The sequence below is a fragment of the Niallia sp. Marseille-Q9988 genome (genome assembly GCF_976954375.1).
In genome coordinates this window covers 1-57,671 of record NZ_CDRJSZ010000019.1, presented here as the reverse complement: position 1 = coordinate 57,671, position 57,671 = coordinate 1, and the positions used below count along the sequence as shown (strand labels likewise).

General features: G+C 34.4%; 65 protein-coding genes and 2 pseudogenes. 48 read left to right on the top strand and 19 right to left on the bottom strand.

All coding sequences use genetic code 11. The features are described from left to right. The first annotated feature begins 98 nt into the window (after positions 1–98). Positions 99–893, top strand: a complete 795-nt coding sequence (locus tag ACWNMZ_RS23710; RefSeq protein WP_031538387.1) for an SDR family NAD(P)-dependent oxidoreductase — start codon at positions 99–101, stop codon at positions 891–893. A gap of 5 nt (positions 894–898) precedes the next feature. Here the strand turns inward: ACWNMZ_RS23710 and ACWNMZ_RS23705 are convergent, their stop codons facing one another. After that, entirely contained in the window at positions 899–1,099 is a 201-nt protein-coding gene (locus tag ACWNMZ_RS23705) for a YqzH family protein (RefSeq protein ID WP_031538386.1), read from the bottom strand. A gap of 142 nt (positions 1,100–1,241) precedes the next feature. Here ACWNMZ_RS23705 and msrA point away from each other — a divergent pair, with 142 nt between their 5' ends. Continuing rightward, complete coding sequence (gene msrA, locus ACWNMZ_RS23700) at positions 1,242–1,754, top strand: peptide-methionine (S)-S-oxide reductase MsrA (RefSeq protein WP_031538385.1); 513 nt, start codon at positions 1,242–1,244, stop codon at positions 1,752–1,754. Between the two features lie 206 nt (positions 1,755–1,960). Next, complete coding sequence (locus ACWNMZ_RS23695; protein ID WP_251628776.1) at positions 1,961–3,673, top strand: methyl-accepting chemotaxis protein; 1,713 nt, start codon at positions 1,961–1,963, stop codon at positions 3,671–3,673. A gap of 44 nt (positions 3,674–3,717) precedes the next feature. On the opposite strand, the gene ACWNMZ_RS23690 is transcribed toward ACWNMZ_RS23695, so the two are convergent. Together ACWNMZ_RS23690 and ACWNMZ_RS23685 are read right to left on the bottom strand one after the other, a co-directional pair. After that, a complete protein-coding gene (locus tag ACWNMZ_RS23690) occupies positions 3,718–4,629 on the bottom strand; it encodes an alpha/beta hydrolase (RefSeq protein ID WP_251628773.1) in 912 nt (303 codons plus the stop codon). Positions 4,630–4,890: 261 nt separating this feature from the next. Next, positions 4,891–5,022 carry a hypothetical protein gene (locus tag ACWNMZ_RS23685; protein WP_269320386.1) on the bottom strand — a complete coding sequence of 44 codons (132 nt, stop codon included), beginning with the start codon at positions 5,020–5,022 and terminating at the stop codon, positions 4,891–4,893. A gap of 129 nt (positions 5,023–5,151) precedes the next feature. Here ACWNMZ_RS23685 and ACWNMZ_RS23680 point away from each other — a divergent pair, with 129 nt between their 5' ends. Then, complete coding sequence (locus tag ACWNMZ_RS23680; protein ID WP_251628771.1) at positions 5,152–5,598, top strand: OsmC family protein; 447 nt, start codon at positions 5,152–5,154, stop codon at positions 5,596–5,598. 29 nt (positions 5,599–5,627) lie between these two features. Then, positions 5,628–5,876 (top strand): YqkE family protein, encoded by a 249-nt coding sequence (locus tag ACWNMZ_RS23675; RefSeq protein WP_031538377.1) that lies wholly within the window; start codon positions 5,628–5,630, stop codon positions 5,874–5,876. 49 nt (positions 5,877–5,925) lie between these two features. Here ACWNMZ_RS23675 and ACWNMZ_RS23670 read toward each other — a convergent pair whose 3' ends face one another. From ACWNMZ_RS23670 to ACWNMZ_RS23655, 4 genes are all read right to left on the bottom strand, one after another. Then, positions 5,926–6,252, bottom strand: coding sequence for a hypothetical protein (locus tag ACWNMZ_RS23670; RefSeq protein ID WP_031538376.1), 327 nt, complete (start codon positions 6,250–6,252; stop codon positions 5,926–5,928). Positions 6,253–6,611: 359 nt separating this feature from the next. Next, positions 6,612–8,909, bottom strand: a complete 2,298-nt coding sequence (locus tag ACWNMZ_RS23665) for a transketolase C-terminal domain-containing protein (protein ID WP_031538375.1) — start codon at positions 8,907–8,909, stop codon at positions 6,612–6,614. Next, a complete protein-coding gene (locus ACWNMZ_RS23660) occupies positions 8,910–9,923 on the bottom strand; it encodes a 2-oxoacid:acceptor oxidoreductase family protein (RefSeq protein WP_031538373.1) in 1,014 nt (337 codons plus the stop codon). Positions 9,924–10,207: 284 nt separating this feature from the next. Next, positions 10,208–11,155 (bottom strand): substrate-binding domain-containing protein, encoded by a 948-nt coding sequence (locus ACWNMZ_RS23655; protein ID WP_284561217.1) that lies wholly within the window; start codon positions 11,153–11,155, stop codon positions 10,208–10,210. Positions 11,156–11,340: 185 nt separating this feature from the next. Here ACWNMZ_RS23655 and modA point away from each other — a divergent pair, with 185 nt between their 5' ends. From modA to ACWNMZ_RS23565, 18 genes are all read left to right on the top strand, one after another. After that, a complete protein-coding gene (gene modA, locus ACWNMZ_RS23650; protein ID WP_284561218.1) occupies positions 11,341–12,132 on the top strand; it encodes a molybdate ABC transporter substrate-binding protein in 792 nt (263 codons plus the stop codon). A gap of 54 nt (positions 12,133–12,186) precedes the next feature. Beyond that, positions 12,187–12,861 carry a molybdate ABC transporter permease subunit gene (modB, locus tag ACWNMZ_RS23645; protein WP_031538368.1) on the top strand — a complete coding sequence of 225 codons (675 nt, stop codon included), beginning with the start codon at positions 12,187–12,189 and terminating at the stop codon, positions 12,859–12,861. Between the two features lie 81 nt (positions 12,862–12,942). After that, entirely contained in the window at positions 12,943–13,578 is a 636-nt protein-coding gene (locus tag ACWNMZ_RS23640) for an ATP-binding cassette domain-containing protein (protein WP_031538366.1), read from the top strand. Positions 13,579–13,933: 355 nt separating this feature from the next. Beyond that, complete coding sequence (gene nifB / locus ACWNMZ_RS23635; RefSeq protein ID WP_160314250.1) at positions 13,934–15,310, top strand: nitrogenase cofactor biosynthesis protein NifB; 1,377 nt, start codon at positions 13,934–13,936, stop codon at positions 15,308–15,310. Positions 15,311–15,351: 41 nt separating this feature from the next. Next, entirely contained in the window at positions 15,352–16,227 is an 876-nt protein-coding gene (nifH, locus tag ACWNMZ_RS23630; protein WP_031538364.1) for a nitrogenase iron protein, read from the top strand. A 30-nt stretch (positions 16,228–16,257) separates the two neighbouring features. Further along, the gene (gene nifD / locus ACWNMZ_RS23625) at positions 16,258–17,688 is read left to right on the top strand and encodes a nitrogenase molybdenum-iron protein alpha chain (protein WP_031538363.1); all 1,431 of its coding nucleotides are present in this window, start codon (positions 16,258–16,260) and stop codon (positions 17,686–17,688) included. Positions 17,689–17,708: 20 nt separating this feature from the next. Then, positions 17,709–19,238 (top strand): nitrogenase molybdenum-iron protein subunit beta, encoded by a 1,530-nt coding sequence (gene nifK, locus ACWNMZ_RS23620; protein ID WP_235249569.1) that lies wholly within the window; start codon positions 17,709–17,711, stop codon positions 19,236–19,238. Positions 19,239–19,330: 92 nt separating this feature from the next. Further along, the gene (gene nifE, locus ACWNMZ_RS23615; RefSeq protein WP_235249571.1) at positions 19,331–20,692 is read left to right on the top strand and encodes a nitrogenase iron-molybdenum cofactor biosynthesis protein NifE; all 1,362 of its coding nucleotides are present in this window, start codon (positions 19,331–19,333) and stop codon (positions 20,690–20,692) included. Continuing rightward, positions 20,689–21,972, top strand: coding sequence for a nitrogenase iron-molybdenum cofactor biosynthesis protein NifN (nifN, locus tag ACWNMZ_RS23610; RefSeq protein WP_235249581.1), 1,284 nt, complete (start codon positions 20,689–20,691; stop codon positions 21,970–21,972). Before nifE ends, nifN begins: the two co-directional genes overlap by 4 nt. Before the next feature lie 20 nt (positions 21,973–21,992). Then, entirely contained in the window at positions 21,993–22,373 is a 381-nt protein-coding gene (locus tag ACWNMZ_RS23605; RefSeq protein ID WP_031538359.1) for a NifB/NifX family molybdenum-iron cluster-binding protein, read from the top strand. Between the two features lie 22 nt (positions 22,374–22,395). Then, complete coding sequence (locus ACWNMZ_RS23600) at positions 22,396–23,160, top strand: HesA/MoeB/ThiF family protein (RefSeq protein WP_235249583.1); 765 nt, start codon at positions 22,396–22,398, stop codon at positions 23,158–23,160. Beyond that, positions 23,160–23,483: a nitrogenase-stabilizing/protective protein NifW gene (locus ACWNMZ_RS23595; RefSeq protein WP_235249585.1), complete on the top strand. Its 324-nt coding sequence runs from the start codon at positions 23,160–23,162 to the stop codon at positions 23,481–23,483. Before ACWNMZ_RS23600 ends, ACWNMZ_RS23595 begins: the two co-directional genes overlap by 1 nt. Next, the gene (locus ACWNMZ_RS23590; RefSeq protein WP_031538356.1) at positions 23,483–23,797 is read left to right on the top strand and encodes a HesB/IscA family protein; all 315 of its coding nucleotides are present in this window, start codon (positions 23,483–23,485) and stop codon (positions 23,795–23,797) included. Before ACWNMZ_RS23595 ends, ACWNMZ_RS23590 begins: the two co-directional genes overlap by 1 nt. Positions 23,798–23,825: 28 nt before the next feature. Then, positions 23,826–24,947, top strand: coding sequence for a homocitrate synthase (nifV, locus tag ACWNMZ_RS23585; RefSeq protein ID WP_251628767.1), 1,122 nt, complete (start codon positions 23,826–23,828; stop codon positions 24,945–24,947). Positions 24,948–25,357: 410 nt separating this feature from the next. Then, the gene (locus tag ACWNMZ_RS23580; protein WP_251628764.1) at positions 25,358–25,903 is read left to right on the top strand and encodes a DUF402 domain-containing protein; all 546 of its coding nucleotides are present in this window, start codon (positions 25,358–25,360) and stop codon (positions 25,901–25,903) included. 179 nt (positions 25,904–26,082) lie between these two features. Continuing rightward, positions 26,083–27,420 (top strand): ISLre2 family transposase, encoded by a 1,338-nt coding sequence (locus ACWNMZ_RS23575; RefSeq protein WP_449598936.1) that lies wholly within the window; start codon positions 26,083–26,085, stop codon positions 27,418–27,420. A 307-nt stretch (positions 27,421–27,727) separates the two neighbouring features. Further along, positions 27,728–29,197: an Msr family ABC-F type ribosomal protection protein gene (locus tag ACWNMZ_RS23570; protein ID WP_251630077.1), complete on the top strand. Its 1,470-nt coding sequence runs from the start codon at positions 27,728–27,730 to the stop codon at positions 29,195–29,197. 89 nt (positions 29,198–29,286) lie between these two features. After that, positions 29,287–30,159 carry an AraC family transcriptional regulator gene (locus ACWNMZ_RS23565; RefSeq protein ID WP_031539678.1) on the top strand — a complete coding sequence of 291 codons (873 nt, stop codon included), beginning with the start codon at positions 29,287–29,289 and terminating at the stop codon, positions 30,157–30,159. A gap of 91 nt (positions 30,160–30,250) precedes the next feature. Here the strand turns inward: ACWNMZ_RS23565 and ACWNMZ_RS23560 are convergent, their stop codons facing one another. After that, complete coding sequence (locus tag ACWNMZ_RS23560) at positions 30,251–30,781, bottom strand: hypothetical protein (protein WP_251630076.1); 531 nt, start codon at positions 30,779–30,781, stop codon at positions 30,251–30,253. A 174-nt stretch (positions 30,782–30,955) separates the two neighbouring features. Between ACWNMZ_RS23560 and ACWNMZ_RS23555 the strand changes: the two are divergent. Next, positions 30,956–31,516 (top strand): annotated as a pseudogene (locus ACWNMZ_RS23555) (AAA family ATPase). Positions 31,517–31,679: 163 nt separating this feature from the next. Further along, the gene (locus tag ACWNMZ_RS23550; RefSeq protein WP_414630351.1) at positions 31,680–31,910 is read left to right on the top strand and encodes a hypothetical protein; all 231 of its coding nucleotides are present in this window, start codon (positions 31,680–31,682) and stop codon (positions 31,908–31,910) included. Between the two features lie 38 nt (positions 31,911–31,948). Here ACWNMZ_RS23550 and ACWNMZ_RS23545 read toward each other — a convergent pair whose 3' ends face one another. From ACWNMZ_RS23545 to ACWNMZ_RS23535, 3 genes are all read right to left on the bottom strand, one after another. Then, entirely contained in the window at positions 31,949–32,383 is a 435-nt protein-coding gene (locus ACWNMZ_RS23545) for a hypothetical protein (protein WP_031539670.1), read from the bottom strand. 2 nt (positions 32,384–32,385) lie between these two features. Next, entirely contained in the window at positions 32,386–32,586 is a 201-nt protein-coding gene (locus ACWNMZ_RS23540) for a helix-turn-helix transcriptional regulator (RefSeq protein WP_031539668.1), read from the bottom strand. 218 nt (positions 32,587–32,804) lie between these two features. Continuing rightward, positions 32,805–33,686 carry a ribokinase gene (locus ACWNMZ_RS23535; RefSeq protein WP_031539665.1) on the bottom strand — a complete coding sequence of 294 codons (882 nt, stop codon included), beginning with the start codon at positions 33,684–33,686 and terminating at the stop codon, positions 32,805–32,807. Positions 33,687–34,027: 341 nt separating this feature from the next. On the opposite strand from ACWNMZ_RS23535, the gene ACWNMZ_RS23530 reads away from it, so the two are divergent. The 12 genes and pseudogenes from ACWNMZ_RS23530 (at position 34,028) to ACWNMZ_RS23475 (ending at position 41,508) form a co-directional block, all read left to right on the top strand. Continuing rightward, entirely contained in the window at positions 34,028–34,642 is a 615-nt protein-coding gene (locus tag ACWNMZ_RS23530; protein WP_251630075.1) for a histidine phosphatase family protein, read from the top strand. Positions 34,643–34,662: 20 nt separating this feature from the next. Continuing rightward, the gene (locus tag ACWNMZ_RS23525) at positions 34,663–35,403 is read left to right on the top strand and encodes an amidohydrolase family protein (protein ID WP_031539664.1); all 741 of its coding nucleotides are present in this window, start codon (positions 34,663–34,665) and stop codon (positions 35,401–35,403) included. A gap of 52 nt (positions 35,404–35,455) precedes the next feature. Continuing rightward, on the top strand, positions 35,456–36,229 hold the full coding sequence (locus ACWNMZ_RS23520; protein WP_251630074.1) for a GNAT family N-acetyltransferase: 774 nt from the start codon (positions 35,456–35,458) through the stop codon (positions 36,227–36,229). Between the two features lie 131 nt (positions 36,230–36,360). Then, on the top strand, positions 36,361–36,888 hold the full coding sequence (locus ACWNMZ_RS23515; RefSeq protein ID WP_251630073.1) for an RNA polymerase sigma factor: 528 nt from the start codon (positions 36,361–36,363) through the stop codon (positions 36,886–36,888). After that, entirely contained in the window at positions 36,872–37,576 is a 705-nt protein-coding gene (locus tag ACWNMZ_RS23510) for a DUF4367 domain-containing protein (protein WP_251630072.1), read from the top strand. The genes ACWNMZ_RS23515 and ACWNMZ_RS23510 overlap by 17 nt, the downstream gene beginning before the upstream one ends. Positions 37,577–37,678: 102 nt before the next feature. Next, a complete protein-coding gene (locus tag ACWNMZ_RS23505) occupies positions 37,679–38,056 on the top strand; it encodes an NUDIX hydrolase (protein ID WP_251630071.1) in 378 nt (125 codons plus the stop codon). Positions 38,057–38,215: 159 nt separating this feature from the next. Further along, on the top strand, positions 38,216–38,731 hold the full coding sequence (locus tag ACWNMZ_RS23500) for a GNAT family N-acetyltransferase (RefSeq protein ID WP_251630070.1): 516 nt from the start codon (positions 38,216–38,218) through the stop codon (positions 38,729–38,731). 16 nt (positions 38,732–38,747) lie between these two features. Beyond that, on the top strand, positions 38,748–39,608 hold the full coding sequence (locus ACWNMZ_RS23495) for a DUF2785 domain-containing protein (RefSeq protein WP_251630069.1): 861 nt from the start codon (positions 38,748–38,750) through the stop codon (positions 39,606–39,608). Positions 39,609–39,616: 8 nt separating this feature from the next. Next, entirely contained in the window at positions 39,617–39,796 is a 180-nt protein-coding gene (locus ACWNMZ_RS23490; protein ID WP_251630068.1) for a DUF4269 domain-containing protein, read from the top strand. 34 nt (positions 39,797–39,830) lie between these two features. Next, positions 39,831–40,325 (top strand): annotated as a pseudogene (locus ACWNMZ_RS23485) (histidine phosphatase family protein); the annotation flags it as partial. Positions 40,326–40,340: 15 nt separating this feature from the next. Beyond that, positions 40,341–40,886: a DUF402 domain-containing protein gene (locus ACWNMZ_RS23480; protein ID WP_031539646.1), complete on the top strand. Its 546-nt coding sequence runs from the start codon at positions 40,341–40,343 to the stop codon at positions 40,884–40,886. Positions 40,887–40,908: 22 nt separating this feature from the next. Then, on the top strand, positions 40,909–41,508 hold the full coding sequence (locus tag ACWNMZ_RS23475; protein WP_251630066.1) for a hypothetical protein: 600 nt from the start codon (positions 40,909–40,911) through the stop codon (positions 41,506–41,508). 60 nt (positions 41,509–41,568) lie between these two features. Here ACWNMZ_RS23475 and ACWNMZ_RS23470 read toward each other — a convergent pair whose 3' ends face one another. Continuing rightward, positions 41,569–41,877, bottom strand: a complete 309-nt coding sequence (locus ACWNMZ_RS23470; protein ID WP_231512548.1) for a hypothetical protein — start codon at positions 41,875–41,877, stop codon at positions 41,569–41,571. Between the two features lie 171 nt (positions 41,878–42,048). Between ACWNMZ_RS23470 and ACWNMZ_RS23465 the strand changes: the two genes are divergently transcribed. Further along, the gene (locus tag ACWNMZ_RS23465) at positions 42,049–43,026 is read left to right on the top strand and encodes an HD domain-containing protein (protein WP_031537301.1); all 978 of its coding nucleotides are present in this window, start codon (positions 42,049–42,051) and stop codon (positions 43,024–43,026) included. A 41-nt stretch (positions 43,027–43,067) separates the two neighbouring features. On the opposite strand, the gene ACWNMZ_RS23460 is transcribed toward ACWNMZ_RS23465, so the two are convergent. Both ACWNMZ_RS23460 and ACWNMZ_RS23455 read right to left on the bottom strand, forming a co-directional pair. Then, positions 43,068–43,442 carry a ClpX C4-type zinc finger protein gene (locus tag ACWNMZ_RS23460; protein ID WP_251628028.1) on the bottom strand — a complete coding sequence of 125 codons (375 nt, stop codon included), beginning with the start codon at positions 43,440–43,442 and terminating at the stop codon, positions 43,068–43,070. Positions 43,443–43,700: 258 nt separating this feature from the next. Further along, a complete protein-coding gene (locus ACWNMZ_RS23455) occupies positions 43,701–44,141 on the bottom strand; it encodes a GNAT family N-acetyltransferase (protein ID WP_235249694.1) in 441 nt (146 codons plus the stop codon). Between the two features lie 107 nt (positions 44,142–44,248). Here ACWNMZ_RS23455 and pdxR point away from each other — a divergent pair, with 107 nt between their 5' ends. Next, positions 44,249–45,655, top strand: a complete 1,407-nt coding sequence (gene pdxR, locus ACWNMZ_RS23450) for a MocR-like pyridoxine biosynthesis transcription factor PdxR (RefSeq protein WP_235249697.1) — start codon at positions 44,249–44,251, stop codon at positions 45,653–45,655. 92 nt (positions 45,656–45,747) lie between these two features. Here pdxR and ACWNMZ_RS23445 read toward each other — a convergent pair whose 3' ends face one another. From ACWNMZ_RS23445 to mciZ, 4 genes are all read right to left on the bottom strand, one after another. After that, positions 45,748–46,266 carry an isochorismatase family protein gene (locus ACWNMZ_RS23445; protein ID WP_235250096.1) on the bottom strand — a complete coding sequence of 173 codons (519 nt, stop codon included), beginning with the start codon at positions 46,264–46,266 and terminating at the stop codon, positions 45,748–45,750. Positions 46,267–46,441: 175 nt separating this feature from the next. Then, the gene (locus ACWNMZ_RS23440) at positions 46,442–46,678 is read right to left on the bottom strand and encodes a DUF3977 family protein (protein ID WP_235249699.1); all 237 of its coding nucleotides are present in this window, start codon (positions 46,676–46,678) and stop codon (positions 46,442–46,444) included. Between the two features lie 289 nt (positions 46,679–46,967). After that, on the bottom strand, positions 46,968–47,879 hold the full coding sequence (locus ACWNMZ_RS23435) for an aldo/keto reductase (RefSeq protein ID WP_235249707.1): 912 nt from the start codon (positions 47,877–47,879) through the stop codon (positions 46,968–46,970). A 71-nt stretch (positions 47,880–47,950) separates the two neighbouring features. Then, entirely contained in the window at positions 47,951–48,100 is a 150-nt protein-coding gene (gene mciZ / locus ACWNMZ_RS23430; RefSeq protein ID WP_269320379.1) for a Z-ring formation inhibitor MciZ, read from the bottom strand. 79 nt (positions 48,101–48,179) lie between these two features. Here mciZ and ACWNMZ_RS23425 point away from each other — a divergent pair, with 79 nt between their 5' ends. Both ACWNMZ_RS23425 and ACWNMZ_RS23420 read left to right on the top strand, forming a co-directional pair. Next, positions 48,180–48,728, top strand: coding sequence for an NUDIX domain-containing protein (locus tag ACWNMZ_RS23425; RefSeq protein WP_031537314.1), 549 nt, complete (start codon positions 48,180–48,182; stop codon positions 48,726–48,728). A 2-nt stretch (positions 48,729–48,730) separates the two neighbouring features. Next, positions 48,731–49,897 carry an endonuclease Q family protein gene (locus ACWNMZ_RS23420; protein WP_031537316.1) on the top strand — a complete coding sequence of 389 codons (1,167 nt, stop codon included), beginning with the start codon at positions 48,731–48,733 and terminating at the stop codon, positions 49,895–49,897. Between the two features lie 44 nt (positions 49,898–49,941). On the opposite strand, the gene ACWNMZ_RS23415 is transcribed toward ACWNMZ_RS23420, so the two are convergent. Beyond that, a complete protein-coding gene (locus tag ACWNMZ_RS23415; RefSeq protein WP_251628027.1) occupies positions 49,942–50,499 on the bottom strand; it encodes a GNAT family N-acetyltransferase in 558 nt (185 codons plus the stop codon). A 152-nt stretch (positions 50,500–50,651) separates the two neighbouring features. Between ACWNMZ_RS23415 and spoIIM the strand changes: the two genes are divergently transcribed. From spoIIM to ACWNMZ_RS23380, 7 genes are all read left to right on the top strand, one after another. Continuing rightward, a complete protein-coding gene (spoIIM, locus tag ACWNMZ_RS23410; RefSeq protein ID WP_251628026.1) occupies positions 50,652–51,320 on the top strand; it encodes a stage II sporulation protein M in 669 nt (222 codons plus the stop codon). A 161-nt stretch (positions 51,321–51,481) separates the two neighbouring features. Beyond that, positions 51,482–51,949, top strand: a complete 468-nt coding sequence (gene fur / locus ACWNMZ_RS23405) for a ferric iron uptake transcriptional regulator (RefSeq protein WP_031537320.1) — start codon at positions 51,482–51,484, stop codon at positions 51,947–51,949. A gap of 580 nt (positions 51,950–52,529) precedes the next feature. Continuing rightward, positions 52,530–52,763 (top strand): YqzK family protein, encoded by a 234-nt coding sequence (locus tag ACWNMZ_RS23400; protein ID WP_235249709.1) that lies wholly within the window; start codon positions 52,530–52,532, stop codon positions 52,761–52,763. Between the two features lie 4 nt (positions 52,764–52,767). Beyond that, positions 52,768–53,661 (top strand): site-specific tyrosine recombinase XerD, encoded by an 894-nt coding sequence (xerD, locus tag ACWNMZ_RS23395; protein ID WP_235249716.1) that lies wholly within the window; start codon positions 52,768–52,770, stop codon positions 53,659–53,661. A gap of 343 nt (positions 53,662–54,004) precedes the next feature. Then, on the top strand, positions 54,005–55,189 hold the full coding sequence (deoB, locus tag ACWNMZ_RS23390) for a phosphopentomutase (RefSeq protein WP_031537325.1): 1,185 nt from the start codon (positions 54,005–54,007) through the stop codon (positions 55,187–55,189). Between the two features lie 11 nt (positions 55,190–55,200). Next, positions 55,201–56,022, top strand: coding sequence for a purine-nucleoside phosphorylase (locus ACWNMZ_RS23385; protein ID WP_031537326.1), 822 nt, complete (start codon positions 55,201–55,203; stop codon positions 56,020–56,022). Between the two features lie 182 nt (positions 56,023–56,204). Next, positions 56,205–57,515 carry a pyrimidine-nucleoside phosphorylase gene (locus ACWNMZ_RS23380; RefSeq protein WP_235249741.1) on the top strand — a complete coding sequence of 437 codons (1,311 nt, stop codon included), beginning with the start codon at positions 56,205–56,207 and terminating at the stop codon, positions 57,513–57,515. Positions 57,516–57,671 lie beyond the last annotated feature (156 nt).

Below are 57,671 nucleotides of genomic sequence, written 5' to 3'. Positions count from 1 at the left end.
GAGACTAAATATAGATTATAATATTTTAACATAGTATTTGCTATTAATAAAAATAGTGCGCAGCATTTTTTCTATATGTTTGCGCTTTTTTGAGGTGAATGATGAAGGAATTAAATGGAAAGAACATTGTCATTACAGGTGCTTCATCTGGCATAGGAGCGAAAATTGCTTTAAAAGTAGCTAGCTTGGGAGCTCGTCCCATTCTTCTTGCTCGATCAGAAGATAAGCTTGCTTCTATTTGCGAGAAAATAAATAATCAATTTCCCGTTAAAGCTATTTATTTTTCTTTAGATGTTAGCAATACGAACCAAGTAAAAGAAGTATTTGCGAAAATATATCAAGAGGTCGATTTTATCCATGTCTTGCTGAATAACGCAGGTTTTGGCATATTTGATATGGTGCATGAAGCCACTATGACGGATATTGATCATATGTTTCAAGTGAATGTGATGGGGGTTATAGCTTGTACAAAAGAAGTTTTGCCTTCTATGTTAGAAAAAAACAGTGGGCATATCATCAATGTCGCATCACAGGCAGGTAAATTAGCCACACCTAAATCGAGTGCCTATGCTGCGACAAAGCACGCTGTTTTAGGTTTTACAAATAGTTTAAGAATGGAAGTTTCTCCATTCCATATCAAAATTTCTGCTGTAAATCCAGGACCAATCGAAACGGCCTTTTTTACTACTGCAGACAAATCTGGAAACTATGTCAAAAATGTTCAAAAGTATATGCTATCGTCCGAAAAAGTAGCAGATAAAGTAACAAAATTAATCATTCACCCAAAACGTGAATTGAATCTTCCTGTTTGGATGAACTGGGGAAGTGTGTTATATAATTTATTTCCAGGGATTGCTGATAAGTTAGTGGGTGGTATCTTGAATAAAAAATAAACACACTAAAAATAAGGTGAATCTGTAACATAACCATAAACAACATCTTGAACAATATCATAAAGCTTATATGTAGGATGTCGTTTTTTTAGATTGATTATTTTGGTAGACAATTCATTTATATCATTGGAAGAAAGCATGTTGCTTTCGACTTGATACTGCTTAAGTGCTTTTTGAATCATTTTTTGAAGAAGTAATTTATTCATTGATAATGTTCCTTAATACAATAAAATAGTATCTTTCTCCAAAGTATTATATACTAATTTTAATCGAATAGGAGAGTTATAGATAATTTTCTTAAAATAATATGTTGAAAAATTAATTGTAGCAGCTAGGGAGATGGGAATTATGGAAAAAGCAATGTTTGCAGGTGGATGTTTCTGGTGTATGGTATCTCCATTTGAAGAACAGCCAGGGATTGGAGGAATTGTTTCTGGCTATAGTGGGGGACATGTGGAAAATCCAACATATGAACAAGTTAAAACAGGAACAACTGGTCATTTTGAAGTCGTGGAAATTACATTTGATCCAGACTTGTTTCCATATGAGCAGTTATTAGAATTGTATTGGCAACAAATTGATCCGACAGATCCAGATGGGCAATTTCATGATCGTGGACCTCAATATCGAACAGCCATTTTTTATCATAATGATAAACAAAAAGAACTTGCTGAGAAATCGAAACAAGCAATGGCCGAAAGTGGAAAATTTAAGAAGCCAATTGTTACATTAATAGAACCAGCTGCGACATTCTATCCAGCTGAAGCCTATCATCAGGATTATCATAAGAAAAATAAGACGCATTATAAAGAAGATAGAGAAAAGTCTGGAAGAGATGTGTTTATTAAAGAGCATTGGTAAAAAGATAAAAGCGAATTTTGCTAAGCAAGCTATCTTTAATGATAGAATGTAGCAAAATTTGCTTTTTTGTATCTATTTAAGTTTTTTTACTATATTTTTTCCTGAAAGTTTCGTTATTCGAAATTTTTTTGTTTTTTTAGGCTAAAGTATTGTCGATGTATGTCGATATGATAAAGGGATTAAATTAGTGAAATGAGGTAGCTTCAATGAGATTTTTACAAAATATTAATATTTCAAAAAAAATAATGATTATCATTATGTTTAGTGCAATAGCATTAATCTTAATCGGACTATTTGGGATATATGGCATGAAGGAAATGTCCAAAAACACTCAAAAGATGTATGAAGAAAAACTATTACCTAATACATATATTACAAAAATACAAAAATATCGATATACAAGCGATAGCTACATTATCGAGTTAATGATTACAGAAGATGAGAAGAAAAATCAGGAATTGTTAGAAGCAATAAAAAAGAATACGGAGGAGTCCGACAAGTATATTAAAAAACTTGATTCGATAAAACTGTCAGAGGAAGAGGCAAAGGCATATAAGATATTTAAAGATGTTTCTGCTGGCTTTGATCAACTACAAGATCAGGTTATTTCTTTATCAATCAATAATTTTAATGATTCAGCGTATAGTTTATATACTAAAAATTTACGAACTAAAACAAATTTTATCAATGAACAATTGGATGAACTTCAAAAAGCAAATGAGGAAAAAGCAGAACAGATATCCAATGAAAATAACAAGTATTATACGACAATGATCTATATATCTTGGGGAGTTATAATTATAGCTGTAGTACTTGCTGTATTATTTGGTCTCTATATTTCTGCTATGATTGTCAACCCAATTAAACGTCTAAAAACTTTAATGGAAAGAGGAGGACAAGGAGATTTCTCAGAAAGGTCGAGTTATAAAGGGAAAGATGAAATAGGTTCTCTATCTGATAGTTATAATAGGATGGCTGAAGGAATGAAGGGCCTTATTGAAATGTTATCGGAAACATCCCATCATCTTGCTTCATCTTCTGAACAATTGAGTTCTAGTTCAGAAGAAAGTAGCAAAGCAAGTGAACATATTTCTGAAACGATTCAGGAGCTTGCCGAAGGTTCTGAAACACAAATGAGATTGATGGAATCAAGCTCAGCCGATATTCGTAATGTAAATGAAACGACTGGACTTATAACAGTACGTGCAAAAAAAGTGGCAGAAACAGCAGAGCAAACAGCAGAAGTATCGCTTGAGGGTGCGAAACGTATTTCAGAAGTAACGACACAAATGAAATCCATTAATAATAATATGGTGACGCTTGCCGAATCAATAGCTACATTAGAATCTAGAATAAATCAAATATCCGATATTACAATGGTAATATCGGATATTTCTTCCCAAACAAATTTACTAGCATTAAATGCAGCAATCGAGGCAGCAAGAGCTGGCGAACAAGGAAAAGGTTTTGCAGTTGTTGCAGATGAAGTAAGGAAATTAGCAGAACAAACTGCAGGTTCTGCAGAGCAAATTACCAGCCTTATTAGTCAGATTCAAACTGATTCTAAGAATACTTCTTTATCGATGACAACTGCTGCAAATGAAGTGGATGCAGGCATCGGTATCGTTCGAGATGCAGGAGATTCTTTCATGAAAATTGAGAAATCCATTAATGAACTAGTCACACTTGTAGAAGAAGTAAGTGAATCACTTGACCATTTGAAAGAGCATACAAATACAATCAATTATTCTATTCTAGAAGTTAATAGTATGGCGAGTGAAGCAGCAGCTAGTACAGAAAACGTTTCTTCAGCTACTGAAGAACAAGTAGCATCGATGCAGGAAATAGCAGCATCTTCGACTTCATTAGCACAACTCGCAACCGATCTACAGGATAAGATAAAACAATTTAAGATATAATAAGAAAGAGGAGACATGCTAAAGAAAAGCATATCTCCTTTTCTTTAATCACTTTTTACATATTCCGTTAAAAAGTCATCAATCGCTTTCTCATAGGCTTCTTTGTTCTCATTATAGCTTTGAGCATGAAATCCATTTACTGCGAAAAATAATTTTTTGGGACCCTGTTTTTTATCAAAAAGTTTTTGAGTCATTTCTGGCAGAATAAAATCATCTTTTTGACTATGGATAAATAACATTGGGCTTTTAATCTTATCAATAACGGAAATAGGAGAGATATCCTTTATGGAATATCGAGCCCTTGCTCGCAGAAATAAATTAGCAATGGGGATGAAGACTTTCCCAGGCAGTTTTATCTCCTGTTTAATTAGATAATTTAGCTGTTCGGTAAAATCCGAAAATGGACAATCTGCTATATAAAAGTCAGCGCCATCCTCAATTCCTCCAGCATAAAGAATCATCGTTGCAGCACCCATCGATTCCCCATGGATGCCTAAAATAATATCTTTTCCTTTTTCTCTTTTTACCCAGTCTACAATTTGTTTTAAATCAAATTTTTCATAATAACCGAAGCTTGTATTTTTTCCGCCAGATTCTCCGTGTCTACGATGGTCATAGATGATTCCATTAAAACCTCTTTCTAAAAATAAGTTCATGTATTTAATCGAACTCGTTTTATTTTCCGTTACTCCATGTGAGATGATGATATATTTCTTCGTATCATAAGGTTCCACTAGAATAGCTTTTAACTCATAGCCATAAGGAGAAGGAATTGTAATTTCTTGTTTAGTTAAATTTTCAAAAGTAACTGGATCATATCTGCCAGCTTCTTTCTCTCTTTTTAAAATAAAAGCATCATCCTTTTTCTTCATATACATTAATCGATTAGAACAATATACTCCAATGGATGTAATAAACAATAAGACAGAAAATAGATAACGAAACAGCTTTCTCAAACCGATTCCTCCAGTTAGTACAGAAATTTAGCAGAAACTAATTTGAGTGTATCACTTCTTCCAAGAGAAACAAAATAGACAGTCGCTTCAATTTAAAAAAATAGACAAAGAATAGGGGCGCCTATGATAAAAAATCTTATGCAGAAATGATCAAATGGTTACATGATGGAACTAAAAGGGCGGAAGTTTATATATAGGAGGTAAGAAATAAAGAAAATCCTACACCCTCTTTAGGAATAGTAGAAGGTGTAAGATAAGTAGCTACTGTTTGGAGTTTTGTCTATTTGTCGGATGAATGGCTTTTTCCAAATCTTCTGCTGCGATTGTTTGTTTGACAGTATCTGCATTTGGTTTCCCAGCTTGGCTATACCCTTTTTCTCGTTTTTGACCCATTACTATCCCTCCTAAATGAATATAGTGATACTAGCAAGACTATTTGTGCTGTATCCAATTCTCTAATATAACTTGAGTAAAAAAATATGTTATTATACATACAGCATAGTAAAAAAGAAGGGTTGAATTATGGCAGAACATCATTTTTATTTAAATGCAGATTGGCCAGGCTATCGTAATGATGTCGGTACAATTGAAAGTGGAAATTTAAAAACAAAAATATCGATTCCTAAAGAAATGGATGGTCCTGGTGTCGGTACAAATCCAGATGAAATGCTACTTGGTGCTGCAGCAACTTGCTTTATTATTACACTTGCAGCAATGATGGAAAGAAGTCGACTTGAAAAGGAAAGCTTAACATTAGAATCAGAGGCAGTGGTGGATGTGACAAACGGTGTATTCACATATCAAAAAATTATTCATCGCCCGAAGATAATACTAAAAAAAGAGGCTACTGAAAAAGACATAAAGCTTGCAGCAAAACTTGCCCATAAAGCGGAAGAAAGCTGCATGATTACAAGAGCAATTAAAGGGAATGTAGAAGTCGAGCTAGATGAAACCATTGAGCTTGCATAGTAATGAACAGATAGTTGGAGGATAAACGTATGGCAAAAAAGCGGAAAAATATCCAAAAAGAAAAACAACAAGATAAGCCTGTTACATTAGGTGATCTTCTGAATGATCAATTAGCAACTCAACTCAAAAATAAAAAACAAGAGCTTAAAGAACAAGAAGAGGCTAAGCTAAAAGCAGAAGAAGAAAGAAAACGGGAAGAACGAAGACAAAGAGAGAAAAATAAAAGCTTTGAAGAATTGTTAAATGAAAACTCCATGAACTGGAAAGATTTTAAATAGGAATTAAAAGGATACCTTGCTTTAGCTAATGGTATCCTTTCCTTATATCTTAAAAGCTATTTTTTTCATATCCCATGACCTTGGTGAAATCTGTTTCTTTTATAAGTTTATTTTCTGGTAAAAGTAATGCCTGAAATTCCCTAAATAATGCCTGAATCTCCACATTATCATTGATAATAGCAATGTTCTTATGATAGTCTTCCTCACTAGAATAGGTTGTCATCTCCATCCATTTTGTTGGATCATCGTGACTTTGTAAGTAGGTTGTTTCTGTGTCCAGATAGTTTTTATAAATTTTACATGCTTTTTCTTGAATACGAAAATATTCATCCATTTTCTCCTCTTGTATATGGAATTCATATACTTTTACATACATACTCTCTCTCCTTTTCCAATGTTATCGATTGTCTTGTATATATATTATCATGAATATAAATAATAATTATTGCTTAATCACTCTTCTTCAGTAGAACTTCTAGAAAAAAGATAATGCTTTTAAAAAAGTAATAGAGGAATTAACAAAAACGCAGCTGCCAGAGTCAGAAATATTTGGTCTCGAATAAAGTAATAGTAGTATAAATGGGAGGAACATAAAGTGATTAGGAAAGAATTCCATTGTTAAAACTATAAAAATAATGATCGAATAGTGGATAATTAATCACAAAAAAAAGAAACATTAAAGGGATTGAATCTCCTCATTAATGTTTCTCTTATTTATTTACAAGTCTTATTTATTTAAAGTAACGGATGTTCATGCTTCATTTTTAATTTTGTCCATCTTTTTTCTACTTCTTGGTCAAAATCTTTTAGCATTTCTGTATTTTCATCTTTTAGTAAATGCTTGGTTTTCCCCATATATTTCAACCACTCTGTTAAAGGAATTTTTTTATTTTTTTCTTCTGGGTTATAAGTAATGGTTGTTATACCATTTTCCACTTCATATAGTGGAAAGAAGCATGATTGGACGGCTGCTTCCACTATTTTAGATCCGAATTTGTCATCTGTTTTCCAATTTAATGGACAATTAACAAGAATCTTCCCATAGACAGTACCAACATTTTGCGCATACCATTGTGCTTTTGCTCCTTTTTTTATTAAATCCAATGGAAAGGCTTCAGCACCTGTAAATACATATGGAATATTTGTAGCAGCCATAATTTGCGCGGTATCTTTATGATGAAATCCTTTACCTTTTTGAGTACGTCCTATATTACTTGTACTAGTCATATGACCAATTGGAGTAGAATAAGACATTTGTGAACCAGTATTCATATACCCTTCATTGTCGTATTCTAACATAATTAAATGATGATTTCTTAAAGCTGTTCCAATGGCTGACCCCATGCCAATATCCATTCCGCCATCACCAGTGACCATCACAAAAGTTGTATTATCAGCAATCTCTATTTCTCCTCTTTTTTGTAATTCCAAAAAGGCTTCTAATGTCCCGGATAATGTAGCAGGTCCGTTTTGAAATAAGTTATGCATCATTGTTTGCTTATGAGAAGTATGGGGGTAAGCTGTTGTCACTACATAAGCACAGCCAGTTTGGAATAATACAACAATATCTCCTTCAATGCCTTTAAAAAAGAGTTCAAGACCAGATAAAATTCCACAGCCAGGACAAGCCCCATGACCTGGAGCAAAACGTTTTGGTTTTGCAGTAAGGGTACGAAGGGGAGGAACTTTAACTTTTATAGTTTGTGTTTCTTCATCTTGGTTAACTTCAATTAATCCAGTATTAAAGTCGTCTTCTCCAAATTGTGGTTCCATCAATGGTTGTAATTTTTTATCTACCTCCCCTGGATAATGTCCATAATAATCAAACGTTTTAACAGTTTTCGATTGATTCATCACTTCAATGGCGAAATAAAATAAATTTTCTGCATCATCTGCATAAAAATCTTTTCCGCCTAATCCAAAAACACGACTTAATACAATGGTTTTATTAGATTTATCTTCCTGCAAAGCGGATTTTACTTCATGTGTAATATTTGGACCATGTCCACCGTAAGAATCAGCACGTTCCCCAACTAACAGTGCCTTTACATTTCTTAAAGCTTTTCTAATTTCTTCTGCAGGAAAAGGACGAATTAGATTTGGACTAATTACCCCAGCTTTTATCCCTTTTTCACGTAATTGATCTACCACATCTTTAGCTGTTTCAGCGGCAGAATTCAGTAGGAACAATGCAACATCTGCATCATCCATTCTATATAGGTCTAACAGGGGATAGTGTCTCCCGGCAATTTTTTCGAATTCCTTTGAAATCTCTATAAAAACATCTTTTGCTCGGTAGATTGCTTCCGATTGTTGGAAGTGGTTGTTTAATAAATCATCACCATTCATGTGTGCGCCAATGGTAACTGGCTGCTTTGGATTTCGAATAGCTGGATATTCTGTTGGGCAAGGACCAACAAAACGTTGAACAACTTCTTTATCTTGAAAATAATGGACTTTTCTTTTTTGATGAGAGGTAAAAAAGCCATCATAAGCTACAATTACAGGTAATCGAACTTTTGAATGCTCGGCAATTTTCAAGGCCAAAATATTCATATCATAAACAGCTTGAGGCGTTCTTGCTGTTAAAATGACCCAACCTGTATTTAGAGCAAAATATAAATCTGAATGATCGCCTCTAATATCGAGAGGACCGCTTATCGCACGGGTAACAAGATTTAATACCATCGGAAATCTTGTGCCAGATTGGACAGGAAGTTGTTCAAGCATATACATAAAGCCATTGGCACTTGTTGCATTAATTACGCGGGCACCTGTTGCAGCTGCTCCGTAACATATTCCTGCAGATCCATGTTCTCCATCAGCTGGAATTAATTGAATGTCGTGTTCGCCCCTTGTTTTCATTTGATCTAAATATTGTGCAACCTCTGTAGAAGGGGTTATAGGGAAATAGCCCATTATATGATAATTTATTTGCGCGGCAGCCATAGCAGCCATTTCATTTCCAGATTCAAATGTGGTTATTTGAACTGGTCTATTTTTGATTAACAGATCATTTTCTAATATAGACATTTAGGAAATCCCTCCTGAAATATAAGGAAAATTTTGGGATACTTTGTTATCATGCGTGAATCCTTGTTTCTCTTGGACTGTACTCAGTGCACTTGTTGGACACGCTTCAATACATTTTAGGCACCCCTTACAATATTGATAATCTATTCCTTGTAACGTCATTATTTGCTTCCCACGCTTATTTACTCTTTTGTCCCATACAAAGCAGAGGTCTGGACAAACAGTATCACAAGAAGCACAATTAATACAACTTTCTTTGTCGAATTTTGGAATATAACCTTGGCGAGAGCCGCCTAAATCCTTTTCCATACTATTTCCTTGTGTCGTTAGGACACCGCCGATAGTTTGGGTCGCAAATCCTAATGATGAGAGAGGGCGTGAGAAAGCATTTTGATGAGTATCTTGAGGTGTTTCATATTTTTTAAATACAACTTCTTCATAACCTCGGTCAAATGTTCTAATATTTGCTTCTACTAAGTGAGGATATTTTTTCTCGAATGTCCTTTTAATAACATTCCTAATAGCTTCTGGGTCTAGAAAATCACATATGCGAAATAGAGCACCAAGCATTGCAGTGTTCACTCTTGTCTTTTCTTTAACCGCAATTTTAAGTGCATCAACGATAGCTAATGTTCCGTGCTGAAGGTTTAAATCTCTTTTTACTTCGTCAAAATCTCTGGCAGAATTAACTAAAATAATTCCATCTGACTTTAGGCCACTTGATACATTTACGGTTTTATATAAGGCTTCATGAAACACCCCAATAACATGTGGCTCTTCAATAGGACTGTGGGCGCGGATATCTGTGGTGACATCACAGAAACGAATGAAACTCTTTACAGGAGATCCTTTTTTTTCAGAACCATAGGAAGAAAAGTTAGATCCGTTTAATCCTAAGCCTAGAACACCAGCTTCTGCTAACATTTTTCCAGCTAAGTTTGCACCAAGACCTCCGATGGATTCTAACCGAATTTCATAGAAACCTAGTTCATTTTTTGTTGGTAATATAGACATTTTACTCCCCCTCTTTAGAAGTTAAATCAACAGATTGTCTATTCCTTTAGTAGTATGAAAATTTAGAATTTTTAGTATAAACAATCAATATATCTATTTTAAGGGAAATTCAAAAATATAACTGTGTCAATTTTCGTAACTTTTTAGACGGTTTTCAATGAAAGTAGCACTTATTTATAAAAATATTCTCTTTCTGTCTATAATTCTACAAATCTATTTATACAGAAAAGTACCAAAAACAAACTTAACGCTCTAAGAAAATAAGGAAGGCTCGTTTAATTCATTTATTGAGAATAAATAATCTTTCCCGTTTCAGAAATATCATACCCACCAGCTGAAAGTTCACTTTTTAGCTCCTTTGTTTTAAGTAATTCAACTACTAATTGAATAAGCTGCTCGTTTGCTGATGACCTTAAAATCACCAAATCGTAGTTTTCTTTTACAAGTGGTAAAAAATCAATTCCAGATGGATAATTGATTTTTTCCATTCCAATTCCAAAATCAGCCTTATTCTGTGCAATTCCGACTGCTACGCTAAAATGACTTGTAGCAACTTCTTCATAGCCATGAATAGATTGGATTGTAATATTATTCATTCTTAAATGTTCATCTAACAATGTTCTAGCACCTGATCCAATTTCGCGATTCAGTAATTTAATGTCAGAACGTTGTATATCTTGCCAACTAATAATTTTTTTTGGATTTCCATGTTTTACATAAAATCCAGCCCATCTGTTTATAAAACGAATAACAATAAAAGAATGACTTACTAATAGCTTTTTTAAATAGGGCAGATTGAAAGTGGAAGTTTCCCCATCAAATAAGTGAACACTAGCGATATCTACCTCCCCATTATACTGGCTAATGATTCCATTTAAACTGCTTGCGTATGAACGGAGAGGGCGGAAGTAGTCTACGCTGTTATCCAAATGTCTTGAGAGTATATCTAAAGAAGGGTCTTGTCCACTAATTATGATGGACCGAATATTGGTAAAAGGATCATGAAAGTGATTGGGAGAAAGGATAGGCAATCTAGATGATTCATTTGTTGTGGATTGTTTTTCTTTTGCATTCCATTTAAATTTCTCTAAGTCGGCTTCATCTACTCTCATTTGTCTGCCAACTCTATATGCAGCTAACTTCCCCTTTTTTATCAAGTCATAGACAGTTAGCTTTGAAACTTTGAGAATATCTGCAATTTCCTCCGTAGTATAAGATTTTTTGTGACTCATTTGTGAACACCTCGATTTTATTATTAGAATTTTCTGTATTTTATATTTACTAAGGTATTATTTATTCCTATAATCGTTATAACTAATTATAACTATTTATAACTAAATAGAATTAATTTCCTAGTTTCTTCTATTATATATTATACCTAGTTATAGTTAGATAAAAATAGAGTAGGAGGATCAAGATGAAAAATCAAGTTTGTATTTTTTTAGCCATTCTTATTTTGTTTATGTTACCAGGATGTAGCAACGATAAGGAGGCATCAGTTCAAAAGGAGAAGAAAGATGCAGTGGAACTATCGATTGCTGCTGCTGCAAGTTTACAAGAAGCAGTGGGAGAATTACAAGATGCTTTTAAAAAAGAATACCCCCAAGTAACCATTACTGTCAATTTTGGTAGTTCTGGTCAATTAGCACAGCAAATACAACAAGGTGCGCCAGTTGATATTTTTTTATCTGCTGATCAAAAATGGATGAATATGCTAGAAGATGAGAATTTAATTGTAAAAGAAACGAGAAAGGATTTTACAGGCAATAAAATAGTTTTGATAGGAGAAAAAGATAGTGATAAAGATTTCTTAACTTTTGAAAATTTAAAAGGGGATGAAATGGGACAAATTGCTATAGGAGATCCAGATAGTGTACCTGCTGGAACATATACGAAAGAAATTCTAGAAAATCTGGGTAAATGGGAAGAGCTTAAAAATAAATTTGTTTACGGAAGTGATGTAACACAAGTATTAACCTATGTTGAATCAGGAAATACAGATATTGGATTTGTGTATTCATCTGACGCACTTATTTCAGAGAAGGTACAAGTTTTAGCAGAAGCAGATTCCTCTTTGCATACACCGATTATTTATCCTGCCGCAGTATTAACTGACTCCACAACACAAGACACAGCAAACAAATTTATCGAGTTTCTACTTTCAGAACAGGCACAAACCATTTTAGCTGAATACGGATTTATTAAATAAATTTAATAAGCGAAAGGAGAAAGTTCTCTAGTATTCGAGGGAGAATATAAAAAGATGGATTATACACCCTTATTCTTATCGTTAAAAGTAGCTTCCATTGCCACAATTATTGTTTTTATTTTAGGTACTTTTGGTGCAAGAGCAATTGCTAGAGAAGATTTTTTGGGGAAAAGTGTGTTAGAAGCAATTATATTGTTACCACTAGTTTTGCCACCAACCGTTGTTGGGTTTGCCCTGTTATACCTTTTTGGAAAAAATGGTATATTCGGGAAATTATTATTTGAGTCGACTAATATACAAATTGTATTCACATTGTTCGGAGCAATCCTTGCAGCGATTGTTGTTGCTTTCCCACTTATGTATCAAAGTGCTTCTGCTGCCTTCCAAAATTATGACAAAAATATTGAAAATGCTGCAATAATCATGGGAGCAAGTAAGTTTAAAGTATTTTGGACCATTTCGTTTCCACTAGCCTGGCCTGGATTATTAGCAGGGGTTGTTCTCACATTTGCTAGATCACTTGGTGAGTTTGGTGCGACATTAATGATTGCTGGCTTTATTCCAGGTAGAACAAATACAATTCCAGTTGAAATCTACTTCGCTGTACAAGCTGGGAATACTTCTACAGCATCTTTTTGGGTGGTAATTTTAATTGTATTGGGTTTAGTTGCGAATATCTGGTTGAATTGGTGGAGCAAAAGAAATTTATTAAAATATAAAACAGATTAATAATCAAAGACTTTCATTTACAAAGATTAAGAGGTAATCAATTTAGGTAGAAATATTCCAAAAATAAAACAGGTGATATTAATGCTTATGTTAAACATGAAGAAGCAATTACAACATTTCACGATTCAGTTGCAATTTGAATCCAAAGATGACATTTTAATCCTTTTTGGTCCTTCTGGATCTGGTAAAACAACCGTTCTGAATTGTATTGCTGGATTAGATGTACCAGATGATGGGTTGATAAAATTTAACGAGCAGACTTTTTTTGAAAAAAATCGAGGAGTAATGCCGATTCAAAAAAGAAAACTAGGTTATTTATTTCAAGATTTTGCCCTTTTTCCCCATATGACCGTTGAAAAAAATATCACCTATGCAATGAAAAGTCAGTCGTTAGTAGATCATCTTGTCCAAGTAATTGGGATAGAACATTTGCTGAAAAAGTATCCAAGACAAATTTCAGGTGGGGAAAAACAACGAGTGGCTTTAGCCAGAGCCTTATCAACAGAACCACAATTATTATTGCTTGATGAACCATTTTCTAGTTTGGATCAATTTACGAAAAATGTTTGCTATGAAGAATTGAAAAGACTTCATCAGCTATGGAAAATCCCGATAATTATGGTTACACATGATTATGAGGAGGCAAAGATTTTAGGCAATCGCATTTTGTATATGAAGTATGGAAAATTGCAGGAAATGGAGTATTTAAATCAATAAAGTTAGAAAGAGGGATTTTGCTCATGAAAGCAAAATCCCTCTTTCAAATAAATTAGGAATTAAGAACTATTTTTTCTGGATATTTGTGTGAATGTTACAAAATTATGAATAAAAATGCAATTTGTAATCGATTGCAAGAAAAAACCATGTAAAATAATCTGACAATTATATTGAATTTTGAATTTACAGAAAATAATATCTTAGGTAATCAGCGAAAGAATTCCATATATTTACATTAATAATATGGAGATGTTGGAAACCTCTTAGAAATTTTAAAAGGAAGGGGGATGAGAAAGGGAATTACTAGAAACAAGAAATGCATTCGTGTATCAATTTATTTCAGGGAGGAGAGAGTGTGAAAACGATTAATCAAGAAGTGGAAGATCGCATTGCCCGTCATCCCTGCTATAGCGAGGATGCACATCATCATTTTGCCCGCATGCATGTAGCAGTGGCACCTGCATGTAATATTCGTTGCAATTACTGCAGTCGTAAATTTGATTGTGCAAACGAAAGTAGACCGGGAGTTGTTAGTGAAGTATTAAAGCCAGAAGAAGCAGTAAGAAAAGTGTTAGTAGTAGCAGGGGAGATTCCGCAGTTATCAGTAGTTGGGGTTGCTGGACCTGGAGATCCATTGGCTAATCCAGAAAAGACTTTTGCAACTTTTCGTGGGGTGGCAGAAAAGGCACCAGAACTAAAACTTTGCTTAAGTACAAATGGATTAAGACTTTTAGAATTTATCGATCAGATTCAAGAATTAAATATTGATCATGTAACGATAACGATTAATGCAGTTAATCCACAGATCGGGCAGCATATATACTCGTATATTTTTTATGAAGGTAAAAAATACAAGGGGATTGAGGCTGCTGAAATTCTAATTAATAATCAGTTGAAAGGGCTAGAAGCACTGACTGAAAAAGGGATTCTATGTAAAGTAAACTCAGTATTTATTCCAGGAATAAACGATCAGCATATGGAGGAAATTTCGAAGGCAGTGAAGAAAAGGGGAGCGTTTGTCCATAATATCATGCCTTTAATTGTTACTCCTGATACAGTTTTTGAAAGAAATGGAGTTAGGAACCCAACATCTAAAGAAATACAAGAAATACAAGAAAAATGTTCTGGTAGTTTGAAAATGATGAAACATTGCCGTCAATGTAGAGCTGATGCAATTGGATTGCTGGGAGAAGACAGAAGTGCACAATATACCAAGGACAAGATTATGAATGTTCCGATTCAATATGACCCAATAGCAAGAGAAACAATTCAGCAAGAACTTGAGTTGAAAGTGAAAGAAAAAAGCAAGAAAAAACAAGAACGAGAGGCATTAAAAAAAAGGAAAATAGAATCAGGTTCTTCAAGTCTTAGAATAGCTGTAACGACAAGAGGGAATGCAAGAGTCAATCTTCATTTTGGGCATGCGAAAGAATTTTTGGTTTTTGATGTGAAAGAAAAAGAAATTAAGTTTGTTGGTGTTAGGAAGGTTCAGTCTTATTGTGTTGGAAAAGTCGGTTGCAATACAAAACAGGTTCCAATACTTGCAGAAACCGCTGAGATTTTAAAAGATTGTCAGATGTTAATTAGTTCTGGCATTGGCAAAGCACCTCAAAAGTATTTGCAGGATAGAGGAATAGTTTCCATTATCCAATCAGGAAACATTGAAGAATTGCTTTATGAGAGTAGTAAATATTACAAGTATATGAACCATACGTCAGTAGAATATGTTTAATTCATTTGGGAAGTTTTAATTAAAATAGAGGGGGAATTACAATGCGTCAAATCGCTTTTTATGGAAAAGGTGGAATTGGAAAATCAACTACATCACAAAATACTTTAGCACAATTAGCAACAAAATTTGGTCAAAAAATTATGATTGTGGGATGTGATCCTAAAGCAGACTCCACTCGTTTAATTCTAAATACGAAAGCACAAAGTACAGTTTTAGAACAAGCAGCAGAAATGGGAACAGTAGAGGATCTAGAATTAGAAGATGTCATCGCAAAAGGTTATGGCGATATCCTATGTGTAGAATCAGGGGGGCCAGAACCAGGGGTTGGCTGTGCTGGACGTGGAATTATTACCTCTATTAATTTTTTAGAGGAAGAAGGAGCTTATGAAGGATTAGATTTTGTTTCTTATGATGTATTAGGGGACGTTGTATGTGGTGGTTTTGCAATGCCAATACGTGAAAATAAAGCGCAAGAAATTTATATTGTTTGTTCAGGTGAAATGATGGCGATGTATGCAGCAAATAATATTTCTCGCGGTATTTTAAAATATGCAAATAGTGGCGGTGTACGATTAGGTGGATTAATTTGTAATAGCCGTAATACGGACAGAGAAGCAGAGCTAATTTCAGAGCTTGCCCGCCGTTTAAATACACAAATGATTCATTATGTTCCACGCAATAATGTCGTCCAGCATGCTGAATTGCGTAAGATGACAGTTGCTCAATACAAACCAGAAGACCAGCAAGCAAAGGAATATGAATATTTAGCACAAAAAATATTGGAAAACGATATGATGACGATTCCTACGCCAATAGAAATGGAAGAGCTAGAATCCCTATTAATGGAATTTGGTGTTATTGAGGATGAAGAAACAGCAATCAAAAAATTAGAAGAGCAAGAAGCAGCTACTAAATAAAAGAGATTACTAGAAAAGAGGTGAGATTTGATGAGTACAAAAGTTGAGGAGAGTCAGGCATTAATTGATGAGCTGTTAGAGGTTTATCCGGAAAAAACAAAAAAATTCCGAAAAAAACATTTTCAAATTGCCGATGAAGAGACAATCGAATCTGGCAAATGTTCTATTAAATCCAATATCAAATCACGTCCTGGCGTTATGACCATTCGTGGATGTGCTTATGCAGGTTCAAAGGGAGTTGTTTGGGGACCGATTAAGGATATGATTCATATTAGCCATGGACCAGTAGGGTGTGGCCAATATAGCTGGGGAACCCGAAGAAACTACGCAAACGGTAAGTTGGGCATAAATAATTTTACCGCGATGCAAATAACTAGTGATTTCCAAGAGAGAGATATTGTATTTGGTGGAGATAAAAAGTTAGAGGCATTATGTAGAGAAGTGAAAAAGATGTTCCCACTTGCAAAAGGAATTTCCATTCAATCTGAATGTCCTGTTGGATTAATTGGTGATGATATTGAAGCGGTTGGGAAGAAAATGACCAATGAGCTGGGGATTCCAGTTATTCCAGTTCGTTGTGAAGGATTCCGAGGAGTTAGTCAGTCACTTGGCCATCATATTGCAAATGACACTATTAGAGATCACGTTATGGGTACTCGAGAACTGGCAGAGTCGGGTCCATATGATGTAGCTATTATTGGAGACTATAATATTGGTGGAGATGCATGGGCTTCTCGCATTCTTTTAGAAGAGATTGGCTTGAGAGTTATTGCTCAATGGTCAGGAGATGGATCCATCAATGAATTAGGAATCACCCATAAATCAAAATTAAATCTGATACATTGTTATCGCTCCATGAACTATATGGCTACAACATTAGAAGAAAAGTATGGTATTCCTTGGATGGAATATAACTTCTTTGGACCAACGAAAACAATAGAAAGTTTGCGTGCGATTGCGGCCCATTTTGATGAAACAATTCAAGAAAATGCAGAAAGAGTAATAGCTAAATACCAACTTGAGATGGATGAAATCATTCAAAAATATCGTCCTCGGTTAGAAGGGAAAAAAGTAATGCTCATTATTGGTGGATTGCGTGCCCGCCATACTATCGGTGCTTATGAAGATTTAGGGATGAAAATTGTAGCGACTGGATATGAATTTGCACATAAGGATGATTATGAGAAAACACTATCAGAATTACATGATGGAACCATATTGTATGATGATCCAACTGCATATGATATAGAATTTCTATCAGATAAATTAGATATAGATTTAATGGGTGCTGGTGTAAAAGAAAAATACGTTTATCATAAATTGGGAATTCCATTTAGACAAATGCATTCATGGGATTATAGCGGTCCTTATCATGGGTTTGATGGATTTAAAGTATTTGCAAAAGACATGGATACTGCTATAAATAGCCCTGTTTGGGATCTATTGGCAGCACCATATTAAGTAAAGGAGGGGGGATAATTATGGCAAAAAATCCTGAAATTCAAGATCATAATACTTTATTTCAGAGTGAGAAATATAAAAAACAGGCAGAAAATAAACTGCTATTTGAAGCGCCATGTTCTATACAGGAAGTAGAAGAAACAGAAGATTATTTAAAAACGGAAGAATATAAAGATATAAACTTTAGCAGAGCTGCAGCTACCATTAACCCTGCAAAAGCTTGTCAACCTCTAGGGGCAGTATTAGCAGGTTTGAGTTTTGAAGGAACACTTCCTTTTGTTCACGGTTCTCAAGGCTGTGTAGCCTATTTTCGTAGTCACTTTGCTCGGCATTTTAAAGAACCTGTACCAGCAGTTTCTTCGTCTATGACGGAAGATGGAGCTGTATTTGGAGGAATGAGAAATTTAATTGAGGGGCTTCAAAATAGTAGCGCCTTATATAAACCGAAAATGATTGCAGTAAGTACAACTTGTATGGCAGAAGTTATTGGGGATGATTTAAGTGCATTTATTGAGAATGCACGGATAGAAGGAGCAATCGATAAAGAATTTCCAGTTCCGTTTACCAATACTCCTAGTTTTGTAGGATCTCATATTCATGGTTATGATTCTATGATGCGCTCGATACTTTCCTACTTGTCCGAGAAAAAAGGAGATATAGAAAATAAGGTTCCTACAGATAAAATAAATATTATTCCTGGATTTGATACGTATACAGGTAATTTCGCAGAACTAAAAAGAATTTTAGAACTTATGAATGTAGATTATACCATTCTAGGTGATCATAGTGGCAATTTAGATTCTCCAGCAAATGGTGAATATAACTATTACTATGGTGGCACCAAATTAGAAGATGTTGCACAGGCTCCAAATGCAAATGGAACTATTTTGCTACAAAAATATTCTACTAAAAAAGTAGAAAAGTATATTAAGACATCATGGCATCAAAAAACGATTTCATCGTGGATGCCGATAGGAATTAAAAATACAGATACTTTATTAGAAAACATTAAACAATTGTCTGGTAGAGATATACCAGCTGTTCTCAAAGAAGAACGCGGAAGAATAGTAGATGCTTTAACTGATTCCCATGCCTATTTACACGGTAAGCGTGTAGCCTTGGCAGGAGATCCAGACTTACTACTTGGGTTAATCTCCTTTTGCTTGGAAGTTGGGATTGAACCAATTCATATCGTTTGCACGAATGGAGATAAAAAATTCAAAAAGGAAGCTGAAGAGCTTTTATTAAAAAGTCCATATGGTATTGACGGAAAAGTTCACATAGGAAAAGATTTATGGCATATGCGATCTTTATTGTTAACAGAACCCGTTGATTTTGCAATAGGTAGTACACATATGAAGTATTGTGCAAAAGATGCTAAAATTCCTTTGGTAAGAATCGGTTTTCCAATTTTTGATCGTCATCACATGCATCGATATCCAATTATCGGTTATCAAGGGACATTAAATGTATTGACGTTAATTGTTAATACTATATTGCAACAATTAGATGATGAGGCACCAGATCATAGCTATGATACAGTACGGTAAGTAAGAATTGTCAGCGGGATATCTATAATCTCGCTGACAATCAACTTTTTAGGGATTAAGCGGAAATTTTTTGATAGGGGGGGGATTATAGCATGGAGAAATATGTTGTAGAGGCATTTGCTGAACCAGCATGTGAACATAACTCGGTAAATCAGGCACATAAAGGTTGTGTTCAGCCAACTCCTGGTGCGGCATCAGGTGGTTGCTCTTTTGATGGCGCTCAAATTACTCTTCTTCCCATTGTCGATGCAGCACATCTTGTGCATGGACCTATTGCGTGTGGCGGAAATAGTTGGGAAGCGAGAGGAAGTTTAAGTTCGGGGTCCTATCTTTATCAATATGGATTAACTACAGATCTTAAAGAACAAGATATTATCTTCGGTGGAGAGCAAAAATTGAGAGGGGCAATTCGTGAAATTGCAGACAGATTTAGTCCACCGGCTATTTTTGTTTATTCGACTTGTGTGACCGCCCTAATAGGTGTAGATTTAGATTCCATTTGTAAAAGCGAAAGCAAAGTAATTGGAATTCCTGTAATTCCAGTGAATAGCCCAGGATTTGTTGGTAGTAAGAATATGGGCAATAGATTAGCTGGTAACGCATTGATGGACCATGTAATTGGAACAGATACTCCTCCAATAGAAACACCATTTGATATAAATTTAATTGGAGAATATAACATTGCCGGAGAAATGTGGGATATAAAAGAACTTTTCGATCAAGTGGGTATACGCATTTTAGCTAATATTACAGGAGACGGAAGGTTTCATAAAATTAGATGGGCGCATAAAGCGAAATTAAATATGGTTGTATGCAGTAGAGCGTTGATTAACATGGCAAGAAAAATGGAAGAAAAATACGATATTCCATATTTTGAAGGATCTTTTTACGGAGCAAAAGAAACAACCCTATCTTTACTAACCATTTCATATATGCTTAACAATCAAGAATTAATGAAAAAAGTCCGAGCTTTTACAAAAGCGCAAGAAGAAAAACTAGCATTTGATTTAACTAAATTTCGTAAAAAATTATTAGGAAAAAGAGCAATACTTTATACTGGTGGGGTGAAAAGTTGGTCTATCATTTCTGCACTCCAAGAACTAGGAATAGAGGTAGTAGGAGTTGGCACAAATAAAAGTACGATGGATGACATTGAACGTATAAAAGAAAGAATTGGAGAATCGGCAAAATTAATAGAATCCGGAGGAGCCAGCAAGATATTAGAAACTTTTCGTAATGAAAAAGCAGATATTATCATTGCTGGGGGGAGAAATATGTATGTTGCCTTAAAAGAACAGATTCCTTTTCTTGATGTAAACCAAGAACGCCATCATGCTTATGCTGGATATGTTGGATTAAAACGGTTAGCAGAACAATTAGTGTATGCATTGGAACATCCAATTTGGGAATTACTTCAATCTCCTTCTCCTTGGAAGGAGGTAGGAAAAGAGTGACAATTGTAAAACTAGATAAGAAACTTGCCATTAACCCACTAAAAGTTAGTCAAACATTGGGTGGAGTTCTGGCGCTTCAGGGATTATTCCGTGCTATCCCGCTTGTACATGGATCTCAAGGTTGCGCTGCTTTCATTAAAGCACTTATGACACAGCATTATCGGGAACCAGTTTCTATTCAAACGACTGCTCTTCAGGAAATGAATATTATCTTTGGTGGGGAAAGAAGCACAATAGAAGCAATGGAGACAATTCTTAACAAACATCATCCTTCATTGATGGCAGTATTAAGTACTGGTTTAACGGAAACTGCTGGAGATGATTTAATAGGAAACATTAAAAACTATTTAAAAACAAATGAACCAAACTGTTTTATTTTCCCTGTTGCTTTACCAGATTTTGAAGGATCGTTAGAATCTGGCTTTCAATTAACCGTTGAAGCGATGATACGTGGTTTAGTGGAACAGCAGAAGTTTACATTACCGATGAAAAAGAAACAAAACCAAATTAATTTGCTAGCAGGATCTTTTTTAACGGCAGGAGATGTAATGGAAATAAAAAAAATTATCCAATCATTTGGATTTTCTGTCATAACTGCACCAGATATCTCCACTTCGTTAACAGGATCTTTACAAAAAGGTTTTTCCCCATTATCACAAGGGGGGGCTACGAGGGAGCAATTACAGGGATTATTTGAATCGGAAATGACAATTGCTGTGGGAACTAGTTTGGAAAAATCAGCTCAAATGTTGGAAGCAGCAGCAGGAATACCTTATCGGTTGTTTCCTAGCTTAACAGGATTAAAAGCTAATGATGAATTTTTTTCTTTTTTGCAATCGTTAAGTGGAAAAAAAGGAGACTCATTTTACCAGTGGGAAAGGGATAATTTACTTGACTGTATATTGGATTCCCATTTTTACTTTTCTGGGAAAAAAATAGTTATTGGCTTAGAACCAGATCATCTTTTTTCTATTGTTAACGTCTGCAAAGAATTAGGCGGAACGATAGATGGATTAGTCAGCAGCTTTTCAGCTAAGGTGCTATCAAATATGGAGGAAGATATATTCATCGGTGATTTAGACGATTTAGAAACCATGGCTGATAATGCGGATCTGTGGATAAGTAATTCTCACGGTGAAAAGGGAGCAGATAGGAAAAATGTTGCATTCCTTCCAATAGGTTTTCCAATTTTTCATCAAATTGGTAGTTCCTTATTTACAAGTGTTGGATACCGAGGAACAACGAATTTGATTATAAAAATGAGTAATTTATTAATGTAAAAGAAAGTGGGGGGTTACATATGAAAATCGCCTTTGCTACAGATGATGGAAAACATGTTGACACACATTTTGGCTATACAGAGTCTTTTGATATTTATGATATTTCAAAGGAGAAATATGAAAAGGTTCAAACTAGAGTTGTTTCATGTGCTAGCGAGATAAGTGAAAATAATCGAATTGACTATCGAATAAATAGAATAGTAGATTGTAAATTACTTTTTATTACACAAATAGGACCAGCTGCAGCCGCTCGGGTAACTAGAAATAAGATTATGCCCATTAAAGTTAAGGAAGGAACGTTAATACAAGAGCAGTTGGATCGATTGCTGTTGTTGTTACAAAGCAAGCCACCATTGTGGTTAGCAAAAGCGTTAAATAGTGAAAAGGAGAGTAAATTATAGGGATTAAGAAAAGGAGATAGGTATGAGTTTTGAACAAAATCAAGATAAACCGATTGATTTTTCTAGTCGTTATAGCCGTCAGTTAAAGTTGGTAGGCTTAGAGGGGCAACAAAAGTTAAAAGATGCAACTGTATTTATAGCTGGGATTGGTGGATTGGGCGGAACAACAGCCATTTATCTTGCGGCAGCAGGAGTCGGAAAATTAATCATTTTTCATGAAGGGAATATTGCTTTGCCAGATTTAAATCGCCAAATTTTAATGGAGAGCAATAAAGTAGGAAAACAAAGAATACCAAGTGCTCTTAACAGCATTAAACGGATAAACCCAGAAGTGATAGTGGAAGCTTATCCGGAAAAAATTAGTTATGAAAGGGTTTATCCATTAGTAAAAAGGGCTGATGTTGTAGTAGATGCTCGTTATGATTTTCCAGAAAGATACGAATTAAATCGCCTTTGTGTAGATACTGGAAAAATAATGGTTGAAGCAGCTATGTCAGGATTTGAGATATCCTTAACAACCATTAAACCAAAAGAAACGGCATGTCTTGCATGCGTATTTCCCCAGCAGGACCCGAAATGGGAGCCGCTTGGATTCCCAGTACTTGGAGCAACATCAGGTATAGCAGGTTGTTTAGCCGCGATGGAAGTAGTAAAAGTGATAACAGGTATCGGTGAACCTTACTTCAATAAATTATACCGTTTTGATTCTTTACAATTTCAGTCTTCCACTTTTTCTTTAAAAAGAAATCCATTATGCACACATTGTGTTGGAAAGAGGGATGAATGATGTTCGATAAAAACTTACAAGATTTATATGATGCGGAAGATTTTTTTGAGTTCTTTAAGGTGCCATATCATCCAGAAATATTAAATGTATCCCGTGTTCATATATTAAAGCAATTTCAAAAATATCTAAAAGAAAGTGGTTACTTTGAAAGTAATGAAAGTGAAAAAGAAGTATGGAATATTCAAAGAGCTTTATTATTTAGAGCATACCGAGATTGTGTTAAACCTACCCCAATAAGACAAAAATTTTTCCCAGAGTTTTATAAAAAGAATGGAGCTTTTTTTCCTTTTGATCAAATTAGACAAAGGGAGGAGAAAAAGTGATGTATTGGACAGAGGAGGCAACCAACAAATTAATAGAAATAGTAGAAAAACAAAAAAGAAAAGAAAATGGCATTCGAATTATTGCTCAACCTGATGATATAGAGGGCTTCACATATGAGCTATACTGGGAACATCAAGTAATGCCTACTGATGAAACAATAAAACAGGAAGGATTAAATATTTTTATAGATAAACAGTCACATCAGCTATTAGAGGATACAGTCGTTTATTTTACGATTCAAGAAGGTAAAGAGGGGATATTTATCATGAAAACAACCTCTGACTGTTCAACTTGTTCCACTGTTTGTTTTTAATTAAAGGAAAGGGAGAAGGGGTGTAATAGTGAATATTCAATTTTGTGATACTACTTTAAGAGACGGTGAACAAACAGCTGGAGTTGTTTTTACAGCCTATGAAAAACAAATGATTGCAACACTTTTAGCAGATGCAGGTATAGAACAAGCGGAAGTTGGAATTCCTGCAATGGGAGTAGAAGAACAAAAAGTTATTCACTCTTTAGTAGAAATGCAGCTTCCAATCCAATTAATCACATGGAATCGAGCAGTTAAGGCAGATATAGATGCATCTATACAAACGGGAGTAAATTGGGTTCATATCTCGATACCAACTTCAGAAATCATGATGAAGCATAAATTAAAGAGAAATAAGGAGGAAATAGCTCTCCAGATTCAGCGAGTAGTGGCTTATGCACAATCTTTTAATCTACATGTATCTGTTGGATTTGAAGATGCTTCGAGATCGTCTCTTTCTTTTTTGATGGAGTTAATTCATTTATTATATCAAAATGGAGTGAAGCGATTTCGTTATGCTGATACAGTTTCCGCATTATATCCTTATACAGCTGAAAGGAATATAAAGGAATTAGTAAGGAATTGCCCAGAAGATATTGAACTGGAAATACATTGTCATAATGATTTTGGCTTAGCAACAGCTAATACACTAGCTGCTATCCAGGCAGGAGCAAAATGGGCCAGTACCACAGTTGGTGGAATCGGAGAAAGGGCAGGTAATGCAGCTTTTGAAGAAGTAGCTATGGCATGGAAGCACTTATATAACGGCAAGATAAATGTAGATACTACCTATTTTCATTCACTTAGCGACATGGTATTTCAATCCTCAGGTAGACAAATTCCCGAAGCGAAGCCTATTGTAGGATCGAAGGTGTTTACCCATGAATCTGGTATACACGTAGATGGTTTATTAAAATATAGTAAAACCTATCAAACCTTTGATCCAATGGAAGTTGGCCAGAATCACCATTTCGTTTTAGGAAAGCATTCAGGTTTAAAAGCAATCTACTATTTTTTAGAACAAGAAGGCATACAACTTGAAACAGGGAAAGCGCAAGTACTCCTTGATTATGTGCGTTCTAACATGAACGAAACGAAGAAAACAATGGAAATAGCAGAATTGAAAAGTGTTATTTTTCAATTAGACAAATAGCTACTGAGTAATAATTGTTCAAATAAAAAATAGGAATAGTGATACCTATTTTTTATTTGAACAATACAAGTTAAAATCACTATTACTTCTTAATTTATTTCCATATAATTTTCTTCTTATAGCATTGTTTTTTTTTGAAAAGTAATGATTGAGATGCTTAAATTAATGCCAAGTTTTTCTGACTATATTCCTCGATTTTATCCTTTTTTTGAATCCACTATTAATATACCTTTCCAAATGTTTTCTCTTTATCGCTAAATAATATGTTCTTAATAGACAGAAAGACTCCGAATGAATGTTAGAATGATGGGTTGGTGGAAGGAACACCTACATTGATGGAAGTTTCACTCTTCGTATTAGCCCTGTATAAATGTTTGCTTTTCTTATATGATAGGGAAAGAAATAGGGATATGATTAATGGAGAGGATAGTGAGTTAGACATGCGATTAAAGTATGGTAAAAAGATAACAGAACGGAAAATTCGTTATGATTCTACAACAGAAGATTATCCATGCAAACTTCTTCACGCTGATACTAGGAAAATTACACTTTTACATCAAGTTGAAAAGCCGTTTGAAATGAGGGAGGGGAAACAAAAGCTAGTTATTCCAAAAGGGACATTTACGTTTGCCTATTATTGGTTAGATCAGCCATATAATTTATATTTTTGGAGAGATACAACTGGAAAATATTTAGGTGCATATTTTAATATTGTTAGAAAAAATTGGATTCAAAATGATATTGTATTGTTTGAAGATTTAATCATTGATCTTGTAGTAAAACCAAATGGTACTTATTATATTTTAGATCAAGAGGAACTACCAATTCCTTTGCAAACTTTTGAAAATGGCTATGTAGATGATGCCTTACATATGTTGTTAGAGAGGAAAGACAATATCATTGAAGAGGTAAAGGCTGAAACGAAGCTTTTTTTAGATAGAATAAAAACTGTATGAGTAAAATGTTTGTGGGAGAATAAATATCCTTTTTGTCTAGTTGGGGGACTCGTCCCCCAACTAGACAAAAAGGCCACCAAGCGTGAGCGCGGTAGCTGGAAAAAATGAAGCATTAAAAAAGAGAGCTTCCTTTTGTAAAGTAGAATTTGACTAGAAAACTACGAAAAGGAGAGGCTCTCATGAATCAATGTAACACAAAAATGCCATCATTAAAAGAATTGGAAAAAACTTTATTTCGAACACTACAAATGACGTTTCAAGAAATTCTTGTTCAAACATTAGAAAATTGGGATCAAGAGATTGCTCAGCAACGAGACAAAAGAAGATTTGCTTTACGAGATAAGCGAGAAATACGAGTAGATACAGCGTTTGGAGCAGTGGCGTTGAAGCGTAATTATTATTTCGATCGTGTAACCAAAAAATATATTTGTCTGTTAGATCACTACTTACAGTTTCAAGGGAATAAAGGGTTTAGTCCACTATTAGAAGAATGGGGGCTAGAATTAGCGACAAATGGCTCTTCCTATCGAAAGGCGGTGGAAACATTCGAACAATTTTTAGGTTATTCGGCGATGAGCCACGAAGCATTACGGCAACATCTTCTTCATACAAGCGTCCTTCCCGCTAAGGAAAAACGCCCTTTTCAAAAGGTATTGTTTGTCGAAGTAGATGGATTATATGTGAAGAGTCAAGAAAAGAAAAAGCGTGGATGGGAGTTGAAATTCGCCGCTGTACATGAGGGATGGAAAGAAAACGGAAAGCGAGTCAGACTCCGAAATAAAAGGCATTTTCTCTATGAAGGAAAAGAACCCTTTTGGGAAGCCTTTGAAACGTTCTTACAGAATCATTATGCGTATGATCCTACCCAAACCTTGCTTATTATTAATGGCGATGGAGCAGGCTGGATAACGGCATGTCGAGAGTATTTTCGGGAACGCGCCTTTTTCACCATGGATCGTTTTCATGTGGCTCGTTCGATGAAGCAGCTTATGAAAAACCATCCTCGATATCGCTACATGAAAAGAGCGTTAAGAAATTATCAGGTTGATTCCTTATTTTTAGAGTTGAATAGCGCAATAGGAACAATGGATACACCCGAAGAGGAAGAAAAACTAGCGCATTTCCTCGCCTTTTTAACGCATCATCAGGAAACCATAAAAGATTACCGTAGTTGGTTACAAGAGAAAGGCGTGGACACGGCAGCATATCGACCAATGGGAAGTGCAGAAGCAATGATGAATCAATTAGCCAAACGATTAAAAAATGGAAGAGCATGGAGCAAAAAAGGGGTCATGAGCATGGCGCGCTTGTGGATTGGATTGAAGGATGACCTATCCATCCAAACGATATATGGGAAATGGGAAGAGGCCACGGAAAAATCAAAGAAAGAGCATCGACCGAAAAGAAAAATATCCACAAAATTAGTAACAGAAACCGTGCGTCAGAACCTGCCATACTTAAATCAAGCGATTGGAAAACCCATTCACTTTGCCTTACAGGGATTAAAAGGTTTTTAAAAAAAGAGAGAATCAACAGTTGGAAGAACAAAACCAATTAGAAAGCGGATACAATCTTAGAGGTTTTACTTTATAAAAAAGGGAGCTAAAAAAACTCCCACAAAAACTTGACTCAATCGTAACAACTGAGTTGTATTTATATGGAATGCTAAAAGGTAGATATTTCTGCCTTTTTAATTTGCCTTTAATAACAGGGCAATTAATGATAACTCTATCTTAAGAAGGTAGTTTTTCCCCTTTTACTCGAGATCACAGGACATTTGCCTGTGCTTTTTTTATTGGAAAATAACCAATGGAGGGTAAAATAATGGAAAAAGTATGTCTTGAATTAGTAAATATAGAAATTGCGTATTTAGATCGGATCGTGTTAACCATACCAAGATTATCTGTACATCAGTTTGATCGAATTGGTATTGTAGGGAAGAACGGAGCTGGTAAGAGCACCTTGCTAAAATTAATGGCAGGTAGGATTCAGCCAGAGAAAGGAAAAATAAATAGTTTTGTAGATTTCGCCTATTTTGATCAATTAAACCCACCTGAGAAAAAAGAAATAGAGTATGACTTAATCGGAAAACTTTCTATCCCTAAAACGGCATTAGAAAATTTTAGTGGAGGGGAGCTTACAAAACTCAAAATAGCAGAGATTTTCTCCACCTATAGGGAAGGCTTATTATTTGATGAGCCAACAACCCATTTGGATAAGTTAGGAAAACAGTTCTTATTAGAAGAATTAGAGTACTATTATGGTGCGCTTATTCTTGTCAGTCATGACCGGACTGTTCTTGATAAATTAGTGACGAAAATATGGGAAGTAGAGGATGGAATCGTAACGGAATATACAGGGAATTATTCCGATTATACTGCTCAAAAGGAACTACAGCGAAAACAACAGCAGGAGCAACATGAGAAATATGTAAAGGAGAAAACTCTACTTGTAAATGCGGCGGAAGTAAAAAGAAAAAATGCAGACAAAATCACGCAGGCTAACGGCCATATTTCTAAAAAAGGAACAAAAGCAAAAGCTAATAAAATGTTTATGACTAAATCAAAAGATACAAGCCAAAAGTCTGTTCAACGAGCAGCAAAAGCGATGGAACAGCGAGTAGAACAATTGAAAATGGTAGAAGCTCCTAAAAACGAACAACAGTTGCGGTTTCAACAGTCAGAAACGCTTACCATGCATAATAAGTTTCCCATTATGGGCGACAGAATTATGTTGAAAACAGGAGAAAAAATACTGCTTCAAGACGTAAGCTTTCAATTTCCATTAGGAAAGAATATTGTGATTACTGGAAAAAATGGTTCAGGGAAAACATCCCTTTTAAACTATATCATTCATCAAAAAGAGGGAGTTACTATCTCTCCGAATGCTGTTCTTGGTATGTATAAACAGATGGACTATCAATTTATAAAGAACCAATCAGTCAAGGATTATATGAAAGAAAAGAGTGATTATGGAGAAAGTAAAATTCGTTCTGTTCTTCATTCGATGAATTTTTCAGGGAATGATTTAAAAAAGAATGTCTGCCAATTAAGTGGGGGAGAAGCTATTCGATTAACATTATGTCAGCTTTTTCTAGGAAGATATAATGTCCTATTTTTGGATGAGCCGACAAACTTTTTAGATATATATTGTATCGAAGCTTTAGAGCGATTTTTAAAAGCATATGAAGGAACAGTCATTCTTGTTTCACATAATCAAGCATTTATTGAGCGTATTGCAGATTATATATATGAAATCGAAAATAATCAATTAGTTTTGAAGAAATTTGAATAATACATGGAATCTTGCATGAATTGTGCAAGAAAAGTCGGAAGCGTGTTAAATTTGTTTGGTAAATTTTATAAAGAAGGGGAGGGCATGAAATGGATGTAATTAAAGGAATGAATCAGGCTCTTCAATATATCGAAGAGCATTTGTCTGAAGAAATAGATATGAAGCAAGTTGCTAGGATTGCTCTTTGTTCTGAGTACCACTTTAAAAGGATGTTTTCGTTTCTCGCTGGGATATCACTAACAGAGTATATTTGTAAAAGAAGGCTAACGATTGCTGCATTCGAGCTAGAGAATAGCCATTTAAGAATTATTGATATTGCCGTTAAATATGGCTATTCATCACCTGATTCGTTTACAAGAGCATTTCAACGTTTTCATGGAATAGCGACTTCTGAAGCGAGAATCAAGGGAATCCCATTAAAGGCATATCCACGAATGTCCTTCCAATTAACCATTAAGGGAGGAGTCGAAATGAATTACCGAATAGAAGAAAAGAATGCTTTTCATATAGTAGGTATGATGAAGAAAGTACCGATTATTTTTGAAGGGGAGAACCCGGAAATCAATGCTATGTGGAAGCAGCTAGGGCAAGAGAAGATTAGTGAACTACTACAACTATCAAATGTGGAACCAAGAGGGATAATTCAAGCATCGACAAATTTTTCAGAAGAAAGGATGATGGAAAAAGGTACTCTTGATCATTACATTGGGGTTGCTACAACAGAATCCTGTCCAAAGGGCTTTGCAGCTTTAGAAGTGCCTAATCTAACTTGGGCTGTGTTTGAGTCAGAGGGTCCTTTTCCGGAAACAGTACAGACAGTATGGGGAAATATTTATGCCGAATGGTTCCCATCTTCAGGCTATCAACAAATGCAAGGACCTGAAATCCTATCAATTAAAAGTAAAGATTTACAGTCTCCGAAAGTACCATGTGAAATTTGGATACCTGTTAGTAAAAGGTAGCAGCATTTGTAAATAAAGTTTTTTAAGACGGTTTAATAAGAGAGAGTTACTTAAGAGAGGGAAGGCGACTCAAAATTTGCCTTCCCATTGCTTAATAATCCAAATGCTTATAATACAAAAGATATTCTTTTTCATTAAGTTTCTTCAATTTATATTTTCGAATATCGTTTTCTAGCTTCTTTTGATCGGTATTTTTATTACTTAGCTTCAATGCAAGCTGATAAAAAATTTCACCTAGAATGTATATGGTACCAGATGAACCTAATTCAAGACCTAATGTTTCTGTCTCTGACAGCTGTGTTTTTGCCAATTCCTCGATTTCTTTTTTATAATCCTCTTTAATTAAAATATGGGATTCTTTGTTTGCAAAGGCGAGCAGTAAATCCTCTGTATTGTATACTTCAAAATAGGCAGTGTTCTTTTCTAATTGCAAAAGTTCATCTAATACTGTTCCTTCGCTTTTTTCGACTGTTTCAGCAATAGCTTGAATGGTTTTTACTGAATAGCTGCTGACATTCTTTTTGTTGACGGCAGCTAGCATTTGTTGACTTATGCCAGTTTGTTTAAAAACATCATAACGCTTTTTTCCATTCTTTTGTAAATAGACGTCAAGTAAGCTCACAATATTAACCACCTTTACTAAAAATTTGTTTACTAAAATATATTTTAGTACAGATGGTTAATATTGTAAATGGTAATGTGGTCTTTACGTCATATTTCCAATTTTTGTTGTATTATGATTATTCTTTGTTAAAATAAAAAATTATAGTTTGAAAATGAAATGGGGGAGAAGGTATTGAAATTAGTTTTTATTGTAGGCCCACAAGCAGTCGGGAAAATGACTGTTGGCCAAGAACTATCAAAAGTAACAGATTTAAAGTTATTCCATAATCATATGACCATTGATTTAGTTAGTACATTTTTTGATTAATGGAACAGTAGCTGGTAAGAGGTTAGTGGGGCTGTTTCGTAAGGAAATATTCGAAGAGGTATCTAAAGTGATTTGAATGGCATCATCTTCGCTTACGTGTGGGCGTTTGACATGAAAGAAGATTGGGATTATGTAAGTCAGGTTTGCGAGCTTTTTGAATCAAGAGGGGCATCGGTTTATTTCGTTGAGCTAGAAGCAGATGTAGAGGAGAGAATTGAAAGAAATAAAAGTCCGAATCGGCTTGAACATAAACCTAGTAAAAGAGATATCGCTTGGTCTGAAAATGATTTGAAAACATCCATGGAAGCCTATCGCTTAAATTCTTTACCAGGAGAAATAAAACATAGAAATTATTTGCGAATTAATAATACAAACAAAAGTGCAGAGGAAGTTGCAAAACAAATTAAAGAAATATTTAATTTATGATAGTAAAAAGAAAGAGGAGTTTAGCAATAATTTATTGAAAGGATGAAGGCATATTTTCCATGAATTTGGTATCATCGAAAATTTTAATAAACAGCAAGTATACAATCAATACACACCTGATCTTTATAATTGTGTCACAGTAAATGATGATTTTATAAAAGAGATGATAAAACAATTAGCGATGATGAAAACATATTTCCATACATATGAAAGACCTGCTAATGGTTTAGCATACAACGGAATAACGCTCATTCCTCCTGAGTCGTTACCAATATTTTTAGATATCGTTTTGTCTAATAAAACAAGAAGAAAATCGGAGGAGCTTATCGATCTAGCTATAAAAATAAAAGAAGCACAGGAAGCAAAAAAATACATGATTCACTATGGGATATAAGATTAGAGTGGATTATGTATTTTTTTGCGAGGATAATTTCATTCTTCTTCGTCTATATCCCTTTCTCGCTTATTTCGTAAGTAATATGTATATAAGACGGGAGTTAAACAACATATAAATATTATTCCACCAATTAACACACCATTCATTAATTTATACCCATCAGTATTTATGACAAGCTGGCCTATAAAAAAAGAGAGAACAGTGATGATTAAAATAGAAAGATATAATCCTTTTTTAGGGTCCTTTTTACGGTTTTCATGGTCCACATTAACATTCATAGATAGATAGGCGGAGACAATAGCAGTAACAATGAATACATACCATACAGGATTGTCTGTCATGCCATCCATCCCTTTTGTTACTAAAACATAACCTAAAATTCCAAGTATACCAATGGTTTGAATAATATAAGCGATACGAATGTTTTGCAAGTTTTTCATTATTAATCGTTCATCATTTATTTTTTTCATCATTATTCCTCCTTGTCTACCCAAAATAATTCATCTAATGTTCTGTTAACGGTGTAACAGAGTTCAAGACAAAGTTTTAAAGTAGGGTTATATTTCCCTTTTTCGATAAGACTAATTGTTTGCCGCGTAACTCCGATTTTATCTGCTAATTGTTGCTGCGTTAAATCGGCTTGAATTCGAGCGATTTTTAGTTTGTTTTTCAATAGCATTCTCCTTATGGATGGAATATATATATTACATTATATATACTATATATTACTTAATGCAATATATATATTCCGTTAAGGTCATAATCTTACAAATTATATTAATTAATGCCAGAATGAAAGAAAATAAAAAGGTTTATTAAAGAGTGGAACTAGATTCATAAAAAAAGGGAGACATCACTTTGAAGATTCTCCCTTGATAAGGCTAAATATATTTAAATAGATTCCATAACTTCCTTCAATGTAGGGATGGAGGAAGCGGCACCTTTACGTGTTACAGCAATAGATGCTGCTTTTGAAGCGATTTGCAGAGCTTTCTTTATGTCGGCATGCTGAGAAATCTGGCTTAAGAAATATCCTAAAAATGTGTCTCCAGCTGCGGTGGTATCAACCGCATTGACTTTATAGACTGCTTGACTAAACTCTTGTGAACTATCTTTATAAATGACTCCTTGTGTACCTAATGTTAAAACAATTTTCATTTGATTGTTCAAGGATAGAAGCTGTTGAAAAATCTTATCCGTTGAATCTTCACCTGTAATAGATTTTGCTTCAATTTCATTTAAAATTAAGTAATCTATTTTAGAATAATCTAATGTTGTCAAACTCTCATCAATTGGGGAAGGGTTAAACACAATTTTTATGCCTCTTTTATGTGCTGTTTCCACTATGTATTCTAAATGGTTAATTTCGTTTTGCAATAGGAGAATATCTTTCGTTGAAAAATTTGCAAGAACGTGATTAATTTGCTCTATCGTTATTTCTTTATTTGCTCCACCAAATAAAAGAATGCAATTTTCCCCATTGGAAGACACTTGTATGATGGCATGGCCTGTCGTGCTTCCATTTTCGTCAATCCAATCCGTATTTACATTGGATTCAGATAAAATGTCTTTTAGGAAAAGACCATCTTTGCTAATCTTACCACAATGGAATACCTTTGCTCCGGCCTTTGCTAGAGCGATCGACTGATTTAACCCTTTTCCTCCAGGAAATTCTTCATAATTAGTAGAAGATAATGTTTCTCCCGCAGAAACGAAGTGAGGGACAGTATAAACTTTATCAATATTTAAAGAACCGAAATTTAATATTTTCAATGATTACACCTCTTGAAAGTTACTTATTTATAGAATAGCATTGATTTTTCTTTATATAAATGGGAGAAATTTGTTAAAGTAGTAGAGAACAGGAATATTTAGGAAGTATATATAAAAAGGACTTCAAAAAAATACCTGTCTTATAAGTTAATTTGCAATAGTCTTTAGATGCTTAGTGATCATCATTTTCAGAAACCAAATGAACCACACTAGGATAAAAATACATGATAAACAACCCAAAACCAATAGAATTTTGGTGATATTATACTGAATTACGATAATAATACAAATTTATTATAAAAAGTAACTTTTGTTATATCTATTAGAGTTAGGAGATAAAAATGCTTACTCTCTACATAACAAGACATGGAGAAACAAAATGGAATACAGAAAAAAGGATGCAAGGATGGAGTGATTCATCGTTAACGGAAAATGGTGTAAAGAATGCGATATTATTAGGCAATAGATTGAAAGACATTGAGTTTGATGCTATTCATACGAGCCCGAGTCAAAGAACCATAATAACAGCGAATCTTATTAAAGGGGATAGAAAGATTCCCCTTATTCCAGATGATCAATTAAAAGAAATCAATATGGGGATATGGGAAGGAGAAACATTAGCTGATTTAAAAGATAATTATCCAGAACAATTCGACTTCTTTTGGAATGCTCCTCATCAGTATAAATCCATAAATGGAGAAGACTTTTTTGAAGTGAAAAAAAGAGTATCTAAAGCTTTGAAAATGATACAAGACAAGTATTCTTCCGGTAATATTCTCCTTGTTACACATTCAGTAGTTATAAAAGTATTATTAGCTATTTTTAAAGAGTTGCCAATCGAAAAAATTTGGGAACCTCCTTTTATCTACGATACGAGTCTCACAGTTGTAGAAATGGTTAATGATACAGCTCAGATTGTATTAGAAGGCGATTTAACGCATAGGCAGGATAAATAATTGATAGGAGTGTACATAAAATGAAAATCTTTGATTCACATTTTCATATTATAGATAATCATTTCCCTTTGATAGAAAACCAAGGCTATATACCAAATACATTCACTTCAGATGACTATTTAAATGCTATAAAAAATTTAAATATAGTAGGTGGTGCAATTGTTTCAGGATCATTCCAAGGCTTTGACCAATCTTATTTAGTTCAAGCATTAAACAATTTAGGCAGTAATTTCGTAGGTGTAACACAACTACCTGCTAGTGTCTCAGATGAAGAAATTATTCAATTAAATGAAGTTGGTGTGAAAGCTATTCGATTTAATTTAAAACGTGGTGGCTCTGCCGAAATTTCACAAATGGAGTATCTAGCAAGAAGAGTATTTGAATTAGTTGGTTGGCATTCAGAAATCTACATCAATTCGAATGATTTAGAAGACATTGCTGCATTAATAGAAAAACTACCTGCTGTGTCTATTGATCATCTAGGATTATCTCAAACTGGCTTTTCAAGTCTACTATATTTGGTCGAAAAAGGAGTAAAGGTAAAGGCAACTGGTTTTGGGAGACTTGATTTTGATCCAGTTACAGCTCTCCAAAAAATACATGAAGTAAATCCAAATGCCTTAATGTTTGGTACAGATTTACCTTCTACAAGGGCGAAGCGGCCATTTCAAGTATCTGATATAGACATTATTTTGAATGCTATAAGAGAAGAATCACATCTAGTACTATATCAAAATGCAATGGATTGGTATTTTAAATAAATTGTTTACTGAAATCTGGAGTGAAATAATTATAATAGGAAGGAGAAAACTGTTGGATAATATAGAGTTTATTGAATTAACGACAGAAAATATAGAGGAAATAGGTTGTTATTGTTTAAGAAGCAAAACGAAGTCAACAGGCTATCAAGGGAAAAAAGGTTGGTTAATAGATCAATTTAGACAAGGCTTAACATATATTCAAATGTTGGAGAATGAAAAGCTGGCTGGTTTTATTGAATATACACCAATTGAACATTCCTCAAGGGTAGTATATGGGGAAATTTACTATGTCATACATTGCCTTTGGGTTAATATAACTGGGAAAGGCTACGCCACTCACCTAATTGAAAAGGTTATTCAAGATGCCAAAGATCATAAGAAGAATGGCGTTATTGTTGTAACAAATCCAACAACTTCTTGGACACCAAGTAAAGAAGTTTTTATAAAAAAGGGTTTTGTTGAAGTAGATCAGGCTCCATATGGATTTGAGTTATTAGTCTACAAAATGGAAGATGCACCAAATCCTTATTTTCCTAATGACTGGGAAGAACGGCTAACTCGTTATAACAATCAATTAACCATCCTTCGAACAAAGCAATGCCCATATATAGACATAGCAATCGATAATGTAATAGAAGCAGCAACAAAGTTAGATATTAAGGCAGAAATCCAACTTTTACAATCGCGAGAAGAATTATTAAGACTGTCTCCAACTCCATATGGCGTTTATGGTGTGGTTTATAAAAATCAATTGATATCCTATCATCGGCTTACGGTTCATTCTGCGATGAAACGAATGAGGGAAGTATCGGTATTAAAAATATAAACGGAGAATTACTGAAAGTGGGCCTATTTGAAGGACTCCACTTTTTATTTTGTGAAAATATTATAAAAAAGTAAAACTTTTAAAGACTTCATCCGTCTATACATAGAACTTTTTTAAAAGGAGGGGAAAAAGTGGAGAAGGAAAAAGACAAAATTATCTTAGAATGGTATGAAAAGTTCGGGGATGCTATTTTTAAATATATCTTAATTATGATTCAAGATTATCAGCAGGCAGAAGATTTAACAAACGAGACTTTTTTTAAGGCATTTCTTCGTTTGGATACTTTTAAAGGACAAGCCAGTGAAAAAACGTGGCTTTATCGAATTGCTCATAATCTTACCGTCGATATGATTAGAAAAAAGAAGCCGTTACTACTTATAAAAGAAGCCTTTTTACTAAAAAAAGATGATTGTCCATTGCCAGAAGAGATTTTACAAATGAAGGAGCAATCGCTGAATCTTTATCATGCATTAAGTTCATTAAAAAAATCTTATCGAGAGGTCATTATACTAAGGAAACTGAAGGAGTTTTCTATAGAAGAAACGGCAGAGATTTTAGGATGGTCAGAAAGCAAGGTGAAATCTACTTTATTTCGGGCTATTCGATCATTGGAGAAAGAATTAAAAAAGGAGGGAGAGTTAAATGGGAAAGTCATATAAACAGCTTGATTTAGATTTAACAAATTTAGAAACAGATATCATTTGGGATAAGAAACGAAAAGAAGCTACCCGCTTAAAGCTAGAAGAGAGGATGCATGTTCATAAGGAAAAACAAAACATATTTCAACCGTTTCCTTTCGTAGCATTTATAATAGCATCGACTATTCTCTTTTTATTAATTCGTATTGAATCTCCATTATTACATAAATTTCAGGATATAAACGCAATGGATGAAAAACCAGCTGATCTAGAAGAATTGGTCATTATTACAGCGGAAGAACAAAAGAGAGTCGAAAATAAAAACACCGTATTTCTTTCAGAGGAAGCAGGAATTCCTTATTCTCTATATACACTTAAATTATCTTCATTAAAGATAACTGGAGAACCGAAAATAAGTGCGACGAAGGTAAAGAATTCTATTCTAGTAAATGCAGATTTTCCATTGTCAGACGGAAGCTTTCTTTCCATACATACAGAGAAAAAACAAAAAAATATATATGGTAATGATAAAAATGGTTTTGTAAAAAAAGAGCAGGAAATAACCATTAATAAACATTTAGCAGTACTTATCCATGAGAAAAATGATCTCAAATTAATTATTCCAACAAAGAACTATCAATATACGATTACAGGTGTCGAAGATGAGCAGGATTTAATAAGCATTGCGGAAATGATTGAATTTTACTGAGTTTGTGTAAGTACACTACAATATTTGATGAGAATTTAGCTATTATAGTTTTATAATTCCATTTCACGTATATAATTGAACCAATATCATGGCGAAAAGTTAATGCGAAATAGAGGCTCAGTAGTTATTATGGAAGATAATAAGCTATGTCTTATTAAAAGAAGTAGAAATAATTCTATCTATTATGTATTTCCTGGTGGTGGTATCGAGCCAGAAGAAACGCCTAGGGAAGCAGCTAAACGTGAAGTATTTGAAGAATTAGGTGTAACCGTCCAAATAAACGAATGCTTAGCAGAAATAGAATATGAAGGAACCCAGTATTTTTTCTTAGCAGATATCGTCAGCGGCAGTATTGGAACAGGTCAAGGAGAAGAATTTACGGAAAGATCTCTAGACCGAGGAACATATTTGCCAATGTGGGTAGAAATAGATGATTTATCAGCTATTGATGTAAAACCACTATTCGTAGCTAAAAAGTGAAAGAATACTTTGATAGAAGAATCTCTTTTTAGTAAAATGGCCTTTGTTCTTGAAGGTCATTTTTAATTTCGTCGGGTATCTGAATTTTTCGAAAAAGTGAATTTCTTCTTAATGATTAATGTTATAATTTTTGAAGGTAATGAGGAGGGAAACACAGCCATGTTATTTAAAAGTTTAGGAGAAAAAGTTTATATTAAACAGCCGGAGTGGAAGGAACTAGAGTTTGTGGAATGGCTTTGGGCTGACAAAGATACCATGATGGATGTTGGAGGTACAATTGAGTTTGAGGAAAGTCGGAGAATAGGATGGTACCAACGAATGGTTCAACCAACAGATGGAACCAACTTCTACTGCTTTATTTATACTTATGAAGACATTCCAATTGGGGAAGTAAGTTTCCATCGATTTGATCATGAAAAGCACCTAGCGGAGTTAAATATAAAAATAGCTTATAAATATCGTAGAAATGGTTATGCAAAAGAGGCAATTCATTTACTTCTGGATTATTTCTTTAATGAATTTGGCGGAGAAGTGATGGCAGACCGTGTGGCTATCCATAATACTGCAGGACAACAACTATTAATAAATTATGGATTCAATCTTATTAAAGATAGTAATCAAGACATAGTTCTATTCCGGTTAAGGAAAGAAGATTTTATTAAAATACACGATTAAATATAGGAGTGAGAAATTGAATCTAATAGAAAATATAATTCCCATGAAGGAAAAAGAGTTGAAGCACTTTCTAGGGAATAGAAAATCTGAAGAAATAGAATGGGATGAAAAAACAAAACAGACAGTCGTAAAATCTATGCTTATACATATTGGTTCACCAGATAGCGAGCTAAGAGATAATTTGATTTATCACACCTTTTGTCAATTAATCATGGAAAATAAACTAGAAAAGCATTTTTTATGTGAAGTGTTAGAAACCTGTTTAAGTGATCAATTCTTGTTTAAAGGAATTGGTGAAAAGGATACGGATTCTGTTTTCACTCGTTCTTTTACATCATTACTAATTGCACTTATTCTTTATCAAGATAATCGCAATGATTTTTTAACAGAAGCCAAGGTTAATGAAATTAAAGATAAATTGATCAACTATGTAAACCTTGAAAAAGATGTAAGAGGATATGTGAAAGATAGAGGCTGGGCTCATAGTATGGCGCATGTAGCGGATGCTTTCGATGAACTTGTCAAAAGTGAAAAAATAAATCAAAGTACATACCCGGCAATAATGCAGGCGATTTGGCAAAAAATCTATCAAACGGAAAGTGTATATATTCATGATGAGGATGAACGAATGATTGTTCCTCTTATACAAATGATAGATAACGGTTTGGAGCAGGAAGTGTTAGAAGGCTTAATAATTAATATGAAAAACGATTTACACCAGTATAGAAATCAAATAGAGGAAGAAAGTTATTGGTTTTTGGTGGCAAACTGTAAGAATTTCCTGAAAAGTTTGTTGGTAAATATGATAAATAATCCTAAGTTATCTTCTATGCAGTCAGTCGTGAGCGAAACTTTAAATGAGATATATGAAATATGAAATTTTCAATGTTTGATAAACTAGATTATTTACGAGAAGGAAATGCTAAGCAGCAACAAGCATATTCAGCATTAAAGAAATTAAAAATATACGAAATTTTACATCCTTATAAACCAATTCTTTGTGGAACCATTCCAATTGGAGTGAATATAGAGGCTTCTGATTTAGATATTATAACACACGCTTAATCTTCCATCTAGTCTACATAAAAGAAATCCGCCACTTACAAAAAAGGGAATGGACCAAGCAAAGAAACTTAAAGATCGTTTTCCTTTAAGCACTCAAGATATTGTGTTCATTAGTCCATTAGTAAGAACTATGCAAACAGCTATGCTGTGGGCTGATGGCGTCGATTGCAGAAAAATAGTAACTCCTTACGTTTCTCCAAGAATGTTCCCTCTCTTATCAAATAAGCAGACATTGCCTTGCGATGTAATGATGGAAAAGGAGAATATATTACATGCATTTCCTTCCTTTGAACTAGATGACAATCCACCAGTAGCCTTATGGAAGGAAGGATTTAACACCGCTACAGAAAGGGATTTTACAAGATACGCTGAAGAATTTTTAGCAAATTGTAGTCGATTAAAAAAAGAGAAAATCTATATTGTCTCACATGACGGCACAATAACTTCCTATCGCCAGTTAATAACGGGTAGACAATTAAGTAGAGATGATTTTCCGAAAGAGACAGGGTGGTTTCGGATAAATTGTTGATATAGTTGGGTGAGTATGCCGGTAAAAAGAAAATACGGAAACCATAAAGGTTGGAAACGGATATTAGAAAAGCAATATGCGCAAATGTTTATAATAACGGATGAGTTTACGGGATATTTGTCCCTATTTCATTCCATAAAGGTAGCGGAATCAGTAACCAAAAGGTATAACCAGAAAGAGGTTTGTATACTTAATGACGGCTATATGTGGCTTCACCAATATCCATTAAATAAAAATCACTCTATCACTACTATGTTTAATAAAGATGGAGATATTGTCCAATGGTATATTGATATCTGTCTTGAACATGGAACAGAAGATAAGGTTCCTTGGATGGATGACTTGTTTTTAGATATTGTAGTATTGCCAACTAAAGAAATTTATTTACTGGATGAAGAAGAACTGGTGAATGCGTATAAAGACAATTATATTTCGAATGAACAGTATGACTTAGCATGGAAAGAAGCGAGTGATATTTTAGAACAATTAAAACAGGATCAATTCCGCTTATTAGCATTAGCCGATCAACATAAAAAGCAGCTGGAGAAGAAGTTAAAATAATTAAATAAATCGCTCGAAAGGATTGATACCAATTATCATATCAACACTAGTATTAGGCTGGATAGGAATCGTCTTATTTGTCATCCTTGCTGTAAAGTTTCCTAAGCTTGCTAAAAATAACGAATTTGGATTTATACATATTCTAATGGCGATTATGTATGCAATGTGGTTGCCTATTCCGATAACATTATATGAGATACTACATACTGATAGCCTAAAAATGGGTATGATTTTTGGGACAGTATACTTATCTATGATGATTATGACAATGAGTTTACAGACAGGTCATATAGTACATAGCGAAAAAGTAAGTCAACCGCAAGCAATAAGCAATCATTTGATGGCAACCTTATCAGGACCATTTGAATTAATGGCCAATATCCTAAAGAGTATTTGGGTAATATTTCTTGCAGTTGCGTTTTGGAAGCAGCAATATGTTATGATGGCAAATTTGATGGGAATCATTGGTATACTTATCATTTATTTTGTCCTACTTTTAATAAAAGAAAGCCTCCTTAAACCAAATAAAATTTTAAATCGGATAGCCGGAAATCCATATTTTTTTAATATAGAAGTGTTTTTTCTTTTTGTAAGTTTACTAATATTTCTCACTTTTATTTAAATCTTATAATAGAATGGAAGAAAGGTGAGAGCGGCTGAACAAAAAGTATAAATGAAATCACTAAACACCCATTAAAATTGTACCTAGTATATGGTAAAAAACAGGGAACAAGAACAATATTATATTGGCAATTATACCAACTAATGATAGTGTATCTCTATTCCGTTTATATCCTAAAAGACCGATGACTGCTCCAAATGGACACAAAAAAAGCGGCATGAGAACAGGTAATCCTTGAAGCTTATCCAACGGAATGATGTTTGTAAAAAAATTAAGAATCAATAGTCCAAGGACAATAGGAAAAAATATCGATAGTACACCTAAAAAGTTGCTTTTATTGATTTGTTTTTTTCCGAAATTCTGATGCACATTCATACTCCTTTCAGATTTAATTTTAATAAAATCACTTTTTGCAAAACATGAGAGGATTAAACTTGATATGTATACTTTACTATACATTTATTGGAAATGCATGTGGTTTTCCATTGAAATTGTGTTTTTTATAATAGGAGACAAATTTACCAAGAAGGGAGAATAGTTTTGCTAATATCCGATAAACTGTACGGAGATTTTGAGATTGAAAAAGTTTTAGAGGAATTAATAAAAAGCAAGCCAATCCAACGACTAAAAGGCATCCATCAAGGCGGAGCAAGTTATTTAGTAAATAAAAATTGGAATGTTACTAGATATGAGCACTCGATTGGCGTTATGCTATTAATCCGAAAGCTCGGAGGTTCCATGGAAGAGCAAATTGCTGGACTGTTGCATGATGTCTCCCATACAGCATTCTCCCATGTTGTTGATTTTGTCTTAGATAAACATCATGAGAATTATCATGAAGTTATTTTTCTTTCTGTTATTAAGAATTCTGAAATTCCTTCAATCTTAGAAAAATATCGATATGATTATAAAGAATTGCTAATGGATGATACCAAATGGACTATTCTAGAACAGCCAGCACCCGAATTATGTGCTGATCGTGTTGATTATACAATACGGGATATGTATACTTATGGAAAAATTTCGTTAAAGGAAGTAGAGAAATTTTTAGAAAATGTTTTAACGGTAGAAGGGAAAATGTGTTTAAGTAACGTTGATGCGGCAGAATGGTTTGTTACAACCTATTACAAAGAGGTCATCGATTTTTTTATGCATCCATTAAATATTTATGGATATGATCAGTTAACAAAAATTTTAAAAGTAGCGTTAGCTAAGAACATTATAAAGTTTTCTGATTTTCTAAGAGAAGATAGGGAGTTGATTTTTAAAATTAGTAAATCAAAGAATGGTGAGATTCAGGAGCTCTGGCATAAACTTCAATCTTCTTTGAAAGTAATAGAGGATGAAGAGGATTTTGATATCCATCTAAAGAATAAGGTTCGACTTATTGACCCATCCATTTTCTATCAAAATAAGTTAGTAAGTGCTTCAAGCCTTTCTAAAAAAATAGAAGAGATGAATAAGAATGCTTTTCAAAAAGCGAAAAAAGGAACGTATGTAAAAGTAATACAAGCTTAAGACATAGTAGTGAAAAAAGGGGACAATTGTTTCAATCGTCCCTATGAATGACTTTTAATCACTTCTGCACCAAACTCTAAACATGAGCTGCAAATAGACACATTTGGTCCAACCGCTAAATGACCAACTTCCTCTTTTGATTTTCTGCAAAAGGAACAAGTTTCCGTGTATTCAATGCTTGATGCCTGTGTAGAAGCGGAGGTAGTAGAGAGAGCACGATATAATTCATCGATTACTTTTAACTCTATGCTATCTACTTCCCCATTTATTCTCATACGTTCTGTTGTATAGGCGATAGCCATTCCTTCATAAAAGCGCTGTTTTTCGGCAGAATCACTATTTTTAGCATTTCCTTCACAAGCAGAAATTAGTTTATCTAACTCAGTAATTAAACCTTGTAAAGAATCTTTTGACATGGATTAACACCTCCTTTTTTCATGTATATTTACCATACTCGTTTATAGAATCCTAGATTTGTATATTTCTATATAAATGAAGGGAATTCCTTTAGAAAAAAGAATTATGAAATAGAAAACTTCAATAGAACCATCCACTTAATCTACAAAGAATAGAAGATATTTATGAGGGGAAATGTAGTTATTTACGAGTATTTTAAAAAGTATGGCAAAAGAGACGTTACCTTTAAAAAGTGGGAATGTCTCTTTTACTTATTGTTAAATTTTTTTCAAATAAACATAGCTTACTTTATCATATTCCATTTTTTCTTCATAAAAGCGATGGGCATCGATACGCTGTAAGCCAGAAGACAAAGACACAAGAGGATAGTCATTTTCAATGGCCCACTGATGGACATAGTCCAATAATGCTTTGCCATAACCTTTGGAACGATGGTTGCGGTCTGTTATTAATTCACAGACCCATATAAATCTGCCATTGTATAAAGTGATCATAGGCATAAATCCACATAGTGCTACGATTTCTTTCTGATTAAACAGTGCAATCAAGCGATACCCTTCTTTTTGGACAGATTCTAAAACTAATTCAAGATATGCGCTCATATCTAATTTTGTTCGCAATTGTTTCATTACAGTAAATGCTGTTTTCCATTCATCTTCTGTCTTTAACACTTTAATGGTTAATTGATTGTTTATCATGTTCATTCCTCCATTCATATCTATAATGTAATAGGATTCTGGTATAATCTAAAGTATCAGATTAGCTCTTTTTAATGGTGTCAGTGTGATTTGAGGAGGAGTGTTTTGTGCTAGAGTTAACACCAGTTTTACGGAAGGACAGTAGTAAGCCGCTTTATATCCAATTAGCAGACTTTATCAAGCATGAGATTAGAAAGAAACATATATTACCCAATGAAAAATTACCATCCAAAAGGAAGCTAGCAACACATTTGCAAATTAGTTTAAATACCGTCCAAGCAGCCTATGATCAGCTTTGTGCAGAAGGATATGTGGAAAGTAGTCCCCGCAAAGGATTATATGTGCAAACAATTGATGAAGAATATAAGAATCAGCTAGAAACGAAAGCTAGTCCTATCGTAAATAAACCTAATCAACAAAAAGTGGTGAAAATCGACTTTAACTCAGGACAAGTGGATCGTAAATATTTTCCCTATAACACATGGAGAAAGCTCTCCATGCAATCGATATATGAAGATCAAAATTTTTGGTTTTCGAACGGAGATCCACAAGGTGAGTTTAACTTAAGAGAACAGATTGCCAAGCATTTATATGCTACAAGAGGGGTAAATTGTCAACCTAATCAAATAATAATTGGTGCAGGAACGCAAGTGCTAATAGGCTTAATTAGTTTATTGTTAGGAAGGGATAAATCATATGGGCTTGAAAATCCAGGCTATCACCGAATTAGAGTGGTATTACAAGATATGGGGATAGAAACACTACCTATTCCTGTCGATGAGAATGGAATGGATGTATCTCTACTGAATAAGAGTAAAGCAAATGTCGCATATGTAACCCCATCTCATCAATTTCCATACGGGATGATTATGCCAATTGCACGAAGATTGGAATTGGTTAACTGGGCAGAAGAAAATAATGGGTTTATAATAGAAGATGATTATGACGGCGAATATCGCTATAAAGGAAAACCAATTCCTGCACTTCAAGGATTAGCAAAAAATAGTCAAATTATATATTTGGGCACCTTCTCGAAATCATTAATTCCCTCCCTTCGAATAAGCTATGCGGTTCTCCCAATGCAATTATACAGTACATATATGAAACAGTTCACTGTCTATAAGCAGACCGTATCACGGATGCATCAAGATACATTGTACCGCTTTATAAAAGGAGGACATTGGAACAGTCACTTAAATAAAATGAGAACACTGTACAGGAAAAAACGGCAAGCACTACTCCAAGCCATCCACCGACATTTAGACAGAAATGTAGAAGTGATTGGAGAAAATGCTGGACTTCATATTGTTTTAGAAGTGAAACGTGATTTAAGTGAAAAGCGATTAGTCGAAAAGGCAATGGAATTTGGAGTGAAAGTATACCCTGTTTCTACGTACTATTTTCAAAATGAATATTCAGGGAATCCAAAAGTGATTCTTGGATATGGTGGATTGACGGAAACAGAGATAGAAAGAGGGGTGGAACTGTTAAAAGAAGCTTGGGAGTTAGAGTGAAAATAATAATAAAGAAAAGTCACAATGACAAATGCCGCTGCTCGAATCGCTTTTGTCATTGTGACTTTTTTCGCTTGCTCTTTACATAAAACTTATCGGTAACTATCATGCATGGGTGAAAATAAATCTTCCTCTGCTTCGCGCACTATCGAAAAATGATCGACATTATAGTGACCGTGTAATATTTTATTGTGATGTTGAATAATTTTTTCAGCAGAAAGAACGGTTGAATCGGTTGTTGAATGCCCATCTCCAACTAGCGTTACATCCATATTATTTACAGTTGCTGTCCGTACCGCTGTATCAATACAATAGGGTGTTTCGCAACCCATAATGACAAGATGTTGAATGTCTTTTGACTGTAAATACTCTAGTAATCCTGTTCCATAGAATGCATTTGTAGCATATTTATCAAAGATTTTTGCTTCAACAGGAACTTTCAAATCGGAATGAATTTGAAACCCAGGTCCTTCGCCTCCCGCAACATCTTTATCTCTTACAAACATAACTTCAACATTTAATTGGATAGCCTTTTCAATAACGAGATTAATAGTATCTAATAAACCTGTTTTATTATAAATCTTATTTGTTTCCGTATTCCCATCTACCAGTTATTGCTGAACATCAATAATTAATAAAGCTTGATTCATTGAAAGACTCCTTTATAAAAGTAATGTAGGTAATTTAATTACAGTTTAATTACTAGATAAGTATTCGTTACGATTAATTGATTTTCCTCTTTTTAGAAGGCTAGAGATGGAAGAGTAAAGGAGTAATAGTGAAATGCTATAAGCTTTTTATACCTAGAATGAATTTATAAGCATTTCGTTCTTTTTTTCGTTTTTTAACCCCTTCTTTTGAATCGATAATAATGACCGTTTTTCTAATCCAGACTCTAGTATAAAGAGAGTGAAATTTAATAGGTCTCTTTATTCCTTTTTCTTCAAACTCTGTCCCATCTTGTAATTCTGTTTCTGTACGAATAAGCCATTTGTTGCCAATACCAAATTCTATGTATTTCAAAGAGTTTCCTCGTTTCTATTATTCTTGTAAAATAAAGGATTTTATTTGGACGCGTATCCTATTTATCTAAAAAGAGTGGGTGGGAATTTTTGTTCATAAGCAAATTGAAAACCACATTTCAAGAAGAATGGAGCAAAAGTAGAGTTCATAAGCAAGATGAAAACCACATTTCAAAAAAATGCAAGAAAAAGTGGCTTTCATCCAAAAAACGAAAACCACTTTTCTATAATGAAGAGAAAAATTTTCCAAATCATTCAAGAACCAAGCTTAAAAGTAAATTTACATCCTATTAACGATGTGCCTTATAAACCGATGCTTTCGAAATTTCTTTAATAAATGCTATTTCCTCTGCTGTTAAAGGTGCACTGTTCACGGCATTTGCATTGGCACGTAGTTGTTCTGCTGAGCTTGCACCTGCAATGATGCTAGCTACAGGGGTTTGAGCCAAGTTATATTGAATAGCAGCTTCCGTTAATGTGCGATTATCTGCAAATTTTTGTTCTAAATTTTGAAGTAATTTTGCAAGTTCCTCACCAGAATAATCTAAATAGCCTTTTTCTGTTAGCTTTTCACGGTACTTAGGGCTTAAAAGACCTTTTGCAACAGGGCCGCGGGTAACGACACTAATATTGTTTTCTGCAAGTAATGGTAGTGCTTCCTCTTCTGGACGTCTGTCTAATATACTATATTGCATCATGACAGAAACAATAGAGGAACGCTTCACATATTCGCGAATGACATTTGGGCGAATGGAAGAAATGCCGTAATAAAGAATCACGCCTTCTTCCTTTAATTCTTCAAATGCCTCAATCGTTTCTTCAATCGGATCTTCCATCATCCCGCCGTGTAGTTGATATAAATCAATATAATCTGTGCCTAGTCGTTTTAGGCTGTGTTTAACTTGTTCTTTAATATAGGCCTTACTTGCATCCCAAGACCATCCATCTTTTCCCTCTTCCCACTTATTTCCTACCTTTGTTGCAATAATGACATCTTCTCGATTATTTTTGAAAAAACGACCTAGTAATTGCTCATTTTTCCCCTGATCATATAAATCTGCTGTATCAAAATAATTTATTCCTTCTTCTAATGCTGCTTCTAAAATCGGAAAGGCAGTCTTTTCTTCGGTCCCAAGACTCATGCATCCAAGTCCTAGTTTTGATACATATAAGTTAGAACTACCTAATTGTGACTTTTGCAAATTCGAACACCTCTTTACCTAAGATATCTCTTATTGTACGAAAAATGGTATTTATTCACAAAGAAATCGGCTTATTTTTTTGAAGGATTCGAATTAGCATTCACCCAATCCTTCACATAGGTGTATTCTTTTTGATACTTTTTAAGCATATAACGGATTTCCCGTGGTTTTCCAGTTAAAACAACCCCTTTTTCTCGTAAATATATCTTCAGCGTCCCCACAATCCTTTCTTAAAAACCGAAATAAAGTATAATAATCTATATGTTAGGATCTTTGTTTAATAGAACAGGAGTGTGTCAAATGAGTTCATTGGAAGAAAAAACAGTAAAAACAGAGCATATTTTTAGTGGAAGAATAATTCAAGTTCAAGTGGATGAAGTAGAATTGCCTAATGGAAAAACCTCTACACGAGAATTAGTAAAGCACCCAGGTGCAGTAGCAGTAATTGCCATAACGGACGATAACAAGCTAGTTATGGTAGAGCAATATCGAAAGCCGCTTGAAAAAGTAATCGTAGAAATCCCTGCCGGAAAATTAGAAAAGGGCGAAGACCCAGCTTTATGTGCAAGAAGAGAATTAGAAGAAGAAACGGGATATGATTGTGAATCTCTAGAATTGGTAAGTTCTTTTTATACTTCACCAGGATTTGCTGATGAAATCATCCATGTATATGTGGCAAAAGGATTAACCAAAAAAGAAGATGCCGCAGGACTAGATGAAGATGAGTTTGTAAATGTATTAGAAATTACGCTAGAGGAAGCATTACAATTTATGGAAGAACAACGCATTTTTGATGCGAAAACAATTTTTGGGATACAATATTTACAAATTGCTAACCTAAAGGAGTAAAAATGAAGTCTTTTTACACGGATTTACATATCCATATTGGGAGAACCAAAAGTGGAAAGCCGGTGAAAATCACAGCTTCCAGAAACCTTACCTTGCCTGCTGTCATTGAATATGCTAGCAAACAAAAGGGTCTTGATATGATTGGAATTATAGATTGTCATTCCCCTGAAGTGATAATGGAAATGGAAGAGTTGATAGAGCAGGGGAAGATGATAGAATTGCCTAGCGGTGGGGTTAAGATGGAAGGGATAACGATTATTCTAGGGTCAGAGCTGGAAATATACGATTCTTCCTGTAAGGGGCCGATTCATGTGTTATCCTATCTGCCGACTTTAGCTAAAATGAAGGAATTTTCCAATTGGATTTCTAATCATATGAAAAATGTGACTTTAAGCTCGCAAAGGCTTTATATAACTGGGAAAGAATTGCAGCATAAAGTAAAGGAATTAAATGGGCTTTTCATACCAGCACATATTTTTACACCATTCAAAAGTTTATATGGAAGTGGTGTTTATCGTTCCTATAAGGAAGTTTTGGATGAGAAATTGATTGATGGCATGGAACTAGGATTGAGCTCTGATACGGATATGGCTGATCAAATTTCAGAATTACATGCCTTTTCTTTTATAACCAATTCTGATGCCCATTCTTTAGGAAAAATTGCTCGAGAATATCAAATTATGGAAATGGAGGAAGCATCTTTTGCAGAATTTGCAAAAGTTCTGCATCAGGTAGAAGGAAGAAGAATCATTGCCAATTATGGGCTAGACCCAAAATTAGGTAAATATCATGAAACGGTTTGTATGAAATGCTATGCCCCTTTTTCAGAAACGACTGGTATATGCAAAGAATGCGGAAGTCATAAATGGGTAAAAGGGGTAGCAGCAAGGATTACCGATTTAAAGGATGCTACTTCAACAGCTAATAGACCACCCTATATTCACCAAATACCGCTAGAATACATTCCTGGCTTAGGGAAAAAAACACTGCAAACATTACTTGATTATTTTTCAACCGAAATGCAAATAATCCATGAAGCTCCCTACGATAAGTTAGTGGAAATCATTCCAAAGAAGGTGGCGGATTATGTAGTTGCAGCGAGAACGGGAATGTTAAATCTGCAAGTAGGTGGTGGCGGTAAATACGGAAAGGTTAGGGTAGATAAGTAATAGTACAAAAAAATCCCACACTAAAATTTGTGGGTTTTTTTGCATTATGTCAACGAATAAAGACAGATATCTCTTAGTTCCTCTGTATCGGCACTAAGGGTTTCATTTTTCAATAGACCATCCAATGAGAAGCCGAGTTTTTCTGGAATAGCACGACTTTTCCTATTTGTGGATTCAACACGTATCTCAATACGATTTGCGTGCAGTGTTTCTTTTGCAAGCTTTATTAAAGCTCTGGTGCTTTCTGTAATATAGCCATTTCCAGTGTGGACAGAATTGCACCAATACCCAATTTCAAACACGCGGACTTTCCAATCGATGGAATGTAGACCAGTTGAACCTATAAACTCTTTTGTATCTTTTAAATAAATATGTAATCGTAAATCTTCTCTTAAAATATATTTAGCATACGATTCTCGTACACCTGCTTCCACCTCTTCTAGTGTTTGCTCTTTATTAGCAAAAGCCATCCAAGGCTTAAGGGCATTTTTTGACCGTTGGATGCTCTCATATACATCCTTGCCATCTCCAGGCATACATGGACGCAATACTAATCTTTCTGTTTCGATTTTTTCTGGCAAATCTATTAAAATCGGTTTCAATTCTCTCACCTCAAAATTAATCTACCATATCTTTTTGTAAAATAACATAATTATTAGATGATTTGCTCTTTTTGATTAATAATAGATTTCTAGTCATATGCCTATCTTTCGTGCATAAACATAAATTAACAGACTTGGCGGGAGGAAAGGCAATGAAAAAGAAAAAATATCAGAATATCCTAGCGACTCATATACATGAGCATTCCTCAATTTATTTATTTATCATTGTATTATTTTTAATGGGGGTAATTTTTGGTGCAATAGTAGTAAATAGTTTGTCTCTCTCCCAAAAGGAAGATCTCTACTACTATTTAACACAATTTTTTGGACAGGTTTCCAATGGACAAGTCGCGGAAAGCAAAGATTTGTTTTTTCAAAGCTTCTCGCATAACAGTAAATATATCGGCTTTATTTGGCTGCTTGGCATCTCTATTATAGGATTGCCCATTATTTTAATTCTATTATTTATAAAAGGAATGGTTGTTGGCTTTACAGTTGGTTTTTTAGTTAACCAAATGGGATGGCATGGCTTTTTACTATCATTTGTGTCGGTTTTGCCACAAAACCTAATTGTTATTCCAATTTTTATAATTTCTGCTACACTATCAGTAGCGTTCTCTTTTAAAATGATTCGCCAGCAATTCATGAAGAAAAAGGGGGAACCAATGCTGCCACTGTTTGCTAGATATACTTTTCTGCTAATGATAGCCTTTGTTATTATCGGGATTGCGGCAGCAGTTGAGGCATATATTTCGCCAATATTAATGAAAGCAGTTATTAATATGGTACAATCTATTATTATCATGTTGCCATTTATATAAAGAGAGAATCTAAAACTTTCCTTTCGAATGGTTAAAATAGAGATAATACTCATTATAATTTAAGAATTATTATTAAATGTTATTTATAATAATTTTTATTAGGATTCTATTCCTACTTCTGTTATAATGAGATGGACAGTGGCTAGGGAGGGACTTTCGGAATGGAAAGTAGATTAGATAGAATAAAAAAACTGTTGCATTCTTCGAGCTATAAATTAACTCCCCAAAGGGAAGCGACAGTAAGAGTATTATTAGAAAATGAAGAAGACCATCTTAGTGCAGAAGATGTATACTTACTCGTAAAAGAGAAATCTCCTGAAATTGGATTGGCAACCGTATATCGTACACTAGAACTATTAACGGAATTGAAAATTGTTGATAAAATAAATTTTGGTGACGGCGTTTCTAGATATGACTTGAGACAAGAAGGCGCAGCTCACTTTCATCACCATTTAGTATGCATTGAATGTGGAGCAGTTGATGAAATTCAAGAAGATTTACTAGGAGATGTAGAGAAATTAGTAGAGCGTGACTGGAATTTTAAAATTAAAGATCACCGTCTAACATTTCATGGTATTTGCCATCGTTGCACGGGAAAAAGTGAGGAAGTTTCATCCTCCGCAGAATAAACCTTTTCAAATGAGAAGGTTTTTTATTTTGCTTTAAATCAAGCTACTATAAATAAATATGGATATCTAATAAAATATACGATTAGAGAAAGAGCACAGTAACCAATAAAGTAATTGTTATCCTAAATTTTTGGGCGTTTCTACATACAAGGACATGATGTATCCACAGTTCCCACAATATTCTGCTGATATTGGTGAAGGTTTCTGACTAAGGTTTTTTTCGGGATACATATGCTTGCCCAACCGATGCTGCCATTACACCCTTTTTAATTTCTTCACTATTGCATTTCGGACATATAGTATTCTTCATTAGTAAACTCCTCCATATTTGTGTTCTTTCTTAGCAAAATCTATTTATTTTTATTATAGCATGCATATGGATTCCTAAAAGGAAGAGTATACATTCAGTTTTATTGTCTTAATCATTTTGAACTTCTATTAAAGATTTCAAGAATTATTTGAGCGATTAACACTTTCATTTATATTTATATCCATTATAATAAGAATAATAAGTTCATTAGGTATATTAATTGTCCAACCTGGCATAGCTTGTATTAGAGAAGCTATGGAGGGATTTTGGATGAGAAGATGGACAAAAGCAATGATGAATACATTAAAAGTGTTTATCCTGTTCACAGGGTGTACGATACTTTTTTATTATGCAATCGTATGGTTTAATCAAGAATATCAACAGTTTCATCGTTATGACGAGCCATCGGGTTCAGCCATTAAGGTGAATGCAGATAATAGTCCAGAAACAGAAAAAAATTCATGGAGGGATCGAATATTCCTGTTTTATTTAAATGGGGAGTAATTCTATGGAAGATCAATTAAAAGATTTTATGCATTATTTATTAGTCGAAAAGGGATTGGCGAGTAATACGCTTGTATCATATGAAAGAGATTTAAAAAGTTATATGAAATATATGAAAAATGTGGAGAAATGTGATTTAACAGAAATACAGCGTTCGCATATCATTCGCTTTTTAGGATTCTTAAAGGATCAAGGAAAGTCATCTAAAACAATTGCTCGTCATATTGCATCCATTCGTGCGTTTCATCAATTCTTATTTCGCGATCGAGTGCTGGATGAAGATCCGACCGTACATATTGAAACGCCACAGGCTGAAAGAACATTACCAAAAGTTTTGTCCATGGAGGAAGTCGAAGCACTCCTCGATTTCGAACATAAAAAGGATCATTATGGGATTAGGGATAAGGCAATGCTAGAGCTCCTCTATGCAACAGGAATTCGTGTGAGTGAGTTAATTAATTTAAATATTGATGATGCTCATCTTACAATGGGGTTTATCCGCTGTATCGGAAAAGGGAACAAAGAAAGAATTATACCAATTGGCGGAGCGGCAACAAGAGCATTAGAGTTATATTTAAATGAAGCAAGACCTTCTTTTTTACAACATAAAAAATCGGCGGAAAATTCCTTGTTTTTAAACCATCATGGGAATAGATTAACGAGACAAGGATTTTGGAAAATCTTAAAACGGTTAGGCAAGGAAGCACATATTGAGAAAGAAATAACCCCACACACATTAAGACATTCCTTTGCAACACATCTTTTGGAGAATGGTGCAGATTTAAGAGCTGTTCAGGAAATGCTTGGTCATGCTGATATTTCGACAACACAGATTTATACACATGTAACAAAAACTAGATTGAAGGATGTATATAGTCAATTTCATCCAAGAGCATAGAGCACTGTTAGCCTCAAATACAGTGTTCTTTTTGTTTTTGCCTTCTGTAAAAAAATCTTAAAAATAAACGGAATAATTCCGTTTATATCCGCCGCTTAAGCTCACTTTGTATACACATTCTACTAGAAAACCAACAACGAATAATTACAGAGACAAATTTGTGATAGAAAGGGATAATAAAAAGGGAAGTAAGAAAACGATTTAATTATCCCTCAAAATTAATGGAAAACATTGCTGAAAAAGATGTCAGACTTCTGACGATATGCTATAATTTTTATGGTTAATAAAGATACATACAGTAGGGCAAAATAGGATGATTGAAATGGAAAAAAGGAGGATAAAAATGTCTACATATAAATATAATCGCGTTTTCCTCGTTGTAATGGATTCAGTTGGAATAGGTGAAGCGCCTGATGCAAATAAATTTAATGACTTAGGTGCACATACTTTAGGTCATATTGCTGAAAAAATGAACGGACTAAATATGCCGAACATGGCAAAACTGGGTCTGAGTAATATTGAAAAAATAGCTGGTGTAGATGCAGCTGAAAAACCGCTTGCATATTATACAAAAATGCAGGAAGCATCGAATGGAAAAGATACAATGACGGGTCATTGGGAAATAATGGGTCTTAATATTGAAACACCATTCCGTGTATTCCCGGAAGGCTTTCCAGATGAATTGCTAAATGAAATCGAAGCAAAATCAGGAAGAAAAATAATCGGCAATAAACCAGCAAGTGGAACAGAAATTTTGGACGAATTAGGTGAAGAGCATATGAAAACAGGTGCTTTAATTGTTTACACTTCAGCAGATTCCGTCCTTCAAATTGCTGCTCATGAAGAGGTTGTGCCATTAGATGAGTTATATCGAATTTGTGAATTAGCAAGAGAATTGACGCTAGACGAGAAATATATGGTTGGACGTATTATTGCTAGACCGTTCTTAGGAGAGCCTGGAAACTTTAAACGGACTGCAAATCGTCATGATTATGCATTAAAACCATTTGATCGTACAGTAATGAATGAATTAAAAGATAATCATATCGAAAGCATTGCAATCGGGAAAATCTCTGATATTTATGATGGTGAAGGGGTTACAAAGTCTTTACGAACAGTTTCAAATATGGATGGAATGGACAAGCTTGTAGATACCTTGAAAATGGATTTTACTGGTCTAAGCTTCTTGAACTTAGTAGATTTTGATGCTTTATTTGGACATAGAAGAGATCCGATTGGTTATGGAAAAGCTCTAGAAGAATATGATGCTAGACTTCCAGAAGTATTTGAACTACTGAAGGATGATGATTTATTAATTATTACGGCAGACCATGGAAATGATCCGATTCATCATGGAACAGACCATACAAGAGAATATGTGCCACTACTAGTGTATAGTAAAGCATTAAAAGAACCGAAGGAATTGCCACTTCGTCAAACATTTGCTGATATTGGCGCAACGGTTGCGGAAAACTTTGACGTTAAACTGCCTAAATATGGAACAAGTTTCTTAAATGACTTAATATAAGGGGAATAATAATGAATTTTACAATGATTAAACAGTCAGCAGATTTCTTAAAACAAAAATATGCAAATACGCCTAAAATTGGCTTAATTCTTGGCTCTGGATTAGGTGTTTTGGCAGAGGAAATTGAAAATCCAGTAAAAATTCCGTATGAAGATATACCGGAATTTCCAGTTTCTACAGTGGAAGGACATGCAGGTCAACTTGTATTTGGCACGATTAATGGAACAGAAGTAGTAGCAATGCAAGGGCGTTTCCATTTCTATGAGGGTTATTCTTTTGATAAAGTAACTTTCCCAGTTCGAGTAATGAAAGAACTAGGCGTGGAAAAATTAATTGTTACAAACGCAGCGGGTGGAGTGAATGAAAACTTTGCACCAGGTGACTTAATGCTAATCTCTGATCATATTAATAATATGGGAACAAACCCATTAATCGGTCCAAATGACAGTAAGTTAGGCGTACGATTCCCTGATATGTCAGAAGCATATTGTAATAATCTTCGTGAAATAGCACGCAATGTCGCAAGTAAGATTAGTCTTAAGGTGCAAGAAGGTGTCTATGTTGGAAATACTGGACCATCTTATGAGACACCAGCTGAAGTAAGAATGCTTCGCGTATTAGGTGGAGATGCAGTCGGCATGTCTACTGTACCAGAAGTAATTGTTGCTCGTCATGCAGGTCTGAAAGTATTAGGTATTTCTTGTATTTCGAATATGGCAGCCGGTATTCTTGATCAACCTCTAAATCACGAGGAAGTAATCGAAACAACGGAGAAAGTTAAAGCAAACTTTCTTCAATATGTAAAAGAATTGATTAAAGAAATCGGTGCATAATGAACTAAGTTAAATGAGAGAGTTACCATTTGAGCAATACTGATTTATGTGGTAGCTCTTTAGTTATTAAAACATTTTACACCGTTTACAAAAATCAAATCCTTTGACGGTTAGTTCATGTGACTTTAATTTTTGCAATGTTAAGAAGAATGATTTCAATACATAATGAAGGAGATTCAATTATGGCATTAAGAATGGTCGACTTAATCGAAAAGAAAAGAGACGGATTAGAATTAACGAAGGAAGAAATAGCGTTTATCATCAATGGGTATACAGAGGGGGAAATACCAGATTATCAAATGAGTGCTTTTGCAATGGCGGTATTTTTTCAAGATATGACAGAAGCAGAACGTGCAGAGCTGACTTTGGCGATGGTGCATTCAGGCGATGTCATCGATCTATCTGCTATTGAAGGTATTAAAGTAGATAAACACTCTACAGGAGGAGTTGGCGATACAACAACTTTAGTATTAGGTCCGCTAGTTGCTGCTGTAGGTGTTCCAGTGGCAAAAATGAGTGGAAGAGGACTAGGTCATACTGGTGGTACAATCGATAAATTAGAATCCGTAAAAGGATTTCATGTCGAAATAGAAAAAGAAGCATTTATTGACTTAGTAAATAAAAATAAATTGGCTGTTATTGGACAAAGCGGTAACCTCACCCCAGCTGATAAAAAATTATATGCATTAAGAGATGTAACAGCGACCGTTAATAGTATTCCTTTAATTGCGAGCAGTATCATGAGTAAGAAAATTGCGGCAGGTGCGGATGCTATTTGCTTAGATGTTAAAACAGGTGCTGGAGCATTTATGAAAACACTAGATGCCTCAAGAGAGCTTGCAGAAGCTATGGTTAGAATAGGGAATAATGTTGGTAGAAAAACAATGGCTGTGATTTCTGATATGAGTCAGCCTCTAGGATATGCAATAGGTAATGCCTTAGAAGTAAAAGAGGCAATTGATACATTAATTGGTAATGGGCCAGAAGATTTGACAGAATTATGCTTAACTTTAGGAAGCCACATGGTGTACTTAGCGGGAAAAGCAGAGTCTACAGATAAAGCGAGAGAAATGCTGCAAGAGGTAATCGATAATGGCAAAGCCCTTGAAACATTTAAACTTTTCTTAAGTTCCCAAGGTGGCGATGCTTCTGTTGTTGATCAAACAGATTTATTACCAAAGGCTAAATATATAATCGAGCTCCCAGCAAAAGAAACTGGCTATGTCGCAGAAATAACTGCTGACAGCATTGGAACAGCTGCTATGCTGTTAGGTGCAGGCAGAGCAACAAAAGAGTCAGAAATTGACCTTGCAGTAGGTTTAGTTTTACGGAAGAAAATCGGTGAAAAAGTCGAAGCAGGCGAATCACTTGTAACGATTTATAGTAATACAAAAGATATTGACGATGTAACAAAAAAATTGTATGAAAATATTAAGCTTTCAGCAAATGAAGTGAAGGCTCCTACTTTAATTTATGAAGTAATTACAGAATAATAAGACAAGAAAAAGACCCACAAATTGTAGAGGGCACTGAAAAGTCTAGTTCTCCAAATAAAATGAGGTTTTATTTATTTGAAAGCGAATAATAAGTTGGTTTGGAGAGGCGTCCGCTCGACTCCTACGGGAGATGCGAGAAAGTCCGAGACCCTG

Bases quoted from the DNA above. Each gene is read 5' to 3' on its own strand.
- ACWNMZ_RS23710 (WP_031538387.1), top strand. From the start codon at position 99: ATGATGAAGGAATTAAATGGAAAGAACATTGTCATTACAGGTGCTTCA.
- ACWNMZ_RS23705 (WP_031538386.1), bottom strand. From the start codon at position 1,099: ATGAATAAATTACTTCTTCAAAAAATGATTCAAAAAGCACTTAAGCAG.
- msrA (WP_031538385.1), top strand. From the start codon at position 1,242: ATGGAAAAAGCAATGTTTGCAGGTGGATGTTTCTGGTGTATGGTATCT.
- ACWNMZ_RS23695 (WP_251628776.1), top strand. From the start codon at position 1,961: ATGAGATTTTTACAAAATATTAATATTTCAAAAAAAATAATGATTATC.
- ACWNMZ_RS23685 (WP_269320386.1), bottom strand. From the start codon at position 5,022: ATGGGTCAAAAACGAGAAAAAGGGTATAGCCAAGCTGGGAAACCAAAT.
- ACWNMZ_RS23680 (WP_251628771.1), top strand. From the start codon at position 5,152: ATGGCAGAACATCATTTTTATTTAAATGCAGATTGGCCAGGCTATCGT.
- ACWNMZ_RS23675 (WP_031538377.1), top strand. From the start codon at position 5,628: ATGGCAAAAAAGCGGAAAAATATCCAAAAAGAAAAACAACAAGATAAG.
- ACWNMZ_RS23670 (WP_031538376.1), bottom strand. From the start codon at position 6,252: ATGTATGTAAAAGTATATGAATTCCATATACAAGAGGAGAAAATGGAT.
- ACWNMZ_RS23665 (WP_031538375.1), bottom strand. From the start codon at position 8,909: ATGTCTATATTAGAAAATGATCTGTTAATCAAAAATAGACCAGTTCAA.
- ACWNMZ_RS23660 (WP_031538373.1), bottom strand. From the start codon at position 9,923: ATGTCTATATTACCAACAAAAAATGAACTAGGTTTCTATGAAATTCGG.
- ACWNMZ_RS23655 (WP_284561217.1), bottom strand. From the start codon at position 11,155: ATGAGTCACAAAAAATCTTATACTACGGAGGAAATTGCAGATATTCTC.
- modA (WP_284561218.1), top strand. From the start codon at position 11,341: ATGAAAAATCAAGTTTGTATTTTTTTAGCCATTCTTATTTTGTTTATG.
- modB (WP_031538368.1), top strand. From the start codon at position 12,187: ATGGATTATACACCCTTATTCTTATCGTTAAAAGTAGCTTCCATTGCC.
- ACWNMZ_RS23640 (WP_031538366.1), top strand. From the start codon at position 12,943: ATGCTTATGTTAAACATGAAGAAGCAATTACAACATTTCACGATTCAG.
- nifH (WP_031538364.1), top strand. From the start codon at position 15,352: ATGCGTCAAATCGCTTTTTATGGAAAAGGTGGAATTGGAAAATCAACT.
- nifD (WP_031538363.1), top strand. From the start codon at position 16,258: ATGAGTACAAAAGTTGAGGAGAGTCAGGCATTAATTGATGAGCTGTTA.
- nifK (WP_235249569.1), top strand. From the start codon at position 17,709: ATGGCAAAAAATCCTGAAATTCAAGATCATAATACTTTATTTCAGAGT.
- nifE (WP_235249571.1), top strand. From the start codon at position 19,331: ATGGAGAAATATGTTGTAGAGGCATTTGCTGAACCAGCATGTGAACAT.
- ACWNMZ_RS23605 (WP_031538359.1), top strand. From the start codon at position 21,993: ATGAAAATCGCCTTTGCTACAGATGATGGAAAACATGTTGACACACAT.
- ACWNMZ_RS23600 (WP_235249583.1), top strand. From the start codon at position 22,396: ATGAGTTTTGAACAAAATCAAGATAAACCGATTGATTTTTCTAGTCGT.
- ACWNMZ_RS23595 (WP_235249585.1), top strand. From the start codon at position 23,160: ATGTTCGATAAAAACTTACAAGATTTATATGATGCGGAAGATTTTTTT.
- ACWNMZ_RS23590 (WP_031538356.1), top strand. From the start codon at position 23,483: ATGTATTGGACAGAGGAGGCAACCAACAAATTAATAGAAATAGTAGAA.
- ACWNMZ_RS23580 (WP_251628764.1), top strand. From the start codon at position 25,358: ATGATTAATGGAGAGGATAGTGAGTTAGACATGCGATTAAAGTATGGT.
- ACWNMZ_RS23575 (WP_449598936.1), top strand. From the start codon at position 26,083: ATGAATCAATGTAACACAAAAATGCCATCATTAAAAGAATTGGAAAAA.
- ACWNMZ_RS23570 (WP_251630077.1), top strand. From the start codon at position 27,728: ATGGAAAAAGTATGTCTTGAATTAGTAAATATAGAAATTGCGTATTTA.
- ACWNMZ_RS23565 (WP_031539678.1), top strand. From the start codon at position 29,287: ATGGATGTAATTAAAGGAATGAATCAGGCTCTTCAATATATCGAAGAG.
- ACWNMZ_RS23550 (WP_414630351.1), top strand. From the start codon at position 31,680: ATGATAAAACAATTAGCGATGATGAAAACATATTTCCATACATATGAA.
- ACWNMZ_RS23545 (WP_031539670.1), bottom strand. From the start codon at position 32,383: ATGAAAAAAATAAATGATGAACGATTAATAATGAAAAACTTGCAAAAC.
- ACWNMZ_RS23530 (WP_251630075.1), top strand. From the start codon at position 34,028: ATGCTTACTCTCTACATAACAAGACATGGAGAAACAAAATGGAATACA.
- ACWNMZ_RS23525 (WP_031539664.1), top strand. From the start codon at position 34,663: ATGAAAATCTTTGATTCACATTTTCATATTATAGATAATCATTTCCCT.
- ACWNMZ_RS23510 (WP_251630072.1), top strand. From the start codon at position 36,872: ATGGGAAAGTCATATAAACAGCTTGATTTAGATTTAACAAATTTAGAA.
- ACWNMZ_RS23505 (WP_251630071.1), top strand. From the start codon at position 37,679: ATGCGAAATAGAGGCTCAGTAGTTATTATGGAAGATAATAAGCTATGT.
- ACWNMZ_RS23500 (WP_251630070.1), top strand. From the start codon at position 38,216: ATGTTATTTAAAAGTTTAGGAGAAAAAGTTTATATTAAACAGCCGGAG.
- ACWNMZ_RS23490 (WP_251630068.1), top strand. From the start codon at position 39,617: ATGTTTGATAAACTAGATTATTTACGAGAAGGAAATGCTAAGCAGCAA.
- ACWNMZ_RS23480 (WP_031539646.1), top strand. From the start codon at position 40,341: ATGCCGGTAAAAAGAAAATACGGAAACCATAAAGGTTGGAAACGGATA.
- ACWNMZ_RS23460 (WP_251628028.1), bottom strand. From the start codon at position 43,442: ATGTCAAAAGATTCTTTACAAGGTTTAATTACTGAGTTAGATAAACTA.
- ACWNMZ_RS23455 (WP_235249694.1), bottom strand. From the start codon at position 44,141: ATGATAAACAATCAATTAACCATTAAAGTGTTAAAGACAGAAGATGAA.
- ACWNMZ_RS23425 (WP_031537314.1), top strand. From the start codon at position 48,180: ATGAGTTCATTGGAAGAAAAAACAGTAAAAACAGAGCATATTTTTAGT.
- ACWNMZ_RS23420 (WP_031537316.1), top strand. From the start codon at position 48,731: ATGAAGTCTTTTTACACGGATTTACATATCCATATTGGGAGAACCAAA.
- spoIIM (WP_251628026.1), top strand. From the start codon at position 50,652: ATGAAAAAGAAAAAATATCAGAATATCCTAGCGACTCATATACATGAG.
- fur (WP_031537320.1), top strand. From the start codon at position 51,482: ATGGAAAGTAGATTAGATAGAATAAAAAAACTGTTGCATTCTTCGAGC.
- ACWNMZ_RS23400 (WP_235249709.1), top strand. From the start codon at position 52,530: ATGAGAAGATGGACAAAAGCAATGATGAATACATTAAAAGTGTTTATC.
- xerD (WP_235249716.1), top strand. From the start codon at position 52,768: ATGGAAGATCAATTAAAAGATTTTATGCATTATTTATTAGTCGAAAAG.
- deoB (WP_031537325.1), top strand. From the start codon at position 54,005: ATGTCTACATATAAATATAATCGCGTTTTCCTCGTTGTAATGGATTCA.
- ACWNMZ_RS23385 (WP_031537326.1), top strand. From the start codon at position 55,201: ATGAATTTTACAATGATTAAACAGTCAGCAGATTTCTTAAAACAAAAA.
- ACWNMZ_RS23380 (WP_235249741.1), top strand. From the start codon at position 56,205: ATGGCATTAAGAATGGTCGACTTAATCGAAAAGAAAAGAGACGGATTA.